Below are 41,737 nucleotides of genomic sequence, written 5' to 3'. Positions count from 1 at the left end.
CGTCCGCCACTAAGATTTAACAAGAATCCGCCGAAGCCTCATCAGCGTTAAATCTCCGTTCGACTTGCATGTGTTAGGCACGCCGCCAGCGTTCATCCTGAGCCAGGATCGAACTCTCACGTTTAAAAGTTTGATCTGGCCAGAACTCAAGCTTGGCTTTTTGTTCTGTCCGTTATTTACTAATTTTGTTCTGAATAAATTCTCTTGGAATTTTTCAGGGTTGCATTACTGTTTATTTGTCAAGGTTCTTAGTTGTTGTAGCTCTCAGCCGCAACTCATTTAGAATAGCATAGCTTTAAGTTTCTGTCAACAACTTTTTTAATTTGTTTTCCGAAGTTTCGATTCGCAGTTACTGGGACAAAGCCTCATCAGTAGGTAACTGCCCTCTCCGCAACGGGCAAGAGCTATTATAGCAAAGCACTTTTATAAATGCAATAACTTTTTTCATTTGTTTATAAACTTTTCCGAATTAGGATGACAATTTCATAACATGCCGATAATACTGTAGATACAATCTCGATATCCGTGGCATATTCTATAAGAGCTATTATCAAGCAGGCTTCAGCAATTCCAAGGATTGCTCCCAAAAATCTGTCCACTTTTCCTATTATTGGAACTTTTCTTATATTTCTTAAGGCATCTGAAATAGCTGTCATGATCTTATATACCGCGAAAGCCACTATTAGATAACCTATCTGTGATATTATCTTTCCCAACTTAATAGTAATTACGTTTTCTACCAAGTGGATGGAATAATAAACTGCCAAAAAAGAGGCTATGATAGCAATAAGGCCTGCTGCTTCCGCAAACAGGCCATTATTATATCCATATGATATTCTCCACAAAACAAGACACACCACAACAATTGTCATGATAATCTGTGATATATCAAATCCTAGCACTTTTACATTGTCTCCCAATGAACTCTTTTACATATCCTTGAAGAGCAAGGAACATTGCATAGATTTATATGAATACTTCTATGCATTAGCATTTAATCTCACAAAGCTATTACTTTAAATTCATAGTCATGATATTTCTGGATGTCACAAGTGTAAATCTGCTCCTTACCTTGGTAGGAATCATAACTTTGATAGGATCTGTGAAAGTTCCTTCATACTTATTGTGCCCAGACATATCCTTTATCACGCATTCATCTTCGTTATAAATAATGATCTGTTTGTTATCAAAAATGATATTTGAATATACTACATCAAAATATGTTGTAAGGATCTGCTCTCCAGCTGTATTGTATACTTGAAGTCTATACTCACCATCATCAGTATTGTTCATAAACACAAGACCAATGTAGCTATCATTGAAATATACTGATCTGATTTCTTCACCGCCTAGCAAGTGTTCTGCCTTGCTAACCGGTTTCTGATTGCCTGTATAGAACATTATCCTGTCATCTGAAATGGCAAACGCTGTATTTTCATTCATAAACTGTACGTACGGAACCACAACCCCGGGATAATCATATCCACTTGCATAGTTATCTATTGAGTTCTGGCCTACCGATCCAAAGTTAAAAAACGCAACGCTGGTCTTTAGCTTTCCTTCATCAGGATAAATGTAAGAAACACATAAAAGCTCTGCATTAGGCGACAGGCTGATACTGATAGGGTATCCGCTGTCCTTCATAGTGGTCTTAAAACTGGCCAGGGTGTTTCCTGTACAATCATAAAGGTATATCCATGTAACATCTGTACCATCTAAAATAGCTGCAACTACGCCCTGTGAAGATACGCAAAAATCCCTTATAGGAAGACTTGTATCAACTACTCCCATAGAGCCGCTTGTATTACTAACATAAATATGATGTCCGTTATAATCTCCAATAGCAACCACAGAATTGCAGGTATGTGCCATCGGATTCTGCATCTCATAGGTCTGGTTCCATACAGGCTGGCCACTGGAATTATAACAACCTACGCCATCCTTACTATATTGGATAACAAATCCAGACAGATCTACCACTTTTGAATCTGAGCCGTTGGAGATAGCTGCTTCCATTGTTAGAACTGCTTCAGAGTATTCTTTGTCCCGCCAGCTAATGTAGATTGCAATAACTGCAAAAAGAACTACCGCAGCAATTATTATTGTCCTAAAAAAGACCTTTAGCCTATGGCTTCGTATCTTTTCTTTATAAGAAGAGTCTCCAACCGGAGATGATCCATCGTCACTATTTCTATTCAATTTTCTGGCATATGAACTAAAATCTTTTACTTCAGCCAATTGAATCCTCCAAATCAGCTATATAGGAGGCTTCCTTATATAGCTGATCATTATTCGCCAATGAATTATTTGAACTGATATACAGTAACGCTATCGTAGTCTCTATCTGGTCCAAACACAGCATCAGGGAATCCTGGCTGATTTATTGAGTTTGGATAGAACTGAGTTTCAAGACAGAATCCATCTCTAGCCTTGTATTTAGTGTTCTCTTTTCCATTGTCATTCTTGAGGAAGTTTCCAGCATATAACTGAATTCCTGGAAGAGTGGTAGAGCACTTAAGTGTAATACCTGTCACAGGAGACTTGGCAACTGCAGCCAGTCTTAATGTTCCTTCCTGTCCATCTACACAATAATTGTGATCATAGCCGCCAACACACTGAAGCTGCTCAACGTCAGCATTTATATCCTGTCCTATAGTCTTTTCTTTTGTGAAATCAAAGACTGTACCAGCTACGTCCTTAAGCTCTCCAGTGGGAATAGCAGCGCCGTCTACAACAGGTGTAAACTTGGATGCATTGAGCAAAAGAGTATGATTCTCAATATTGCCTGCATTGTGACCGCTAAGATTAAAGTATACGTGGTTAGTAAGATTGATAAGTGTCTTGGCGTCACTTGTTGCATGATAATGAAGCTCCAGATTATTATCATCATCAAGACTATATGTAAGTGTGAATACTCTGTTACCAGCAAATCCCAGATCACCATCAGCAGATTTTAATGTAAATTCAACTGAGTTCTCGCCTTCTTTTGCATCCCAGATACGCTTATGGAAGCCGTTATCATGGTCTGTATGAAGGTTGTTAGGTCCATCATTAACTGGTAATGAAAACTCTTTTCCATCTATAGAATATCTGGCATTTGCAATTCTGTTAGCAGAAGGGCCAACTGTTGATCCAATAAATGAATCATTGGCAAAATATACTTCTGGGTCGTCATAACCAAGAACAACGTCTATTTTTCCACCATCTTTAGAAGGAACAAATACGTTCTTGATAGTACATCCGTAGTTGAGTATTACCGCCTCCATACCAGCATTATTGCTGATGTGATAAGCGTAGATTTCTTCCCCACTTTTGGTTTTTCCAAATAACTCTTTTGTTACTGCCATAACCTTTTCCTCCTAGTCAGACCTTTTGCAGGCTGACATTCAACTTTTTACATACACTCCAATTATTACAATTCAGTTCTACCTTCAAGAGCTCTCAAAAGCGTAACTTCATCAATATACTCAAGGTCTCCTCCAACAGGAACTCCGCTGGCAATTCGTGTAACCTTGATACCAGTTGGTTTTATCAGCTTGCTGATATACATAGCGGTAGTCTCGCCTTCAAGGCTTGAATTGGTAGCAACTATGACTTCATCAACTTCTTGTGTCTGAAGTCTGTGCATAAGCTCTGTGAGTCTTATGTCCCCAGGGCCGATACCAAGCATTGGTGAAATAGCCCCGTGAAGTACATGATAAACCCCTTCAAACTTGCCAGTCTTCTCATATGCCGCTAAATCTCTCGCATTTTCTACAACCATGATTGTCTTATGATCTCTGCTGGGATTATTACATATAGGGCAAATGTCATCATCCGTCAGAGTGCAGCACTCCTTGCAATAGTGAACATTTTCTCTGGCATTGACAATAGCATCAGCAAGCTTGTGAACTCTGTCCTTGGGAAGGCCTATCAAATAAAAGGCCAGTCTCTGTGCAGATTTGCCTCCTATTCCAGGAAGCGATGACAGCTCGTCTATCAGCTTATTAATATGTCCGCTGTATAGTTCCATCAGAATGGAAATCCTCCACCTAATCCGCCAAGTCCGCCGGTCATCTTGTTGACCATAGCTCCGCTTGCTTCCTCAGCCTGCTTCATAGCTTCATTTACTGCTGCAACGATCATATCCTGAAGCATCTCAACATCATCTGGATCAACTGCTTCTGGAGAAATCTTGATTTCTTTAAGTGTCTTACTTCCAAATACAGTGGCTTCTACTGCGCCGCCACCAGCCTTGGCTGTGAACTCTTTTGTCTCAAGCTCTTTCTGACTTTCCTCCATCTGACGCTGCATTCTCTGCGCCTGCTTCATAAGATTACTCATATTACCAGGCATTCCGCCGCCTGGAAATCCACCTCTTTTTGCCATTTTTAATTCTCCTTTTCTTCTTCAGTTACTATATCAAAATTTATAGCCTGCAAATTAACATAATTTTCCTCAAAAACCTGGCTAGGCTCAAGGAACTTTGTCTCAAATTCTATATGTTTGCCGGTTGAATCATCAAGGAAATTCTGAAGTTCCTCTCTGGACTCTCCCTTTGAATATTTCTCAGTTAACTGCCTGTTATCAAATACAATCTGCAGTTTATCATCATTTCCAAGACTTAAATTCGCCTTCTGAAGGTAATTCTTCATCGGATTGGACATTCTCATAAGATATCCCGGCCACTTACTTACAAGTGCCTTGATATCCTCAGGTACTGCGCGGTCCAGGACTTTCTTTTCCCTTGGAGGCCTTGCCCCTTCAGAAAAAGAGCCAGCTCCAGCAGATGCTACTGCCACCTGCCCGCTCTGAATGCCTTTCAAAAGCTTGCCATTTGCCTCGTCATGCTGCTCAAGGATCCTGATCCTATCCTCAAAAGCCCCTTCTCCATTGTCCATCTGAGGCTTGCAGAGTTTGATCAGCGTAATCTCTATCATAATTCTCTTCTGTGATGCATATCTTATCTGAGAAGAAAGCTCTGAAAAGACTCTTATGTATCTGAGAATAGTGTCGATGTCAGCTGAGTTTGCCTGCTCTTTGAGAGTAGCAAGGTTATCAGAGGAAACATCAATAACGTCCTCCATCTGATCTGATGCTTGTACAAGCATCAGATTTCTGAGGTACCAGACAAAATCATTTACAAATTGAGACAATTCTCTTCCTTGTATAACAATATCTGCAAGAAGAGTCAATGCCCCATTTACATCCTGTGTATATAATGCGGAAAAGAGCTTACTAAACACCTCGGTGTCAACGGCGCCAAGGACATTTAATGCCTTGTCATAGGTAAGTTCCTCTCCATAGTTAAAGGCTATGCACTGATCCAGAAGACTTAGTGAGTCTCTCATGGATCCGTCAGCAGTCTTGGCCACATATCTCAAGGCTCTCTCTTCTACCTTGATACCTTCTGCATCAACTACTTCCCTAAGTCTCGCCTCTATTGTATCGATAGTGATCCTATGGAAATCATATCTCTGACACCTTGAGAGAATTGTTATAGGAAGCTTTTGGACTTCTGTTGTTGCCAGAATGAACATAACATAACTAGGAGGCTCCTCCAATGTTTTCAAAAGTGCGTTGAAAGCTCCAGTTGAAAGCATGTGGACCTCGTCGATTATGTATACCTTCTTTTTGCCTTTGGTAGGTGAATAAGATACTTCGTCGATGATCTCTCTGACATTATCAACACCGTTGTTGGAAGCAGCATCAATCTCGATTACATTCATACTGTTGCCTGCGGCGATCTCTTTACACATATCGCACTCTCCGCAAGGAGAGCCATCCACAGGATGCTCGCAGTTAACTGCTCTTGCCAAAATCTTGGCAACAGAAGTCTTACCTGTTCCGCGAGTTCCGCAGAACAGGTAAGCATGTCCAACTCTATCCGATTTGATCTGATTCTTGAGTGTTGTAACTATGTGATCCTGGCCTTTGACATCTTCAAAGACCGGTGGTCTGAATTTTCTGTATAATGCAACATATCCCATTAAAACTAAACTCCCGCGGGCTAACTTTTTTCAAATTGTAATATCAATCCCCAAAACAGATTCCAAGCATCTTGGCTTCCTGAATAATGCTGGCATCAGGAGATACATATTTAAGCTTGCCTGCTATTTCAGAAAGAGGAACCTTAACGATCTCTCTGTTCTTGTAAGCTACCATGTATCCGAATTCCTTGTTAAGGATGAGCTGTCCTGCCTCTGCTCCAAGACGAGAAGCAAATACTCTATCATAGGAGTCTGGCGCTCCACCTCTTTGCATGTGTCCAGGAACAGTAACTCTTACCTCGTTTCCAGTCTTTTTCTGGATTTCTTCTGCAATCTCATAGGATACAGATGGATACTTGGAATTTGCAAGCTTCTCTTTATATTCCTTTTTGGAAAGCTTGGCATCCTTCTTGGAAATAGCGCCCTCTGCTACAGCTATGATGGTAAATCTGCTGCCGCGCTTATTTCTGGCATCAATTGCCTCGCAAACCTTGTTGATATCGTATGGAATCTCTGGAATAAGGATAACGTCTGCTCCTCCTGCCATTCCAGCATTAAGAGTAAGCCACCCAACCTTGTGTCCCATAACTTCTATAATAAATACTCTTCCATGAGAATCCGCTGTAGTGTGGATGTTGTCAATTACATTGGTGGCCACATCAACAGCACTCTGGAATCCAAAGGTCATATCAGTTCCCCAAAGATCATTGTCGATGGTCTTGGGCAGGGAAACTATATTAAGACCCTCTTCACTTAGCAGATTAGCAGTCTTCTGAGATCCGTTGCCTCCCAGAACCACAAGGCAGTCAAGCTGCAGCTTGTAGTAATTCTGCTTCATAGCCTCAACCTTATCAAGTCCATTCTCATCGGGTTCTCTGATTGTCTTAAAGGGAGTCCTGGAGCTACCAAGAATAGTTCCTCCCTTGGTCAGGATTCCAGAAAAATCCTTGGATGTGAGCATTCTGAAGTCACCATAGATAAGTCCCTTGTAGCCATTTAAAAAGCCATAGAACTCAACCTGCTCACCGCTGTGCGCAATACACTTAACAACGCCGCGCATTGCCGCATTCAAAGCCTGACAGTCGCCACCACTAGTCAACATACCAATTCTCATCATTGTGAATAGGCCTCCTTTGAAAAAGCTTACTTGTAAACGCACATACTACTAACAATTATACAAAATTCTAATGTACATGCCAAGTTAATCAGTTGACTAGGTATCATTAAAAAAGTATAATAAAAAGCGCTTTGGAGCTTATTCCAAGCGCTTTTTTGGAGTTGTACCCAAGTGGTTGAAGGGTCCGGATTCGAAATCCGGTAGGTCGGCTCGTCCGGCGCAGGGGTTCAAATCCCCTCAACTCCGTTTTTTGGCTCTGCCTAATGGTCCCTAGCCTATTAGAAGCTAAACTTCAGTATCAGTTCGCTCAGCTGTCTGTAAGTTCCACGCGGAACTGAGAAGGTGGTACCATCCTCCATGGTGATCACATCCTTGTTTATCCTGAGAACTCTTTTTAAATTGATTATTGTCTTCATGCCAAGGGCATGGAAGTATTCCTCTTTTAGATCCTGCAAAAGATTCTGCATGGTACTGCGCACAAAGAAGCTATCCGCTTCTGTAACAATTCTCTTGTAGTGATCTTCTGATTCAATATATAGAATCTCATCCACAGGGATTTTGTGAACCTGACCGCTTTCGCGAAATGACAGGAAACGGACTTCCTCTTTTGCACAGACTCTGTCTATCGCATCAAAAAAGTCTTCCTCCAGGATTGGCTTTTCCAGGTAATGAACAGCATGGATCCTGAAAGCCTCTTTGTAGAAGGCGTTTGAAGAGGTCATGAAAATGATCTGCCCGTTTTCATCTATCTTGCGAATAGCTTCGGCGATCTCTATTCCGTTCATCTTGTCAACGTATATATCCAATAGATAGATGTCATAGGATTCTTTTTCTATGGCACCCAAAAGATCTAAAGAAGTATAGAAAATATCGACGCTCATCTCCACTTTATAATGAGTCTGCCTATATTTTTCTAAAAGCTCTGCCGCATCAGCAGCAGAGCTTTTCTCATCATCACAAATCGCAATCTTATACATATTCACCCCAGCTGTTGTCTATATATCATATTAGTTAATGCTATATAAACATTATCTGTGGCCTATCCTTTAAAGTCAATTGTCTGGCCCACTAATTTCTCCTGTGGTGCCTGAACTGAATTGGCTCTCATATTGTAGTTGTAAGCCTCTATCTTGGATACAAGCTCTTCTACCGAGCTAGCCATGATTATCTCCACATCTTCATCATTTTCAATCTCATCCCAGCTCTTTACCTGGTCAGATTTACCTGCGGCTTTTTCCTGCAACTTCTCTAGCTGCTTATCAGCGGCCTCTTTCTTTTCTGCCTTTTTCTCAGCTTTCTTTTCAGCTTCTTTCTTGGCAGCTCTTTTAGCAGCGAGTTTCTCTGACATGCTCTGGGAGGATTTCTGCATTACTGCAAAAAATGATGCTGTACCATTGTCGTTGACCTGCATTCCGATTGATTTTACATTGCCCTGCTGTTCTGCAATTGACTTAAGCTGAGGCATCTGGGACTGAGCCCTGGAAATAAGGCCTTCATACTTGGCTCTGAAGTTCTCATCTGTGGCCATTCTCTCAATCTTTTCCTCATCGATGAGAACAACCATCTTGTTGGCATTGCCAAAGGAGCTGGCATTTTGCTTGGCATAGTCCTTCATGTCCTTGCTGACAAGAACAAAGTCCATGTTGGAGTACTTTTTCTTGAGCTCCTCATAGTACTTGGCTCCAGTTTCGCTAAGCTGGGCTTTGCCTATTGTTTTGCCGTAGTTCCCAGGCTTAACACCAGTATTTTCTTTTGCGGTGGAATTTTTGATTGCTTCATATGCACTAGCACCATTGCCAGCAGCTATTTCAGAAATATTACTCATGGTTCCCTCCATTCTCAGGTAATTCCTGTATGCTTCCCTGCCTGATATACAAATAGTCTAAAAAAGCATAGACTTAACGTTTTCTATACTTTGTATATCGGATGAAACCACGAATATCTTTAGCTTTTATTCCAACTTATTTCCACATGTCGCTAACAAAATACATAAGGGCAGCCCAGGTATAAACTGAGTAAAAATGGCCCTTGTCATCAACGCCGTTTTTAAGGAGTTCTAATGCCGTTTCTTTGTTCACAAAGCAGAACCCGTCAAAGAATTCCTGACCTACAGCGCCAGTCTGATCGAGCTGATCAAGGTTATCAAGATGAAGAACTACCTTAACAAGAGCATTGCTTTCATCAGTCATTCCAGGAGTGCTGAACAAAAATGGGTTGATTGCTTCAACAGTATCTCTGCTGGTATCCACTACTATTCCTGTTTCCTCGTGGATTTCTCTTATGGCTGTCGTTACGATTGGCTCAGTCTCATTCTTGTCCTCAGGATCAAGGAGTCCTGCTGGAACGCTTAGAAGGAATCTGCCTGATGGATATCTGTACTCGTAGGATAAGAGAAGTTGTGGCTCTTTTCCTGGCAAAAGAACTATAACAACGCAGCTTACTGCATCTGGGAGCATTTTTTTAAACTCTTCCTCAGATTTTATTGCTACTATGTCTTCCTTGGCGCGTCTTGTGGCATCGAAGTAGTGAGCGCCTTCTGCGTACTGCAGATCAAAAACGCGGATGAATTTCTTATCTAATATTTCCTGAACCTGATTTTTAGTGATTATTGGGCCCTGCATGGGTTTCCTCCTTGTATATGTATTGAAATGATATACGGATTGCTCCGCACTTCGTGCTTTCGCAATCCTACAATACATTCGGAAATCGCCATGCTCACTTTGTTCGCATGTCTTTTTTCCTCATGTATTGTTCGCATCCCGAGGTCATGCAGTCACACGTGCAAGCACGTGACTGCATGACTTCGGGATGCTATATCATTTCATATCATTTCACGTAGTAATGTCTTGCTATCCACTTGGAGAGGCCTTCGAGGCCGGGGTATACTATGCGTTCGCTCATGTTGAGCTGATCTAGCATGTCTCTTACTCTCCAACGGAGTTTTTTATCTATAACGTACTTTACAGTATCCTTGGTGTACTTATCAAGGAATCCCTCGATATCTTCTATTCCCATAGGAACTACTGCAAAGAATGAGTGCTGATTTATGATTCTCTGATTCAATGAGGGTGGTTCAATGATCACCATGGCGCTATCGCCCATGTCCTTGTCATATTGCTTTAGGCTGTTTCCCGTAAGTTCTTTTAACATATCAACAGTAAAGATTGTGGAATTCTTCTCGTATACTGCGCGCTTGTAGGAATCAGGAAGTTGAAGGACCATCTCAGACATATTGATCCTCCAGACCATGCTGTCGTGCTTGTCCATTTCTTCCAGGTTTTCTTCTGTCATTGAAAAGTTAAGGGCAACTAAAGCGGACTGAGTCCAGTCAAGGAGCCTTGTTGGCAGGCCATAGTGCTGACCCAGGATCATCTGTCTCCAAACCGAATGCCCTATAGAAGGCTCGTCATTTATGGCATACTTGGCGAAATTCTCAAGTATCGCAGGCTCAAGATGTTTCTGTCTTCCCTTGCAGTTCCTGCTAAGGCTTGTATACATCTTAAAGGATGCATCAGACATGCCTCTGTATACGTATGGGCTTCTGTTTCTGTCAAGATCTGGTCTGTATTCCTGCTCTGTCAGAAGGGGAAGCAGTTTTTCAAGTGTATCAATGTGAACTTCTTTGATCATAAATATTCCTCGTAACTTAAATCTGCGTGTCTGTTACATCAGGTTAAATTACCACAAGCTGCTCTTGTTTGTAAATCTATCAATCTTATTATATCAAGAATTACAAAAATAAATAAATGCCGCGAATTTACCACAATTAATGCAAACGGGCGTGGCAGATAACTGCCACGCCCTAAGTCGGTTAAATATATAAATTGATTATTTTACTGTAACTTTTGTGATGTGTGGGTTAGCGCCCTCATACCAGTAAAGGAATCCCTCTACATCAACTGTCTGTCCAGCTGTAAGGCCGCCAACAAGGTTGTAAAACTCTTCATCTGAACCATTGAGATAATACTCAAGGCAGAACTCGTAGCTTGCGCCATCCTTTGAAAGTGTAACATAAATGTCATCACCAGGCTGCTCGTTCTTGTAAGCTACAGCTTCAACTGTCATATCCTTGAAAGAAACAAGCTGGTTCTGAAGATCAATGAGCTCATCCTTACCAAGAAGGTCTGTAGCATCCTTAGCTTCTGCTACAAAGTTGCCATCCTCGATTTCGAATGTAGCATCAACGATTTCAACCTCACCTGACCACTCAGACTTAACACCTGAAACCTTGATTTTTGTTCCAGGAACAAGCTTGTCATAATCTTCCTGTGAACAAGCCATCTCATAGATGAAGTAAGCGCCATCCTCATCCTGTGTATAGAATGTTGCCTTGTCTTCCCACCATGACTGCTTGGCCTGTACATAAGTCTCAACAACAACTTCTGAATCAAGCTCAGCTGCAGCATACTCAGCATATGTCATAACGCCTTCTGCCTTAGCCTCTGCCTCTTCTACTACTTCCTCAGCTACTGACTCTGCAACTGTTGCTGCCTCTTCAACTACGCTTGCAGCCTCTACTGGAGCCTCAGTAACCTCTGCTGCCTTGTCACCGCATCCAACGAATGAAAGTGCAAGACCCATTGTCAATACCACTGCTAATGTCTTCTTCATAATATTCCTCCTAATATGTGCAGGGTCTATATACCGCCATGCGATATTACAGCCCTAAACTATTTACGGGCAGGCCTATTCCTGCTCGTTCATAAACAATTGAATTATACTAACAATATGCACTAATTACAAACATTTATTGTCTATCTTTTGATTTTATCCTCTCTCTTAGGGCATAGACGCCTATCAAAACCCAGGTAATTACTAGCCCCAGCAAAAGACATACCGATGCAACTGGAAGTTTTCCCAGGTCTGCTTTTCCACCTGAAACTCCGGAAGCTCCTCCCTGATCCAGATGATACAAAGACTTAACATCCTCATACAGCCCATCTATAAAAGCATCATCCACAGTCTTTTTTCTCTTAACAGACTTAGTAACGTTCTCAATAAGCTGTCCTGCAGCATCTCTGACCGATGCAGAACCGTTAAATACCGGTGTTACAAAGGTGTTTCCCGTATTTTCCATTAAAAGCTTTGCAGCCTTTATCTTTACATCGTAATGAAGGTCGTTATCCTCACCCTCTTTTGCCAGATAATCCTGATATTCCTGTGCATCCTGCGCTTTTTTTGTAACAGGAAGATAGCCTTCAGTCTCTGAGTAAGCTATCTGAACATCATTGGTCAAAAGAAATTGCGCAAACAGCCAGGATGCAAGAACTTCCTGCGAATCTTTTTTGTTAAACACACATATCGAAGGTCCCTGAGATATCATCACGGGGTTCTCTGGATCATACTGAGGTATTGCCATGACCTCAGTCTCAAAATCCACAACCTTATCAGCTGATATATCAAGAAGGGGTGCCTTGGATCCCATCCAGGTAGCTCCTGCAGTAGAGTCAATAGCAAATATGCACTGTCCGGCATTTAGGAAATTGGCTGGATATCCAGAAATCTTAAAGGTCGAAAAGGCCCCTGTCTTTGTGTGCTCCGCAACTGTCTTTAGAACATTTCTTGTATCGTCGTTAAACAAAAGGACATTCCCATCAGCATCAGAGTAGTCTGCTCCAAGCTGTTTAAGGGACTGAATCATCATGTTATCTGTTGATTTGTAGATAAATGGAATCAGCACGTTTTGCCCATTTACCTTAAAGGTTCCATCTGTATTTTTAGCCATGGCTGCCTCAGAAACCTCCCAGACAAAGTCCCAGGTAAGCTTATCAGGTAGCTCAAATCCAAGCTTTTCAACATATGTCTTGTTAACATAGCAGGCCTCTGTTGAACGCATGTAGGGAATTGCATAATGTTTTTCCCCGATCATACACTCATCAAGAAACTCAGGTACTATCTCTGAAACAGAAGGTGAATCAAACTTTAATCTGCTTCCTCCAAGTCCATACTCAGGATCTGCAAAAAGATCATCAAGTGGAACTACTGTATTATTTCCTGTAAGATATGTGGCAATGTGATCTGGATAGGTTATGCAGACATTTGGCGTTGTATTGGTTGAAATATTAGTGATAACGTCATTGTAAATCTTGCCATAGTCTGTATAAAGCCTCATATTGACAGTTATATTAGGATATAAAGCCTGAAAGTCCTCAATTGCCTTATTGTAAATAGCTGTCTGGGTTACATTTGTATCATTTTTGGCCCAAAAGGTGATCTCAATCTTTTTTGTTTCATCAAACTCTTCTGGTATTGTAAAGTCCGTAGATGCCTTGGCTCCATGGCATCCGCCAAGTAGCAGCATAGCCCCCAGAACTGCGGTTATTATTCTATGTTTCTTCATCTTCATCTCCGTTACAGTTACTGCAGATAAATTCTAGTTTTTGTCTTGCTCAGCCCTTTGTGCCGCCTCTTGCTACGCCTTCCATGATCTTATGCCTGAAGATCAGGAACAAAACAACAAGGGGAACTGAAATAACCACAACTGCTGCCATCATAGCAGGCACGTTTTCTCGTCCAAAACCGTTTTCTCTGATCTCCTGAATACCATTGGAAACAAGGAAATAATTCTGATCATCAGTTATAAGTCTTGGCCAAACATAGGAATTCCAGCATTCAATGACCTTGAGTATTGTGATCGTCACAATTGTTGGCCTTGATATTGGAAGCATAACTCTGACAAGGTATCTAAAGTCTGAAGTTCCATCCACCTTGGCAGCCTTATAAAGCTCCTCAGGAATCTGCTCAAAGTTTTCCTTCAAAAGATATATGTAAAAGACAGAGGTTACAGAAGGAAGCACCAGTCCCAGGAAAGTATTTCTAAGGTCTAAGTTTGTTATGGTCACATAATTAGTAATGATAACCAGTTCGTTAGGTATCATCATAAGAGAAAGAAACAGTGAGAACACTATATCTTTTCCCCTAAAATCAAGCCTTGCAAAAGCGAAGGCCGACAAAACAACTACCACCATCATCAGAAGGGTTGTGATAACAGTAAATATAAAGGTGTTAAAGAAGTACTTGGCCAGAGGCACCGCAGTAAAAGCTGTAATATAGTTAGCTGTTGTAGGGCTTAATGTAAAGAACTTTGGAACATACTCAGAATTGTAGGCTCCGTACCCCTTTACAGAAGTCAATATCATCCAGTAGAAGGGAAATAACACCAAAACTCCCCACAGCGTCAAAAGAAAATAAATAACAATCTTTCTGACTCTCTCGTTTATCCTTGCCTGTTTCTCTATTTTTTTATTAGCTTTTTCGTTCATCTGATCTCAAATCCCCGCTATTACTGATAATGAACAGTTTTCCTGCTGACCATAAGGTTGATGGTCGTGATCGTAAATACTATGGAAAAAAGTATCAAAGCTGCTGCCGATGCATAAGATGGATAACCACCACTGTTTCCATAGAGCATGTCATACACATATCCAACAATAGTGTTCATTCCTGCAGCATTTAGGTCTGTGCCAAATAGGGCAACCTCATCACTATAGGCCTTAAAAGCCCCGATAAAGCCTGTAATTATCAGGTAAAAGACCATAGGAGAGATCATAGGGAGCGTTATCTTGTAAAAAATTCTCCACTTAGGAGTTGCATCCACCTGGGCTGCCTTGTAAAACATTGGATTCACTGAAGCCAATGCACTTGTAAGTATAAGTATCTTAAATGGCATAACAATCCATATTGTGTAAAAGCACATAACAAACATCTTGGCCCAATATGGTCCATCGATGAAATCCACAGAGGGACCGCCAAAGAGCTGTATAAGAAGCGAAACAAGGCCATCGGAATAGGCAGTTTTTTTGAACAAAATCATAAAAACAAGACCTACAGCCAATGTATTGGTCACATATGGAAGGAAATAGACAGTTTGAAAGAAATCCCTCAAAGCCTTGATGGAACTAAGTCCCAGGGATATCAAAAGAGCTATTCCAGTAGACAATGGCACTGTGATTATAACTATTATGAAGGTGTTCTTCAGAGCCTGGATAAAATAAGGATCGTGAAGGACATAGGAATAGTTATAAAAACCTGTTCCCCAAAAGGTCTGGGAAGCAAAGTTATAGCCTTCTTCAAAGGAATATATAAGTACATCCACAAGAGGATATACCATGAATACTCCAAGAAATGCTATTGCTGGCAAAAGACATAGCCAGGCAGTCAAGTTCTTTTTCATAACATGATCCTCTCTCTGGTTACTCCGTCAAAAACGCATACTTTCTTGGGTTTAAGCGAAAATCTGATCTTGCCATCAACAGCTGTCTTTGTTTCCTCTGAAGGAATTATCGCTCTTATATTTTCACCGACAAAAAGTGGGTGAGTTGCCACAAAGCTAGTGTCTCGTCCCATTACTTCACGATTTAGGAAGTCGCATTCAAGGGGGCCGTTCTCATCAATAATAAAGCCCTCTGGTCTTATTGCCACATAGACATCTCCATCTGCAATTCCCTTGGCATCAAGCACAGCCGCATCTCCTATATAAACCTTTTCGTCCTTGATTTCACCCGTAAAGGTATTGATCTGAGGTGTTCCAAGAAAGCTTGCCACAAAAAGATTTACCGGCTCATCATATATATCCTGAGGAAGTCCCATCTGCTGAAGCACGCCATCCTTCATGACAACAATCGTATCTGAAATACTCATGGCCTCTTCCTGGTCGTGAGTTACAAATACTGTTGTAATTCCAGTTTCCACCTGAATTCTCTTAAGCTCTTCTCTGGTCTGAAGTCTTAGCCTTGCATCAAGGTTTGACAAAGGCTCATCAAGAAGAAGCACCTGCGGCCTCTTAACAAGAGCTCTAGCTATGGCTACTCGCTGCTGCTGTCCACCTGACATTTCATTGGGCCTTCTGTCTAAAAGGTCCTGGATCTGGACAAGCTTTGCCGCCTCCTGTACCTTTTTCTCCATTTCCTCCTTGGAGAGCTTTTTGGCTCCTCTTAAGTTCTCAAGTGGAAATCTTATGTTTTCTCTTACTGTAAGGTGCGGATAAAGTGCATAGTTCTGAAAAACAAGGCCTACTCCTCTGTGCTCTGGTGGAAGGTCAGTTACATCTGTATCGCCAAAGAAAATGCGGCCCTCAGATGGCTTCTCAAGTCCGCAGATGAGGTTAAGAGCTGTACTCTTTCCGCAGCCAGATGGGCCCAAAAGACCTATTAGCTTGCCATCTGGTATCTCAAAATTAAAATCATTAACTGCGATCACATCATCCTTTATCTTTTTGTTCCTGTTAGGGAAACGTTTAGTTACATGCTGTAAAACTATTTTCATATTTTTTCCTCTTCATTCGCATTTCTTTATTCCTCTCATCCACATATCGCTTACATCTGATGTCTTACCACTTTATATTCATCATTGTCCTGATAGTAGGGACACTCTTTATTGCTACCTGACATCATGCGGTAATAATCATCCTCATCCATATTGACCATGCAGGTGTAGCACTCCCAATCCTCATCATAGACATAATTAGCACATGTATCACAGATCATATAAAAACCTCCGGATGTATTCATTTTGACTTTTGACACCCATATCATAATACATCAAAAATTCATAGCTTCCACATAGTTTTCTGTGAAATTATCCTTATTTGATAATTCAACTACGTGGGCCCTTTTTACTATATCATCAAGTTCAGCTATGATCTTTTCTTCTTCGCTCGTTCCCTTAAGAGCCGCCTTTAAAAGCAGCATGCACCCTGAAAGGGCTGAGTAAGGAGAAGCAAATACATGGCTTTCTTCATACGGGAAGAGCTTTAGATATCTTAATTTCTCAGCCATCAGGCATGCGCCATACCCGCCGCACACTGCTATATATTCAGGCTTTTTCTCCTTTAACAGCTCTTTCTGTGCCGCATAAAGTGCAGCCTTTCCAAGCTGTACATTTCTTATATCATTCTGAGTAAGCCTTATTTCTTTTCCCTCTGTTGTAAGTGGGAATCCCTCACTGAAGTACTCCTCTGTCAAAAGACCTGTCTCATCAATAATCTTATTTCTCACAAGTTCGGATACTGCCTCAAGAACCCCTGAGCCGCATATACCTACAGGTTCCTTGTTTAATATGGTTCCAAGCTTTACTTCAAACCTGCCTGAATCCGGAGGTCTTTTTATATAAACTTCTGATATTGCTCCCGGAACTGCTGCCATTCCACAGCTTATACCACCTGCCTCAAACACAGGGCCTGCTGCTGTGGATGTCACAAAAAGCTCACTTCCATCCCAAAAAGCCATCTCTCCGTTGGTCCCAAGATCAATAAGAAGTTCACTGTAGCTCTTTTTGATCATATTTGCTGCATAAATATCAGCTACTATATCCGCTCCGACAAATGCTGATATTCCCGGCATTATAAGCACTCTTGCATGTCTAAGATACTCAGGGATATCGTTTCCCCAGAGGTCAAAAGCACTTATTTTCTCTGGTTTTAGAGAATATGGCTCATATGGGAATCTGCCAAGACCAGTAACATCATAGCCCCGCAGCAGATGCAGCATTGTAGTGTTTCCTGTAATTGTTATCACATCAAGCTTATTAACGCCGAATTTAGCCAGAGCGTTTTCTATAAGTTCTAAAATATCATCTCTTATAAGGCAAAAAAGTTCATCTCCATGGCCTTCACCTGCTGCCGCAATCCTTGAAATAACGTCTGCACCGAAACTTCTTTGATGATTGGTTCCAGAAAACACACCATAAATATACTGCTCTCCTTGTGGATTCATGCCAATTATCATTAGGCCGATAGTAGTGGTTCCTATATCTATTGCCACTCCAAAATTGCTCATAGTCTCGGGAGCAGGATTGTCCTTTTTCATGGTTTTTAGCATCTTACCAGCGGCATATATTTTTTCTTCTTTAAGCTGCCCTTCTTCAAGGACTATCTCTGCATCCTCGGTCAAAACAGCCCTGCACAATAGTCTCACACCATCTTCTATCTCTTTTTCTGACAAGAAACTCTTGTCCTGAAAGCTTGCCTTTGGCGCTCCTTTTAAAAACCTTACCCTGCACTTTCCACAGCGCCCCATTCCAGCGCATGGAAGGGTCACTTTTATTCCCGCATCACTTAAAAGCCCCTTGAGCTGTTTCCCTCTTGGAGCCTGCAACATAACAGTCTTTTCTCCTGTATTAATAGTAATATGCAAACTATTAGTCTTCATAAGGTAATAATACACTAAAAAAGGTGCATTTTCCGCTAAAATGTGCGAAAATAGGTGTGTTTAGATTTTTTATGTATGAAAGGAGATATTTATGGGACTTTTACAGGCAGCTTTAGTAGCTGGTGGCAGTGTTTTAGCTGATCAGTGGAGAGACTATTTTTATTGTCCAGCACTTTCAAACGATGTTCTTTTGACTAAGGGCGTCAAGAAAGCTGGAAAGGGGAACGAAAATGTAATTTCTAACGGTTCTATCATCGCCGTTAACGAGGGACAGTGTATGATCCTCGTTGATCAGGGACAGATTACTGAAATCTGCGCAGAAGCCGGTGAATTTGTATATGACGTTTCTACAGAACCTTCTGTATTTTATGGAGACCTTGGGGAAAATATTGTAGCTTCCTTCAAGGAATTTGGAAAAAGAGTTGGCTTTGGCGGTTCAGCAGCCAAGGATCAGCGCGTTTATTTCGTAAATACCAAGGAAATTCTTGGCAACAAGTATGGCACAGTTAACCCTGTTCCATTCCGCGTAGTTGATACAAATATTGGACTTGATATGGACGTTAGCATCAAGTGCCACGGCGAATTCAGCTATCGTGTAGTTGATCCGGTTCTTTTCTACAAAAACATTTGTGGAAATGTAAGCGGTGAGTTTACAAGAGACAGAATCGAATCACAGCTCAAAACTGAGCTTCTTACAGCTCTTCAGCCAGCATTTGCCAAAATTTCAGAAAGCGGCATCCGTTACAGCGCTCTTCCTGGGCACACCACAGAAATCGCAGATGCCCTTAATGAGATACTTTCCAAGAAGTGGACAGAGTTCTACGGAATCAAGATTTCTAGCTTTGGAGTTAGCTCTGTTACAGCTTCAGAAGAAGACGAAGCTACTATTAAAGAGCTTCAGAGAGCTGGTGCTCTTAGAAATCCTAATATGGCAGCTGCTACAATTGCAAGCGCTCAGGCTCAGGCAATGCAGGATGCAGCAAAAAATACAGCAACAGGCCCTATGATGGCATTTGCAGGCATGAACATGGCGGGACAGGCTGGCGGAATGAACGCTAATCAGTTGTTCCAGATGGGCCAGCAGCAGGCAGCTCCTCAGGCAGCTCCAACTCCTGCTCCTCAGATGATGCCTCAGGGTGGCGCAGCATGGACATGTTCTTGCGGTGCTGCTAACAACGGCAACTTCTGCACTAATTGTGGTAAGCCAAGACCAGCATCTAACTGGACATGTAAGTGTGGAAATCTTAACAACGGAAATTTCTGCACTAACTGCGGATCACCAAGACCACAATAATCTACGCCATCATTAAATAACTGTTTTATTGTTGAGGTAACAATGGCTTTACACGAATATGAATGCCCTTCCTGCGGTGGGGCAATGGAATTTAATCCTAAGACACAAAAGCTCAAATGTCCTTATTGTGATTCCGAATTTGATGTTAAGGATTATGTAGCCAATCATAACTCAGACAGCACAGGTGAAGCTGCTGATCAATACACTGATCAGAGCACCACAGATGATGGTCAGCAGCTTTATATTTATAAGTGCGGTTCCTGTGGTGGTGAGATTCTTGCCACAGAATCTCTTGGATCCACAAAATGTCCTTTCTGCAGTAACAACGTGGTTGTAAGTGAGAAATTCACAGGAGAGTTTAAGCCCGACTACATCATTCCTTTCAAATGTACCAAGGATGACGCCATGAACACCTATAGGAAATACGTAAAATCCAAACGTCTTGTGCCAAAGGTGTTCCTTGACGAGAATCACATAGATGAAATAAAAGGTGTATATGTACCTTTCTGGATTTATAATGCCACCATGTCTTTTTCTGGCGCCTACGAAGGCAGGAAGGTCAGACACTGGCGCGATAGCACCTATGAATATACAGAAACCAAGTTTTACGATGTAAGAAGAGCCGGAACAGAAGATTTTGAGAATGTTCCAGCTGACGCATCCAAAGAAATGCCTGATGACCTGATGGATTCTCTTGAACCCTTTGATCACAATGAGATGGTTCCTTTTAATATGGGATATTTAGCAGGTTTTCTTGCGAATAAATATAATGTTTCTGCCAGTGAGAATATGCCAAGAGCTATGAACAGGATAAAGAACTCTCTGATTGCAGATTTCAAGGGAACGATAAATGGTTACTCATCCCTTCGTCCCCTTGGCGAGACCACAGGTATCGAGCGTTCATCTCACAAATATGCCCTGTACCCTGTGTATATCCTGAATACTACCTGGAGAGATAACAACTATCTTTTTGCCATGAATGGACAGTCTGGCAAATTTATAGGTAATCTTCCATACAGTATTGCCCGGGCAGTCAAATACTATATACCAATAGCAGCACTTGTCTCTGTTATTTCATTTTTGATCTACTACTTTGTGATATAGGATCAGGTAATATAAATATTTTATGAAAAAAATACAACGATTAAAAAAACAAATAGCTTTTGCTTTTCTGTTTATCCTGCTTGGAATGATGCTTATCCCCGTGCCTAAGGCTAAAGCAAGCGACCTCATTCTCTGGGATAGTTATACCAAGCCCTCCAGCAGGCAAAAAGACAGGCTCTTTGACAATGCAGAGTTACTTTCTTCTGCTGATCAGGAGGATATATTAGCAAAGCTCAATGAACTTAGCCAGAAGCACAACTCAAATATTGCTATCCTGACTGTCAATGAACATAGCGGTCCAATTCAGGACTATGTCGATGATTACTTTGACTACAATGGATTTCAGGCAGACTATGATGGTTCAGGCGTATTATTCATGCTGAGCATGGCTGACAGAGAGTTTGCAATTTCCACTAGTGGTACTGGCATACAAGCCTTTACAGATTATGGTCAGGAATATCTTATTGAGCAAATGAGGCCCTTCCTTAGTGAGGGCGACTACTACGGTGCCTTCAACAAATACATTGAAGTTGCTGACTATTTCTACACTCAGTACGAAAATGGACAGCCCTATGATATTGACTTTAAAGACACTAGCCCGCAGGCTCTTATAAAGGTCGGGATCATATGTCTTGGCATCGGTTTGATAGTCGCTCTGATCCCAATTTTTATAATGATCAGCAGCCTCAAAAATGTTCATGCAAGCACTACTGCTTCAGGCTATCAGAGTCACAATGGTCTGCATCTTACAATGCACAAGGATACCTATCTGCGCTCATCCACCTCTAAGGTCAGGATTCCTGATGAGCGCTCAAGTTCAGGCGGCTCTGGCGGAAGCTCGGTGCACATTTCAAGTTCAGGTTCTTCCCATGGCGGAAGCCATGGTCATTTCTAAGCTTTATAAAAATGTAATAAACTCGCTTATTTGTATCTACTGCAAGTAAGCGAGTTTTTTTTATTTTGTTTATACATAATTAAGTGTCAATTTAAACACTTCATTGTATACTTATAGGTAGATGATAGGAGGCTTAACTTGAGAACAAGGCACAGGATAAGTATTGTTCTGCTCCCACTTTTGGCTCTTGTCCTCTTGGCCAGCGCCATTCGATTTTTGGGTGCAGATATGTATAAATCTCCACAGTATTCTCATCTGGTCCAGTTAGAAAATGGCTGGACTATTAGCCATGCAAATGACACATTCAAACCAGATGTCCTATCTAAATCAGATATCGGAATGGCCAATAAAGGCGATACTATAGCCCTCACTAAAACTCTTGAGGATTACGATGTGGCTCCTGCAACAATCCATTTTAGGAGCATTTTATCCACAATAGATGTGTATTTAAACGGTCAGCTCATATATACCTTTGGACACGATTATTATGAGGCTGGCAAAATGCTTCCTAAGGTTGAGCATTTTGTTAACCTGCCTGATGATTATCCCGGAAAAGAACTGACCATCCTCATTACAGCCACTGAAAGAAATGCTTTTTCCGGCATGTCACCAATAACCCTTGGTGTTATGGAAGATATTACCCGCAGTATGGTCCAAAATGGAAGGCTATCTCTTTCTATCGCAGTTTTCCTTGTGATGTTCGGCTTTATGATACTTGTATTATCACCAATCCTTCTACAAAAAGGCAATCATGATCTTAGCATTGCCTTTAGCGGTGTTATATCAGTCCTTCTCGGTCTTTATATTTTGTGTTTCAATGATCTATTCTGGGCTTTTTCGGACTCCCCGGCATTTTATACATTCCTTGAATATTTATCTCTTTTCCAGCTGCCTGCATCAATTCTTCTATTTCTAACCTTTGCCGGGCAAATAAGAGGTAAACGTATCCCTCTTATTCTGGGTATTGTGAACTATGGTTTTGCCATAGTCACGGCTATATTGCACCTGACAAATCTAGTACATATATGTAATTTTGTATCCACGCTGCATTTGATAGCTCTAGTAGAAGGATTCTATATTATCGTTTCTTTGCTAGCTGCTGTGTATGAACGCCGTGCTCATCCAGATGAGTTCAACACACGAAACATGTCAACAAATATGCTGATTCTGGGACTTGTTCTTTTCCTTGGCTGCGCCGTTACTGATATTATCAAATTCAATATTCAGAAATACGTTAGCACCGGAGAAGTAAACACCAACATAAATTTCCTTACTGTTGGCGGTCTCTTATTTATTGTGTGTTTAGTACTTAATTACTTTTTCCACTGCATAGAATATATCAATGCTTCGAACATGAAACAAAAACTTGAGGGCTTAGCATATACCGATGTGCTAACTGGAATTTCAAACAGATCAAAGTGTGAGCTAACTTTGGCTGAGCTTTCAGGAGCGTACACTATTATCAGTGTTGACTTGGATTACCTCAAATATACTAATGACACATATGGCCATTTAACTGGTGACAAGCTACTGAGCGGTTTTGCAGATATTCTTAAGGGATGTTTTTATGATGCTACATTATTAGGAAGGATGGGTGGCGACGAATTCATAATAATTCTGCCTTTTATAAACGAAGCAAAACTTGAAAAAGAACTAGCCAGCTTTGTAAATACCATGGAACAAAGGAGTAAGACCGACTCCCCTATCAAATACTCTGCTTCTTACGGTCACGCCAGCAGCAATGACGACATACTTGGTAATAATCCGACAGCTCAGAATGTATATCTTCTTGCCGATGCACGAATGTACAAAATGAAGAAAACTCATCACAAACAGACTCTCGGCAGATTATATGATGATCTTCTGGGCAAAAATCCCGAGGAAGGAGGCTTAGATGAACACTAAAAAAAGGCTTCCTTATATACTTGTTTCCATAGCTATTTTCCTGCTTACTACCATCAGTTGCATGATAGCTCTGCGACATGAGCCAAAATATAGCATCACTCCGTTAAACAGCCAATGGGATATGAGTATTAACGATGTGCATCTGACAAATGTTTCCTTATCTCATTTTCACAAATACTATGACCAGAAAACCAAAAAGCACGATCACCTTATAATGAAGCATCGTCTTCCTTCCGGCAATATTCCTAATCCTGTTATTCTGTTCAGATCCAAGTACTCCACGTTAAAAGTTTATTTGGATGGCGAGCCAATTTATGACTTTGGAATGGATTATTATCAGAAGGATAAATTTCTTGGGAAGATGATTCACGTCATTACCCTGCCGACTGACTATTCAGGAAAAGAGCTTACTTTTGAAATGTACATGACTGAAGACAATGGCTATGGAAACTTTGAAGCACCAATGTTTGGATCTCACCCGGATATAACCGGAATACTTGTTCAGGATAATATCATAATAATAGCTACTGGTCTTTTCATGTTCATATTTGGCCTTACATTCCTATGCATTGGGCTAATATTTATCAGCTATGTTGCAGAAATAAAAAGCCTTGTACTGGGTTCTTTATTCTGCATAAATCTCAGTGCATGGTTACTTACCTATTACAATATCCTATCCCTTTTTGTATACACAGAATTAGAAACAGAAATTGAATATTTTACCATGTATTTAGTTGTTCCCTACTGCTTTGTCATCCTATACTATATAGGCAATTTCAAGGGCAACCGCCTATATACAGGTATTATGCTGGTATGTTGTGGTGTACCGTTTATCCAATATGCGCTTCACTATATATTTAACATACACATGCGGCTTACTCTCATAGTCTACCAGATATCCGGTCTTGTCGGCTTCGGAGTTCTACTTGTCTATGCCCTTATGATAATCAGAAAAAAAATAGTCGTGCCAGAAAATACCAGAATACAAATGACAGGCCTTTTTACCTTTGCAATAGGGCAATTAGTCCACTTGGTAATTTATCTGCTGGAGCAGCTCCATATTCCTACCTATCAGCCATTTAACAAGTTCTCTATTTCATTGGCTTGCCTTATGTTTGCTGTTTGCCAGTTGTCAACTTATCTTGTATATATTACAGCCAGCTATGCCAAAAAACAGGAAAATGCCTCCCTCTCTCACCTTGCATATGCTGATGGCCTTACAAATCTTCCGAATCGTTCCAAAGCAGACAAACTTATGGCCGAATTAAATGAAGCCACTGACGATTACTGCATTCTGAGCATAGACTTAAATGGGTTAAAGATAGTCAATGATAAATATGGCCACCCTAGTGGGGATAAATATATCAAAGATTTTGCAAAGGTATTAAATAACACATTTGGAGAAGAAGAATTCTGTGCTCGAATTGGCGGAGATGAATTTATAGTCATAATTCGAGACGCAGGAAACAAAGATATCAATACTCTGATAGGGCGCATGAATAGCGCATTAAATGTTATGAACGCACTATATACAGAGTACAAACGGAGCGTCTCTGTCGGGTTTGCCTTCAAACATGAAGCGCCCGATGGAAGCTCCCACAATGTATACCTTTTAGCAGATCAGAGAATGTACGAAAACAAGAGACGTATGCACAATGAGCTAGGTATCAGCCCAAGGCTGTAATAATAAAATGTACAGCTATAAACACCGCTAAGAAGATCACGTTTGCCAGGGTAAAGTAGAAAATATACTTGCCCTGGTGTTCTTTATAGCTTGCAGTAAAAAACTTAAAGGAAATAAGGCTCGCCATAGAGGCAATAAGCGTTCCAAGACCTCCTGCATTTACACCTATGAGAAGTTCCTGTAAGTCCTCAGCAAATCCGCTCAACATAAGAGTTGCTGGAACATTACTAATAAATTGGCTTGCCACTACTGAAACTATAAATTCACGACCACTTGTCACTTGGCTTAAAAAGTCTTTAACAACAGCTACTCTGGCTATATTTCCAGTAAATATGAAAAAGCCTATGAAAGTAAGAAGTAGCATATAGTCTGCCCTCAGAAGAATGTTGATATTCATTCCAAGGACCACTACAAAAATAATGGCAGCCATGATGTACCAGGGTATTATCCTAAGAACCGCCAAAAGAGCTATCACAAACAAAGCTCCATATACCGCAATCTGTATTCTGCTTCCAAACTTTTGCACAACCTCTGCTTCCTGAGAAACACTGACTTTGTCCATCTTTCCTGGAAGAAGTAATAGACAAAACGCAAGAAGAATACCAGAAAGAATCGTATATGGCAGCATCGTACCTATAAACCGGGTAATGGACATGCCTGTCACGCCATAGAGATATAGATTCTGCGGGTTTCCTATAGGTGTTGCCATACTTCCAAGATTGGCCGCAATAGTCTGAAACACTTTCACTGGAATCAGAAGATCCTCTCTATTGCAGTTCTTTAAAACAAGCACAGCAAATGGAACAAAAGTAATAAGCGCCACATCATTGGTTATTAGCATACTTCCGAAAAAGCACATGAATATAAGCGCCGCGCACAATTGGAAGGAGAGCTTGGCCTTTCCTAGAAGGAAATTTCCAACCTTCTCAAATACTGCATTATCCTTTAATCCCTGGATAACTACCATAAGTCCCCATAAAATCCCAAGGGATCTAAAGTCAATATATCCCGCATATTCTTTATCAGGCCTTACCAGGAACATTGAACATATGGCAAGTATCCAGGCAATACATAAGACTGGGTCAGATTTTATCTTTTTTATCAAATTCAATTTAAGCTGCCTCCGCCTTTATCTTTTCAATAAATTTGTCTATAAGAACCTTTGCTTCTTCGGAAGAAAGAGTCTTGTTAAGTCCAAACACCAGGGGCTGTTCTTCCCCTAGTAACCCTCGTTCGTACACCTGAGCAATGGCACCAGCACACACCCTGCAGTCATAGATATCCTTGAGCTTACCGGCCTCCCTCCACTCAAGGTCAGGCCACTTTAATATATTGACCATAAATTCATGGATGATCCTGGCAGCTATCTTTTTGGTAAGTTTAAGTTCCAGCTTCTCCGGTGGATAATTGTCGAGAAAATATTCAAGATAATAGCCAAGTCCATCCCCCGGAAGATCTTCAGATATTTCCTCTGAATATGCCAGCAGCAATTTGTCAAAAAATTCTTTTTCTGTCATGGATAAAACCTCCATAAAGCCTTCAGATATCAGCTTCTACAAGGATAGTTACGCTATCGCAAGCCTTTAATCCCTTAACTTCAAATATACCTGTGGTATTCTCACTTTCATCACCTGTCCACAGGTCAGTTACCTTGTACTTGTCACTCTTGTAAATCCAGTCACCCATAAGTTTTTTCAGATCACAGAGCTTTATAGAAAAGGTCTCATCTACATCTTTTTCACTTACATTTATAAATGAAAGAGCAAATCTATTACCTGTAAGAGGCTTGCAAAGGATATCCACTCTATCTATATCCCTTATATATTCTTGGTCAGGCTGTCCCTTAGAAAGAGATGAATATACCCTCTTGGCCTGAATTCCAAGGCTATCCTGATTAAGGGAGATCATGGCCTTGTTTGCAATTATTTTATACAAGCTATCGCCCTTTTGTACTCGTCTAAGGTCAAGTCCTAGCATAAGTGGTGAATTCATCATGCACCACATAGTCATATGAGTTTTGCACTGGGTCTCATTAAGGCCGTTCATTCCAATCATCATCATATCCGGATCATTCCAGCCCTTATCAAGACCTGCAAACTCATCCATTATCACTGCCTTGCTATATTGAGTCGCTACACTTGTCGTATAATCTCCAGTCCAGTTTCCAACTCCAGGGTCTCCATCACTTCCAACTCTGAAAGTAATATCATTTAATATCCTCCAGGAATCGCATACCTTGTAGGCCCAGTTTTGAGGCTGAGTCTTGCCCCACTCGCAGGCTGAATAGATAATATCATTATCAGGGTCAAGTCTGTTTAGTTCCTTAAGAAGTCTCGCATAGGAATTAAGAGTATTCTCCTGGCGTCTGTGGTTCATAAGTCTGACTCTGTTACTGCCTTTTTTGAGTTTTATTGTAATCTTTTTACTCCAGACAAAATCTGTCTCTGAAGAAGTCTCCTCCAGAAAATCATCGTAAAAGATTTCATCTCCCACAGCCACTTCAAGCCACTGTCCTACTCCTTCTCTTTTGCCAGATGCATACTCTACAGAAATATCTGTTTCCATGTCCTCATTGGCTTCCACTACAAATACGAGCTCGCTTGAGCGAACGTCTACAGGAGATGCCTCCGGTCCAGTACCATCAAAGGTTCCAATTCCGGTTATATAGTCCTCTTCTCTCTGAGCCCTTGTTCCTGTAAGCTCCATGCCTGTCACGCTGACTCTTTTGCCTTCATGAACTCCATAGATAACGGAAAACTCGTCTTCTCCAATTCTCATTCCACGTATGTTAGGGGCAAATGTATATCTGGCATTTTCAGCATTTGAAAAGGTGGCATTATCCCAGAGATAATAGCAGTTATCCACCTTGAGAAAATCAACTCCCCACTCCAGGTAACTCTTAGCATCCTCAGCTTCATGACCACAGGTTCCAACTTCTGCTCCTGCGCAGAGATTTGTTCCGATATCGTTGTACATACCAAACTTAAGGCCTTTTTCGTGGATGTAATCGCCAAGTGCCTTAAAACCTGATGGAAACTTGATATCTTCATTAGAAAGCTTGCCATCTACTCTCCTGTCCTTGTAGCAACCATCATCAAGAACAATGTATTTATATCCAAGCTTATCAAGCCCAAGCTCAATAAACTTATCTGCCATGGCCTTTGTCAATGCCTCTGTATTGCCGCTTCCAAATGCATTCCAGCTATTCCATCCCATAGCCGGAAGATGGTTTTTCTTTTTACCAAATAAAACCTCCCCATTATCAAAAGAATCAAAACGTCCTTGTTTTTCTAGTCTGTCTGGTGTCATAGTCTCTTTCCCCTTTTGTTTTTTCCCAAAAAGATGACTTTCATGACATTTGTCACAAAAGCCATCTCACTTTTTCCTTACATTCTGTGATGTTGCTCCTTCTCAGCATACATCTTTTCATCTATTATTTCTGCAAATTTCTTGGTAGAAAGCTGTTTAGTATGATCATATATCTCATAGCCGCAGCTGATATCCACATGTCTTGGCCAGCCTCTTCGCCTTCTGAGAACTGCTATCTCATCTCTGATCTCACCAATTCTTTCGTGAATATCAGTTGGATTGATTATTTCTGTTATCACACAGAACTCATCTCCTCCAAATCTTCCAATACTATCCTCCTGATCGAAGATATCCACTAAGACATCAGCTATATCCTTGATTGCCCTGTCTCCTGCACTGTGTCCCAAAGTATCATTTATAGCCTTGAAATTATCCACATCTATCATGATGGCGGTAAAATCCCTACCTGAAGCAGCACTAGCCTTGATTTTTTCCTGAAGCCTTATATCAAGTCCTCGCCTGTTGAGAACTCCTGTCAGATAATCAAGATTAACGTCCTTACTCTGGAAAAAGAAATACACAACAAGGCACCCCAGAGATATTCCCGCGTAGGTGGTACTCATATTGGAAATGAAAACCTGTAAAATCGCACCCAGCACAGAAAAGATTGGCAAAAACAATATTGTATTCTTGTAGTCATTCATAATACTGTTCCTAAATAAGATAGAATACACTACCAATAAAATGATGAACAATATTAGGAACAAAGCTCTGATCAGATATAGAGGCCCTCTATAGTAAACGCCATCCTGGAAATAGTAGAACCAGTCAAATCTTCCAATTGTGGATACTAGCACAAGTATCAGATTTATAATGGCAAATATCTGGAAAGCCCACCTAAAAATGTTTCTTCCCATTTTGCTCTTGGTATTACTCTCATCCATCCAGCAGTCAATGTAGTTAACTGCAAAGAGGATGTCCAGTGGATCCAGAGCATAAATAACAAAGTATCCAACCTCTGCCAGTATCAGATACTTATCAGGATAAGCTTCTCCTGCGCGCCCAAGCGACTCTGATATGAGCAGTATAAGAGTCAGGATCAGAATGGCAGAATACTTCCTGCCTCTGATCATCTTGGAGCCTTTACTCTGAAATATCAGCAAAAGAGTTATCAAGAATACTGTATAGAAATTAAGTACCAACCATCCTTCTAATGCGATCATATAATAACCTCGCCAGTGTCTTACGATGTCAGCAGTTATTCATTAGCATTCCCCTTAAATATAACAATACCTTTTTTCTTAAACTTCTTAACCGGCTCAGCAGCAGTAGCTTCTGGCTTTTTAGCTGGAGCCTTTGGTGCCTCCTGTGCTACATCCTTTTTAGGAGCAGCCTTCCTTACAACTGGCTTTTTGGAAACTCCGGAAGCTTCTGCAACCTGAGCTACTACAGAAGTCCTCTTTGGCGCAGCCTTTTTCTCGGTCTGTTCCTGTTTAGGTGCAGGGCGTGTAGCTGCCTTGGCTGCTGCCTCTGCCGCAATCTTGGCAGGATCTCCAAGCTTCATTGTAAGTGCAATTCTCTTTTTATCAAGTTCAACATCAAGTACCTGAACGTCAACTATATCCCCAACGCTGACAGCCTCAAGCGGATGTTTGATAAATTTATCTGTAATGTGAGATATGTGCACCAGTCCATCCTGGTGAACACCTATATCTACGAAGCAGCCGAAGTCTATAACGTTTCTGACTGTTCCCTTTAAGATCATGCCGGGCTTTAAATCCTTCATATCAAGGACATCACTCCTAAGGATAGGAGCTGGCATGTTTTCTCTTGGGTCTCTTGAAGGTTTCTCAAGCTCTGAGAGAATATCTGTAAGAGTGATCTCACCAATTCCAAGCTCCTCAGAAAGCTTTTTCTTGTCTGCTTCTGTTACCTTCCTGGATAGAGAGCCTGTATTAACTGTGGACTTCTCTGCAGCCTTGTTGTCAGCAGAAGGCTTTTTATCAGATGCATTATCAGAATCCTGCACTACAGCAAGGTTACTGCCTGCAAGTGCTGCTGCAAGTGCTGCTCCCATAGCTGTGCTTGTATTTCTGATAACAACCTGCTTCTGCTTTTTCTGTGGACGAGGCTTCTCTTCTCTAGCTGGCTGAGGTTTCTCAGTAGCGGCCTTGGCAGCGTTCTTCTGAGCTGCTCTAACATCATCAAAGGTAATACCGAGCTTATCCATAAGCTTTAAAGTAGCCTCGTAGGATTCAGGATGCACGCTTGTAGCATCAAGAGGATTCTCTCCGTCAGCAATACGAAGGAAACCTGCACACTGCTCGTAAGCCTTTGGTCCTAACTTAGGTACCTTTAAAAGTTCCTCTCTACTTTTAAATTTACCATTTTCTTCTCTATAATCAACAATATTTTTAGCTATTACCTTGCTGATACCTGAAATGTACTGAAGGAGTGGTGCTGAAGCTGTATTAAGGTCAACACCAACCTTGTTAACACAGTCTTCTACAACACCTTCAAGGGTCTCGCCCAATTTCTTCTGGTTCATATCATGCTGATACTGTCCAACTCCAATGGACTTAGGGTCTATCTTGACCAGCTCAGCAAGCGGATCCTGAAGTCTTCTTGCAATTGATGCTGCACTTCTTTGTCCAACATCAAACTGTGGAAACTCCTCTGTGGCAAGCTTACTAGCTGAGTACACTGAAGCTCCGGCCTCATTGACTATCACGTACTGAAGAGGTCTGTCAAGTTCCTTGATAAGCTCTACGATAACCTGCTCAGATTCTCTAGAAGCAGTACCATTACCAACAGAAATCAGATCTACGTTGTATTTATCAATAAGTCTCTTTAATTCAGCCTTGGCTTCCTCTACCTTGTTCTGAGGGGCTGTTGGATAAATAACCTTGGTATCAAGAACTTTACCTGTAGCATCTACAATGGCAAGCTTACAGCCAGTTCTAAAAGCAGGGTCCCATCCCAGAACTGTCTTGCCAGCAATAGGTGGTGCCATGAGAAGCTGAGTCAGATTCTTGCCAAATACGGAAATTGCACCATCCTCTGCCTTCTCAGTAAGTTCATTTCTGATATCACGCTCAATAGCAGGAGCAATGAGTCTCTCATATGCATCCTGATTGATTTCCTCAATAACAGGAGTAGTAATAGGATTGTCATTTTTGAGCATCTTCTTGTTCAAATACTGAAGTATCTGCTCTTCAGGAGCCTCAATCTTGACTACGAGGAATTTCTCCGCCTCACCTCTGTTAAGAGCAAGTACTCTGTGACCCAATACCTTCTTGATAGGCTCTTCATAGCCATAGTACATCTCATAAACGCTCTGAGCCTTCTCATCCTTGGCCTTACTTGTAAGGATACCCTGCTCCATTGTAGCTTCTCTTATATATGTTCTAAAATCAGCATTATCAGAAACATCCTCAGCAATGATGTCCATTGCTCCCTGAAGTGCCTGTGCTGCATCCTCAACCTCTTTTTCCGGATCAACAAAGGCTGCAGCTTCCTCAGCAAGGGGCTTTGTAGTCTCCTGAGCAAGAAGGATCTGGGCAAGTCCTTCCAGTCCCTTTTCTCTTGCTATGCTGGCTCTTGTCTTTCTCTTTGGTCTATATGGAAGATAAAGATCCTCGATAGCAACCATAGTCTCAGCTGCAATAATCTTGGCCTTAAGTTCATCAGTCATCTTGCCCTGCTCTTCGATAGAAGCAAGCACCTGCTGCCTTCTCTCTTCAAGGCTGCGGAGATACTTAAGTCTCTCATCCAGATTACGGAGCTGTTCGTCATTAAGGGAGCCTGTAGCTTCCTTTCTGTATCGTGAAATGAAAGGAATAGTATTGCCCTCGTCAATTAACTTAACTGCGGCTTCAACCTGCCATTTCTCGACTTGTAGTTCTTCTTTGATCTTTAATACAATATCCATTTTTTCCTCGCTAATACTTAATATTCAATTAACTTTTTATGAACAAACGATATTCCTTATTATACCAAGCCTTTCGCTCTGTTTTCAAGACTCATGAAAGGCCCGTAAACATTGAAAAAAACGCCGTTTTATTGTAGAATCTATGGTAAGAACCTATGTTTGAGAGGAAGGTATTGATGGAAGATAACGGGGACAAATACTATTACAATAATTATAATTACAACATGACCCATAATGACCTTGATAATCATGTCAGGATGGCTTCAACAGCCCTTATTATGGGACTTATTTCAGTTCCCTTATGTTTTTTCATGTATACTGGAATAATTGTTGGTGGAATAGCTGTCGTTTTTGCTCTTTTATCCAAGGGCACAGCGGCCAAGCTCCTTCCCCAGGCCAAAAAGGGAATCATATACGGGACAATTGGAATAGTACTTGGCTATGCAATACTTGTAACTAGTGTTCATACAATGTTTACAGATCCTGTTGCGCATGAGCAGCTCAATAAGACCTCCGTCCAGCTTTACGGCGAGAGCTTTGACGATATGTTAAAAGAGATAGGTGTAAGCATTGATGGCGAGTAAGGAAGGTGCCTATGAGTATGATCGGTGCTATCGGAAGTGGATATGGAGCCTACACAGGCTATGGCATGTCAACTGGTGCTGCTTCTGAGGCCAAGCCCATACTTAATCCTAGTGAGTCCACACAGAAGGCTCCTGGCAAACTATCATCTCCTGCAGAGTGTGAAACCTGCAAGAACCGTAAATATCAAGACGGCTCTGATGAGATGGTTTCTTTCAAGAGCGCCCAGCACATCAGTCCTGAATCTGCTGCTGCAAGAGTCAGAGGACATGAAGCTGAGCATGTGAGCAATGCCTACAAGGATGCAGCCATGAATAATGGCAAGGTTCTTCAGGCATCAGTATCTATCAAAACAGCCGTGTGTCCAGAATGCGGACGCACTTACGTATGCGGTGGGGAGACCGCTACAAAGATAAAATACAGTAATGAGGATAACCCATATCAGCAAGCCAGAAAGTCCATAGACAAACAAGGGCTGCTTGGAGCAAATATCAATCTGGCCGGCTGAGCATAAGAAGGTGTTGTCAGGGGAGCATATACTACATGTCTAACACTATTAAAATTGCAGAGCTTAAGGCAACGGCCAAGGAAAGATCCATAGACAGATATGGATCTCTTATATTGGCCAATATTATTATTTTTATAATTCAGCTTATCATTTCTGGTATTACCACTGTAGGAACCTCTGGTAGTATCATCATTTTTGTCATAAATCTCATCATCAACCTGATTGTAAATATTCTTCTGGGAGTTCTTGTATCCGGCAAGGCCTACCTTTATATGAATCTGGTCTACTCGCAGCCTATCGCTGCCTCAGATATTTTCTTTGGATTAAAGCAGCATCCTCAAAAAGCTGTGATCATCCAGTCAGTATTTGTTCTGGTGGATTTCTTTGTAAGTCTCCCGGCATCAGTTCTTCTTTTTATGGTCCAGAGGACTCCTACCCAGAGCGGATACATAGCAATGATCATTGCTCTCTTAGTTGGCTTCATAGTAAACCTCTATGTTTCGCTGGTTTATTCGCAGTCCTTTTTTCTTTTGCATGACTTCCCTGAGCGCTCCGCAAAAGAGCTCCTTAGAAGCAGCCGCAAACTGATGCAGGGCAACAAATTAAAGCTGCTTGCACTCTATTTGAGCTTTATTCCCCTGTACTTATTTGGTATTCTAACTTTGTTTATCCCACTTTTGTGGATAAGTGTTTACAGATATGCTACTATAGCTGTCTTTTATCAAAAACTGATTTCAAATGCTGGCAGCAATATGCCAGCCAAGGAGGAACAAAATGGACTTGATTGATGCGATCCGTGCTATCGATAAGCCACATGAGGACGATGTCCTGAATAGATTATATACACCTTGGGGTGAAAACCTTGACAAAGACAACGTACTCAAAGAGTATCCTCGCCCACAGTTTCAAAGAAACAGCTATATCAATCTGAACGGTGATTGGGAATACTGTATTGTTCCAGAGGAACAGGGCTCATCTATTCCTGAAAAAATGGATGGTCACATTTTAGTACCATTTTCTCCAGAGGCAATGCTATCAGGCGTCGAAAGGCGACTTGAGCCATACCAGTATCTCTGGTACAAAAAGGTACTTCCAGTCCTAAAGAGAACCCACCATAATTCCCGTTTTCTTTTGCATTTTGGAGCAGTAGATCAGTTTGCTGATATCTATGTTAATTCCACCCTTGTAGGCTCTCACAGTGGTGGATATCTTCCTTTTACCCTGGATATAACAGATTATCTTTTGTTTGATGGTCACAATAAAGAGTCCCTTGATAACATGCTTCACGTCAGAGTCAAGGACACCAGTGATTCCTCCTATCACAGCAGGGGAAAACAGACTCTTAAAAGAGGTGGAATGTACTACACCTGTCAGAGTGGCATCTGGCAGACTGTCTGGATTGAAGAGGTTCCAAATACCTACATCAGGAAACTCCGGATCAGACCAGAAGCTGATCTTAAAACATTATCCGTCGAGGTTTCCACCAATAACCCCAGCAAAGTTACTGTTAAATTCCCTGGCTATGAAATGGTTAAATCACCATCTTCTTCTGACAGCTATGATACTACCTTTACTGGAGATTTTTCTTTTTCCTCAGATACATATCCCAGCATTGGAGAAGACCATTCAGCGATTTCTCCTAGCTACTACCATTTTTCTTTTACCATAAAAGAACCACATTTATGGAGCCCTGAAGACCCTTATCTGTATCCGCTTCAGATAATCACAGATGAGGATCATGTTGACTCCTATTTTGCCATGCGCTATTACTCAATAGAAAAAGACGGATCAGGAATCAGCAGGTTCTGCCTGAATCATGCTCCGTATTTTCTTATGGGTGCACTTGACCAGGGCTACTGGCCAGATGGACTCTACACAGCTCCTTCTGACAAGGCACTTATTTATGACATTACAGAAATGAAGAGACTTCATTTTAATATGCTCCGCAAGCATATCAAGGTTGAAGCAGCAAGATGGTATTACCACTGTGACCGCCTTGGGATGATAGTTTGGCAGGACATGGTTAGCGGAGGTTCCTCCTATGCCAAGCCAGTGGTATCATATCTTCCAACTCTTTTCCCAAAGGTGTTTGGACGTATGCCTGATGGTCCCGCGACCTACAAGACTTTTTCACGTGGTTCTGCCGAAGGACGTGGCGAGTGGCTTAAAGAAATGCAGAATACAATAAGATATTTGTACAACGTTCCTAGTATTGCAACCTGGGTTCTATTTAATGAGGGCTGGGGACAGTTTAATGCTGCCAGTGCCACAATTATGGCTAGAGAAATAGATAATACAAGGCCAATCGATCAGGCCAGCGGATGGTTTGACGAAGGAAGCGGCGATTTTAGAAGTGTTCACAACTACTTCAGGCCTCTTACTGTTGAAAAAGACCCAGGTGGCAGAGCCTTTGTTATTTCTGAGTATGGCGGCTTTACTCACCACATCTCCGGTCACAGTAGTGTCGACAGAGTCTTTGGATATAAAAAATACGACACCTTGGATCAACTAGGTGTCGCATATTACAACCTTATGAATGGTACTATCAAGCCTCTTATAACAAAGGGGCTTGCCGGTGCAGTTTATACTCAGGTAAGTGATGTTGAGGAAGAAGTTAATGGTCTTATGACCTATGACAGACGCATAACCAAGATAAATCCTGATCTTGATCCAAGCCTGTCAAGCAATATAGATATTGCTCTTAATAAATCTCAACCTGACCATTGAATATCTTTTGCAGTTTATTTCTGACCATTATAAAGGCAGGTATCAGAAAGGCATCAGCCAGAATCCAGGCTGCAGGGCTGGCAAGGCATATCGCTGTAAAGCCTATGTGCGGTACCAGCAAAATAGCTACTGCCGATCTACCTATCATCTCCATAACTCCGGCCAGGACTGCAAACATTGAATAGCCCATTCCCTGAATGAGGAATCTTACTATATTTACAAGGGCCAGTGGAATATAAAACAGGCTGTTATAGATCAGGAAAAGATGAGCATTATCAAGGCAGGTTACTTCACTGGCATTTAAGAATATCATCGAGAAGTTCCTGCCAAATAATATCAGTATCACGCAGGCTATAACAGAATAAATACTTCCAATCTTCACAGCAGCCTTAAGTCCCTGCGTGAGATGGTCGAGCTTTTTAGCTCCCACATTCTGTCCGCCATAGGTTGCCATAGTCGAACCAAGAGCGTCAAAAGGAATACAGAAGAACATTGCTACCTTACTTGCTGTAGTAACTGCTGTAACAGCATCTTCTCCAAGGCCATTGATGGCTGTCTGCAAGATAACACTTCCTATTGCAGTTATGGAATACTGAAGTCCCATTGGAACTCCCATATTAAACAAAATAACAAAATGTGATCTGTCAAGTTCCCAGTCATCCTTTGAAAGCTTCATAATATCTATCTTTCTAATAATGTACAAAAGACAAAGCGTACCAGCCACAAGCTGAGAAACAACTGTAGCAAAGGCTGCTCCAAAAATTCCCCATTGAAATACCATTATAAATACAAGGTCCAGGGCAATATTAATGACAGAACCTATGATCAGATATTGTACAGGATGTTTGCTGTCACCAAGCGCTCTTATTGTGGCTGACAAAAGGTTGTACATGTATGTAGCTGGAATTCCCAAAAATATGACTATGATGTACTGATAAGCGTAATCAAGGATTGAATCTGGTGTCTTCATAGCAAGTAGGATCTGTCTACAGAATACACTAACAAAGAAAGTCATGATCACAGCAAATATTGAGCACAGGATGATTGCATGAGTATAGAACTTGCGCATGCTCTTATAATCCTTGGCCCCAAATCTCTGGGCTATAGGAATTGCAAAGCCATTGCAGACACCCATACAAAAGCCCATGATCAAAAAGTTCACAGCTCCTGTTGAACCCATTCCTGAATAAGCTTCTTTACCAAGGGTCCAGGATACGATTGCTGTATCAATTATGTTGTATAACTGCTGAAATAACATGCCCCAGAAAAGAGACATGGCAAAGCCCATGATAAGCTTCATAGGATCGCCTACAGTCAAGTCCTTTATATTAGTATTTTTACTCATAATCGTTAACCTCTATTCGACTATTAAATCCAAACAGTTGAATATAGTACTACACTTCTATAATTATTGTAAAGTGGGAATTAATTTTGTACAATAAGTCTAAATTCTATACTGAAATACGAGCTTTACGCGTATTTTAATAATATAAACTCAGGGAAATGGAGATAATATGGAAAACATAAAAGCAGTAGTTTCTCTAGGACACGATGCTCTTGGTGTAACAACCTCAGAGCAGCTTACAGCGACCAAGGTCGCAGCCAAGGCTCTTGCGGATCTTGTAGAAGCCGGATACCAGCTTACAATCACCCATAGTAATGGCCCTCAGGTCAGTATGATCCATAAAGCCATGACTGAACTTCATAGAATGTACATTGATTACACAGCAGCTCCAATGTGTGTATGCAGTGCTATGAGCCAGGGCTATGTTGGCTATGATATTCAGAATTCTCTGAAGGCAGAACTGACAGGACGCGGAATATCCAAGGCTGTCAGCACAATCCTGACTCAGGTGACTGTAGATCCCTATGATGAAGCCTTCTATGCACCTACCAAGGCCATTGGTCGTTACATGTCCAAGGAAGATGCAGATAATGAGGTCAAGAAGGGAAATTTTGTAAAAGAAGATCCTGGAAAGGGCTATAGAAAAATTGTAGCAGCTCCCAAGCCAATAGACATAGTTGAAATCGATGCTATCAGGGCATTAGTCGATGCAGGTCAGATTGTTATTGCCTGTGGCGGAGGCGGTATTCCAGTTATACAGCAGGGTCATGTTCTCAAGGGCGCTTCTGCCGTAATTGAGAAAGACGCAATAGCAGGCAAGCTTGCAGCAGATCTTAAGTCCGACAAGCTCATAATCCTGACTTCCGTACCATTCGTATACAAAAATTTCGGCCAGGAAACTCAGGAAGAAATCCCTCAGATGACCGTTTCCGAAGCCAAAAAATACATTGAAGCCGGAGAATTTGGCGAAACCGATATGCTTCCCAAAATTGAAGCAGCCATCGAATTCCTCGAAGCCAACCACGAAGGCGAGGTAGTCATCACCTCCCTAGTATCCGTCTCCGACGCCCTCAAAGGCAAAGCCGGCACCCGCATCATCTACTGATTGCCCAGCCCGGAGCGTATACTAAAACGCCCAGTGCGCAGAAAACTACCTCCCGCTCATGTAAGAGTTTTTTTTCGCCACTCCTGTCGGGGGTTCATGGCATCAAAATTTCTGCCTGGGGTTCCATGGCTCAAAACTCGTATCCTAGGCCCGCTTTCGAGCAGGTGTTTTCGCCCGGCGAGTCTTAGATGGCAAATTGTCAATTCGCAGCCTCGCTGCTCATTTACATTCGGGGCGATATTCCAATTTGCTTCGCAAAGATCGCCCCTCACTCCTGAATCATTTTCTCACGAAATCTGCAGTAAATGCAGATTTCTGGAGCCGCGCCCTCGGAGGACTTGTCTGAAGCAGGGCGGAGGTTAGATATACTAGACTATGAAAATGCCATAGCTCGCACAGCGAGCGTATATAACAATAAAGAGATCAGCTCTCCAAGCTAGCTTGTGAGACTGATCTCTTTTTGTTATTAAGGTGCTACGCACCTGTATGGCATTTTCAATTATGTAGAACTTTGTCCGCCCTGCAAGTTTTGGCCTTCCGAGGGCGTATTAAAAGAAAGTGTGCGCGAACATTTGAGAAATGTTTCATTTGCCAGTGACGAGCAGGCAAAAATACTGCGCAGATAATAGGGCCGTCGGACACTCAAACATGTTGAGCCATGGACAGGAACCCCAGGCAGAAATTTTGAAGCTCATGAACTAACCCTCCACTCACAAAGGCGAAAAAATATCTCTCACAAAGTCGCTCGCGGTAGTTTTCTGTGCACTGGACTGCGGTGCTGGCCCGGGATGCGGGTGCGGCTGGCAGCAGCAAGTTTTGGCCGAAGCCGCTGTGTGGGCATGCCTGGGCGCTGGCGGGTTAGGTGTTGGTGGCCTGCTCTACGTTGAACTGAGGGATCTTGGGTACAAGGTCGCCACGGATCTCGATGAGAGGTGATGACTTTCCTTCGATGTAGTCGCGGGTTATTGTGACACGGCCAATGTTCTCGTCCTTGGGTATCTCGTACATGATGTCGAGCATAAATTCCTCGATGATGGCGCGAAGAGCTCGTGCTCCAGTATCTTTTTCCATGGCCTTCTCTGCTATGGCTTCGAGAGCACTATCATCAAATTCAAGGTCAACTTCGTCAAGAGCCAGGAGTTTCTGATACTGCTTGAGAATAGCATTCTTGGGCTCTTTCAGGATCTTTACAAGCATATCCTTAGTAAGAGCCTGAAGTGAACATATAATTGGAAGACGACCAAGGAATTCTGGGATCATACCAAACTTCTTTAGATCCTCTACTGTAACCTTTGAAAGAAGGTTTGGATCGTCCTCATACTTATCCTTGAGATCTGCATCAAATCCAATTGAAGTCTGCTTATTAAGTCTCTGAGTTATTATCTCTTCAAGATCCGGGAATGCACCTCCACAGATAAAGAGAATATTTCTGGTATTAACTGTTGCAAGTGGCACCATTGCATTCTTGCTACCTGCGCCAACTGGGACCTCAACGTTAGAGCCCTCAAGAAGCTTTAACATTCCCTGCTGAACAGATTCTCCACTTACATCCCTTGATGTTGTGTTTTTCTTTTTGGCAATCTTGTCTATCTCATCGATAAAGATAATTCCATGTTCAGTTTTCTCAACATCATTACCGGCTGCTGCAAGGAGCTTACTAACTACGCTCTCGATGTCATCACCAATATATCCTGCCTCAGTAAGGGATGTGGCATCAGCAATAGCAAGAGGGACATCAAGAAGCTTTGCAAGGGTCTTAACAAGATATGTCTTACCACTTCCTGTTGGTCCCAGAAGCAGAATATTGGACTTCTCTATTTCAATTTCATCCATAGTATCTGTTGCTACTCGCTTGTAGTGATTGTAAACCGCAACAGACATTACTTTTTTAGCCTGATCCTGACCAATTACATACTCATCAAGCTTAGCCTTGATCTTGTGTGGCGCTGGAATATTCTTTATATCAATAGCCGGCTTGGAAGAAGCCTCACTCTTTTTCTTTATCTTCTGGGAATTTGGAATTCCACCACCCATATTAAAACCATTATTCTGGAAATCTCCCATGTTGAAGAAGCCCATGTTAGGCATTCCAGAGTTCTTGTTGAGCTCATTCATGAGATTAGGATTGTTAAGCATATTCTGATAGTCGAACTGGCTCACAGCATCCATAGTCTTGTGCATGCAATCATCGCAGACACAGATATTATTGGGAAGATGGAACATCTTGCCAGCCTTACTCTCAGGGCGTCTGCAGACAAAGCAGACATCCTCATACTCTGGCTTGTTGTCATTATCTGATGGCTTGTTATCACCTGCTTCATTTTTCCTGGCATCATCAGAGACAGTATCACCAGTTGTGTTATCCACAACATCAACAGGTGTATCCTGAATGTCTACTTTCTCGTCGTCTGTAACTTCTCTGAAATCAAAATCATCGTTTCTCATAAATTTTCCTCATATTGATATGATAAGAATGCATGTTGCTTGCAACATGCTCGCGCAACTTTCTGTGATACAAGAAAGAATGTCGCTTGCGACATTCTCGCGCCGAGCGCGGTTGCATTTATGCAACATTTACCTATCGCGCGAGTGTGCATCCACAGCGGAGCGTTTTTTATTGAATAGGAAAGCAATTTCCTATTCAATAAAAAGTGCTATGGATGGCTCCTCGTCATCCATAGCAACCATTAAGTTCTAAGATTTAACTAATTAGTGTCCGCCTTCGCTCTGGCCATTGTTGTTCTTGTCCTCTGGCTTGGCTGGAACCTGATGGCCATCATACTGACCCTGGCCTGTTCCATCTGCAGAACCGCTTCCACCATTTCCACTAGTGTTTGTTGCACCTCCTAGTGTAACATCATAAGTATAATCTGTATACTCTGAACCATTCTGTCTCATTACTGTAACTTTTACAGTTGTTCCAATAGCGTAATACTGAAGTCTAGTCTGAAGATCATCCATAGAAGCAATCTCAGTTCCATCAAAAGAGACAATAACATCGCCCTTCTGGATTCCTGCGGCCTCAGCTCCGCCACCTGATGTAACATCTGCTACATAAACGCCAAGTGGCAGTCCATAGATAGATGAAACATCTGAAGTAACACTTACTCCTGAA

At 41.7% G+C, this 41,737-nt stretch carries 36 protein-coding genes, 1 tRNA gene and 1 rRNA gene (1 of these 38 only partly in view); 11 read left to right on the top strand and 27 right to left on the bottom strand.

Annotated elements, in window-relative coordinates:
• The 8 genes from BLO53_RS08620 to BLO53_RS08585 all read right to left on the bottom strand — a co-directional run.
• A 16S ribosomal RNA gene (locus BLO53_RS08620) occupies positions 1 to 124 on the bottom strand; the annotation flags it as partial.
• A 328-nt stretch (positions 125 to 452) separates the two neighbouring features.
• Positions 453 to 902: a CvpA family protein gene (locus tag BLO53_RS08615; RefSeq protein WP_092060574.1), complete on the bottom strand. Its 450-nt coding sequence runs from the start codon at positions 900 to 902 to the stop codon at positions 453 to 455.
• A gap of 109 nt (positions 903 to 1,011) precedes the next feature.
• A complete protein-coding gene (locus BLO53_RS08610; protein ID WP_092060571.1) occupies positions 1,012 to 2,238 on the bottom strand; it encodes a DUF5711 family protein in 1,227 nt (408 codons plus the stop codon).
• Positions 2,239 to 2,303: 65 nt separating this feature from the next.
• Positions 2,304 to 3,347 (bottom strand): aldose epimerase family protein, encoded by a 1,044-nt coding sequence (locus BLO53_RS08605; protein WP_092060569.1) that lies wholly within the window; start codon positions 3,345 to 3,347, stop codon positions 2,304 to 2,306.
• Positions 3,348 to 3,412: 65 nt separating this feature from the next.
• A complete protein-coding gene (gene recR, locus BLO53_RS08600; RefSeq protein WP_092060567.1) occupies positions 3,413 to 4,012 on the bottom strand; it encodes a recombination mediator RecR in 600 nt (199 codons plus the stop codon).
• Positions 4,012 to 4,368, bottom strand: a complete 357-nt coding sequence (locus BLO53_RS08595) for a YbaB/EbfC family nucleoid-associated protein (RefSeq protein ID WP_026490083.1) — start codon at positions 4,366 to 4,368, stop codon at positions 4,012 to 4,014. The genes recR and BLO53_RS08595 overlap by 1 nt, the downstream gene beginning before the upstream one ends.
• Before the next feature lie 2 nt (positions 4,369 to 4,370).
• Positions 4,371 to 5,969 carry a DNA polymerase III subunit gamma/tau gene (dnaX, locus tag BLO53_RS08590; RefSeq protein WP_092060565.1) on the bottom strand — a complete coding sequence of 533 codons (1,599 nt, stop codon included), beginning with the start codon at positions 5,967 to 5,969 and terminating at the stop codon, positions 4,371 to 4,373.
• Positions 5,970 to 6,012: 43 nt separating this feature from the next.
• On the bottom strand, positions 6,013 to 7,086 hold the full coding sequence (locus BLO53_RS08585) for a 6-phosphofructokinase (protein WP_092060563.1): 1,074 nt from the start codon (positions 7,084 to 7,086) through the stop codon (positions 6,013 to 6,015).
• A gap of 157 nt (positions 7,087 to 7,243) precedes the next feature.
• On the opposite strand from BLO53_RS08585, the gene BLO53_RS08580 reads away from it, so the two are divergent.
• Positions 7,244 to 7,332: transfer RNA gene (locus BLO53_RS08580), tRNA-Ser, on the top strand.
• A gap of 32 nt (positions 7,333 to 7,364) precedes the next feature.
• On the opposite strand, the gene BLO53_RS08575 is transcribed toward BLO53_RS08580, so the two are convergent.
• The 11 genes from BLO53_RS08575 to BLO53_RS08530 all read right to left on the bottom strand — a co-directional run bounded on the left by BLO53_RS08575 (position 7,365) and on the right by BLO53_RS08530 (position 18,182).
• Entirely contained in the window at positions 7,365 to 8,063 is a 699-nt protein-coding gene (locus BLO53_RS08575) for a LytR/AlgR family response regulator transcription factor (protein ID WP_092060561.1), read from the bottom strand.
• Positions 8,064 to 8,125: 62 nt separating this feature from the next.
• A complete protein-coding gene (locus tag BLO53_RS08570) occupies positions 8,126 to 8,911 on the bottom strand; it encodes a DUF6033 family protein (protein ID WP_242875348.1) in 786 nt (261 codons plus the stop codon).
• Between the two features lie 136 nt (positions 8,912 to 9,047).
• Complete coding sequence (locus BLO53_RS08565; protein WP_092060557.1) at positions 9,048 to 9,707, bottom strand: NUDIX hydrolase; 660 nt, start codon at positions 9,705 to 9,707, stop codon at positions 9,048 to 9,050.
• Between the two features lie 205 nt (positions 9,708 to 9,912).
• Positions 9,913 to 10,716, bottom strand: a complete 804-nt coding sequence (locus tag BLO53_RS08560; RefSeq protein ID WP_092060555.1) for an FRG domain-containing protein — start codon at positions 10,714 to 10,716, stop codon at positions 9,913 to 9,915.
• Between the two features lie 198 nt (positions 10,717 to 10,914).
• The gene (locus BLO53_RS08555) at positions 10,915 to 11,697 is read right to left on the bottom strand and encodes a hypothetical protein (protein WP_035789876.1); all 783 of its coding nucleotides are present in this window, start codon (positions 11,695 to 11,697) and stop codon (positions 10,915 to 10,917) included.
• Between the two features lie 136 nt (positions 11,698 to 11,833).
• Positions 11,834 to 13,426, bottom strand: a complete 1,593-nt coding sequence (locus BLO53_RS08550) for an ABC transporter substrate-binding protein (protein WP_092060553.1) — start codon at positions 13,424 to 13,426, stop codon at positions 11,834 to 11,836.
• Positions 13,427 to 13,475: 49 nt separating this feature from the next.
• Entirely contained in the window at positions 13,476 to 14,348 is an 873-nt protein-coding gene (locus BLO53_RS08545) for a carbohydrate ABC transporter permease (RefSeq protein WP_092060551.1), read from the bottom strand.
• A gap of 20 nt (positions 14,349 to 14,368) precedes the next feature.
• Positions 14,369 to 15,259 carry a carbohydrate ABC transporter permease gene (locus BLO53_RS08540; RefSeq protein WP_026490071.1) on the bottom strand — a complete coding sequence of 297 codons (891 nt, stop codon included), beginning with the start codon at positions 15,257 to 15,259 and terminating at the stop codon, positions 14,369 to 14,371.
• Complete coding sequence (locus BLO53_RS08535) at positions 15,256 to 16,350, bottom strand: ABC transporter ATP-binding protein (RefSeq protein ID WP_092060549.1); 1,095 nt, start codon at positions 16,348 to 16,350, stop codon at positions 15,256 to 15,258. The genes BLO53_RS08540 and BLO53_RS08535 overlap by 4 nt, the downstream gene beginning before the upstream one ends.
• A 50-nt stretch (positions 16,351 to 16,400) precedes the next feature.
• The gene (locus tag BLO53_RS19195; RefSeq protein ID WP_176757218.1) at positions 16,401 to 16,571 is read right to left on the bottom strand and encodes a DUF6472 family protein; all 171 of its coding nucleotides are present in this window, start codon (positions 16,569 to 16,571) and stop codon (positions 16,401 to 16,403) included.
• A gap of 54 nt (positions 16,572 to 16,625) precedes the next feature.
• A complete protein-coding gene (locus BLO53_RS08530) occupies positions 16,626 to 18,182 on the bottom strand; it encodes an ASKHA domain-containing protein (protein WP_176757217.1) in 1,557 nt (518 codons plus the stop codon).
• 142 nt (positions 18,183 to 18,324) lie between these two features.
• Here BLO53_RS08530 and BLO53_RS08525 point away from each other — a divergent pair, with 142 nt between their 5' ends.
• The 5 genes from BLO53_RS08525 (at position 18,325) to BLO53_RS08505 (ending at position 25,115) form a co-directional block, all read left to right on the top strand.
• A complete protein-coding gene (locus tag BLO53_RS08525) occupies positions 18,325 to 19,527 on the top strand; it encodes an SPFH domain-containing protein (RefSeq protein WP_026490068.1) in 1,203 nt (400 codons plus the stop codon).
• Positions 19,528 to 19,569: 42 nt separating this feature from the next.
• On the top strand, positions 19,570 to 20,631 hold the full coding sequence (locus tag BLO53_RS08520) for a hypothetical protein (protein ID WP_092060545.1): 1,062 nt from the start codon (positions 19,570 to 19,572) through the stop codon (positions 20,629 to 20,631).
• A gap of 100 nt (positions 20,632 to 20,731) precedes the next feature.
• Positions 20,732 to 21,526, top strand: a complete 795-nt coding sequence (locus BLO53_RS08515) for a TPM domain-containing protein (RefSeq protein ID WP_176757216.1) — start codon at positions 20,732 to 20,734, stop codon at positions 21,524 to 21,526.
• A 228-nt stretch (positions 21,527 to 21,754) separates the two neighbouring features.
• Complete coding sequence (locus BLO53_RS08510; RefSeq protein ID WP_143003225.1) at positions 21,755 to 23,431, top strand: GGDEF domain-containing protein; 1,677 nt, start codon at positions 21,755 to 21,757, stop codon at positions 23,429 to 23,431.
• Positions 23,421 to 25,115 carry a GGDEF domain-containing protein gene (locus tag BLO53_RS08505; protein WP_092060539.1) on the top strand — a complete coding sequence of 565 codons (1,695 nt, stop codon included), beginning with the start codon at positions 23,421 to 23,423 and terminating at the stop codon, positions 25,113 to 25,115. Before BLO53_RS08510 ends, BLO53_RS08505 begins: the two co-directional genes overlap by 11 nt.
• Here BLO53_RS08505 and BLO53_RS08500 read toward each other — a convergent pair.
• The 5 genes from BLO53_RS08500 to BLO53_RS08480 form a co-directional block, all read right to left on the bottom strand.
• Positions 25,099 to 26,226: an SLC13 family permease gene (locus BLO53_RS08500; protein WP_242875347.1), complete on the bottom strand. Its 1,128-nt coding sequence runs from the start codon at positions 26,224 to 26,226 to the stop codon at positions 25,099 to 25,101. The two genes, BLO53_RS08505 and BLO53_RS08500, sit on opposite strands and share 17 nt — an antisense overlap.
• A 1-nt stretch (position 26,227) precedes the next feature.
• Positions 26,228 to 26,632 (bottom strand): hypothetical protein, encoded by a 405-nt coding sequence (locus BLO53_RS08495; RefSeq protein ID WP_092060537.1) that lies wholly within the window; start codon positions 26,630 to 26,632, stop codon positions 26,228 to 26,230.
• 22 nt (positions 26,633 to 26,654) lie between these two features.
• On the bottom strand, positions 26,655 to 28,424 hold the full coding sequence (locus BLO53_RS08490; protein WP_092060535.1) for an alpha-galactosidase: 1,770 nt from the start codon (positions 28,422 to 28,424) through the stop codon (positions 26,655 to 26,657).
• 77 nt (positions 28,425 to 28,501) lie between these two features.
• Positions 28,502 to 29,647 (bottom strand): GGDEF domain-containing protein, encoded by a 1,146-nt coding sequence (locus BLO53_RS08485; protein ID WP_092060533.1) that lies wholly within the window; start codon positions 29,645 to 29,647, stop codon positions 28,502 to 28,504.
• Positions 29,648 to 29,682: 35 nt separating this feature from the next.
• The gene (locus BLO53_RS08480) at positions 29,683 to 32,355 is read right to left on the bottom strand and encodes a Tex family protein (RefSeq protein WP_092060531.1); all 2,673 of its coding nucleotides are present in this window, start codon (positions 32,353 to 32,355) and stop codon (positions 29,683 to 29,685) included.
• A 176-nt stretch (positions 32,356 to 32,531) separates the two neighbouring features.
• On the opposite strand from BLO53_RS08480, the gene BLO53_RS08475 reads away from it, so the two are divergent.
• Genes BLO53_RS08475 through BLO53_RS08460 form a run of 4 tightly spaced genes read left to right on the top strand, consistent with a single transcriptional unit; the run spans position 32,532 to position 36,172 of the window.
• Complete coding sequence (locus tag BLO53_RS08475) at positions 32,532 to 32,939, top strand: hypothetical protein (protein ID WP_092060529.1); 408 nt, start codon at positions 32,532 to 32,534, stop codon at positions 32,937 to 32,939.
• A gap of 11 nt (positions 32,940 to 32,950) precedes the next feature.
• Positions 32,951 to 33,445 carry a hypothetical protein gene (locus BLO53_RS08470; RefSeq protein ID WP_092060527.1) on the top strand — a complete coding sequence of 165 codons (495 nt, stop codon included), beginning with the start codon at positions 32,951 to 32,953 and terminating at the stop codon, positions 33,443 to 33,445.
• 35 nt (positions 33,446 to 33,480) lie between these two features.
• Positions 33,481 to 34,233 (top strand): DUF975 family protein, encoded by a 753-nt coding sequence (locus BLO53_RS08465; protein WP_092060525.1) that lies wholly within the window; start codon positions 33,481 to 33,483, stop codon positions 34,231 to 34,233.
• Positions 34,220 to 36,172: a glycoside hydrolase family 2 protein gene (locus BLO53_RS08460; RefSeq protein WP_092060523.1), complete on the top strand. Its 1,953-nt coding sequence runs from the start codon at positions 34,220 to 34,222 to the stop codon at positions 36,170 to 36,172. Before BLO53_RS08465 ends, BLO53_RS08460 begins: the two co-directional genes overlap by 14 nt.
• Here BLO53_RS08460 and BLO53_RS08455 read toward each other — a convergent pair.
• Positions 36,147 to 37,517, bottom strand: a complete 1,371-nt coding sequence (locus tag BLO53_RS08455; protein ID WP_092060521.1) for an MATE family efflux transporter — start codon at positions 37,515 to 37,517, stop codon at positions 36,147 to 36,149. The genes BLO53_RS08460 and BLO53_RS08455 overlap by 26 nt on opposite strands.
• Positions 37,518 to 37,686: 169 nt before the next feature.
• On the opposite strand from BLO53_RS08455, the gene arcC reads away from it, so the two are divergent.
• On the top strand, positions 37,687 to 38,622 hold the full coding sequence (gene arcC / locus BLO53_RS08450; protein WP_092060519.1) for a carbamate kinase: 936 nt from the start codon (positions 37,687 to 37,689) through the stop codon (positions 38,620 to 38,622).
• Between the two features lie 858 nt (positions 38,623 to 39,480).
• Here the strand turns inward: arcC and clpX are convergent.
• Together clpX and BLO53_RS08440 are read right to left on the bottom strand one after the other, a co-directional pair.
• Positions 39,481 to 41,067 carry an ATP-dependent Clp protease ATP-binding subunit ClpX gene (gene clpX, locus BLO53_RS08445; protein ID WP_092060517.1) on the bottom strand — a complete coding sequence of 529 codons (1,587 nt, stop codon included), beginning with the start codon at positions 41,065 to 41,067 and terminating at the stop codon, positions 39,481 to 39,483.
• Positions 41,068 to 41,331: 264 nt separating this feature from the next.
• A protein-coding gene (locus BLO53_RS08440; protein ID WP_092060514.1) for a S1C family serine protease crosses the window boundary here: on the bottom strand, positions 41,332 to 41,737 show its 3' end. It continues 1,310 nt past the right edge of the window; 406 of the gene's 1,716 nt are visible here — the last part of the coding sequence; the start codon falls outside the window, past its right edge — the gene reads right to left on this strand; its stop codon occupies positions 41,332 to 41,334.

This window comes from Butyrivibrio sp. INlla14 (assembly GCF_900102515.1).
In the GTDB taxonomy this organism is placed as follows: domain Bacteria; phylum Bacillota; class Clostridia; order Lachnospirales; family Lachnospiraceae; genus Butyrivibrio.
Note: the sequence above shows the minus strand (reverse complement) of the source record. Positions and strands in the feature narration are given on the sequence as shown.

Excerpts from the sequence above, each read along its gene's own strand:
- recR (WP_092060567.1), bottom strand. The coding sequence starts at position 4,012 with ATGGAACTATACAGCGGACATATTAATAAGCTGATAGACGAGCTGTCA.
- BLO53_RS19195 (WP_176757218.1), bottom strand. The coding sequence starts at position 16,571 with ATGATCTGTGATACATGTGCTAATTATGTCTATGATGAGGATTGGGAG.
- BLO53_RS08525 (WP_026490068.1), top strand. The coding sequence starts at position 18,325 with ATGGGACTTTTACAGGCAGCTTTAGTAGCTGGTGGCAGTGTTTTAGCT.
- BLO53_RS08455 (WP_092060521.1), bottom strand. The coding sequence starts at position 37,517 with ATGAGTAAAAATACTAATATAAAGGACTTGACTGTAGGCGATCCTATG.
- BLO53_RS08560 (WP_092060555.1), bottom strand. The coding sequence starts at position 10,716 with ATGATCAAAGAAGTTCACATTGATACACTTGAAAAACTGCTTCCCCTT.
- BLO53_RS08460 (WP_092060523.1), top strand. The coding sequence starts at position 34,220 with ATGGACTTGATTGATGCGATCCGTGCTATCGATAAGCCACATGAGGAC.
- BLO53_RS08575 (WP_092060561.1), bottom strand. The coding sequence starts at position 8,063 with ATGTATAAGATTGCGATTTGTGATGATGAGAAAAGCTCTGCTGCTGAT.
- BLO53_RS08505 (WP_092060539.1), top strand. The coding sequence starts at position 23,421 with ATGAACACTAAAAAAAGGCTTCCTTATATACTTGTTTCCATAGCTATT.
- BLO53_RS08585 (WP_092060563.1), bottom strand. The coding sequence starts at position 7,086 with ATGATGAGAATTGGTATGTTGACTAGTGGTGGCGACTGTCAGGCTTTG.
- BLO53_RS08510 (WP_143003225.1), top strand. The coding sequence starts at position 21,755 with ATGTATAAATCTCCACAGTATTCTCATCTGGTCCAGTTAGAAAATGGC.
- BLO53_RS08535 (WP_092060549.1), bottom strand. The coding sequence starts at position 16,350 with ATGAAAATAGTTTTACAGCATGTAACTAAACGTTTCCCTAACAGGAAC.
- arcC (WP_092060519.1), top strand. The coding sequence starts at position 37,687 with ATGGAAAACATAAAAGCAGTAGTTTCTCTAGGACACGATGCTCTTGGT.
- BLO53_RS08605 (WP_092060569.1), bottom strand. The coding sequence starts at position 3,347 with ATGGCAGTAACAAAAGAGTTATTTGGAAAAACCAAAAGTGGGGAAGAA.
- dnaX (WP_092060565.1), bottom strand. The coding sequence starts at position 5,969 with ATGGGATATGTTGCATTATACAGAAAATTCAGACCACCGGTCTTTGAA.
- BLO53_RS08540 (WP_026490071.1), bottom strand. The coding sequence starts at position 15,259 with ATGAAAAAGAACTTGACTGCCTGGCTATGTCTTTTGCCAGCAATAGCA.
- BLO53_RS08470 (WP_092060527.1), top strand. The coding sequence starts at position 32,951 with ATGAGTATGATCGGTGCTATCGGAAGTGGATATGGAGCCTACACAGGC.
- BLO53_RS08555 (WP_035789876.1), bottom strand. The coding sequence starts at position 11,697 with ATGAAGAAGACATTAGCAGTGGTATTGACAATGGGTCTTGCACTTTCA.
- BLO53_RS08465 (WP_092060525.1), top strand. The coding sequence starts at position 33,481 with ATGTCTAACACTATTAAAATTGCAGAGCTTAAGGCAACGGCCAAGGAA.
- BLO53_RS08485 (WP_092060533.1), bottom strand. The coding sequence starts at position 29,647 with ATGATCGCATTAGAAGGATGGTTGGTACTTAATTTCTATACAGTATTC.
- clpX (WP_092060517.1), bottom strand. The coding sequence starts at position 41,067 with ATGAGAAACGATGATTTTGATTTCAGAGAAGTTACAGACGACGAGAAA.
- BLO53_RS08490 (WP_092060535.1), bottom strand. The coding sequence starts at position 28,424 with ATGACACCAGACAGACTAGAAAAACAAGGACGTTTTGATTCTTTTGAT.
- BLO53_RS08520 (WP_092060545.1), top strand. The coding sequence starts at position 19,570 with ATGGCTTTACACGAATATGAATGCCCTTCCTGCGGTGGGGCAATGGAA.
- BLO53_RS08595 (WP_026490083.1), bottom strand. The coding sequence starts at position 4,368 with ATGGCAAAAAGAGGTGGATTTCCAGGCGGCGGAATGCCTGGTAATATG.
- BLO53_RS08480 (WP_092060531.1), bottom strand. The coding sequence starts at position 32,355 with ATGGATATTGTATTAAAGATCAAAGAAGAACTACAAGTCGAGAAATGG.
- BLO53_RS08550 (WP_092060553.1), bottom strand. The coding sequence starts at position 13,426 with ATGAAGAAACATAGAATAATAACCGCAGTTCTGGGGGCTATGCTGCTA.
- BLO53_RS08565 (WP_092060557.1), bottom strand. The coding sequence starts at position 9,707 with ATGCAGGGCCCAATAATCACTAAAAATCAGGTTCAGGAAATATTAGAT.
- BLO53_RS08545 (WP_092060551.1), bottom strand. The coding sequence starts at position 14,348 with ATGAACGAAAAAGCTAATAAAAAAATAGAGAAACAGGCAAGGATAAAC.
- BLO53_RS08570 (WP_242875348.1), bottom strand. The coding sequence starts at position 8,911 with ATGAGTAATATTTCTGAAATAGCTGCTGGCAATGGTGCTAGTGCATAT.
- BLO53_RS08475 (WP_092060529.1), top strand. The coding sequence starts at position 32,532 with ATGGAAGATAACGGGGACAAATACTATTACAATAATTATAATTACAAC.
- BLO53_RS08495 (WP_092060537.1), bottom strand. The coding sequence starts at position 26,632 with ATGACAGAAAAAGAATTTTTTGACAAATTGCTGCTGGCATATTCAGAG.
- BLO53_RS08530 (WP_176757217.1), bottom strand. The coding sequence starts at position 18,182 with ATGTTGCAGGCTCCAAGAGGGAAACAGCTCAAGGGGCTTTTAAGTGAT.